Source organism: Flavobacterium frigidum, from assembly GCF_048286735.1.
Taxonomy (GTDB): domain Bacteria; phylum Bacteroidota; class Bacteroidia; order Flavobacteriales; family Flavobacteriaceae; genus Flavobacterium.
The window spans coordinates 230,687-288,357 of the sequence record NZ_JBLVPU010000001.1 but is presented as its reverse complement, the minus strand read 5'-3'; the positions used below and the strand labels follow the sequence as shown (position 1 = coordinate 288,357).

The following is a 57,671-nucleotide window of genomic DNA, read 5'->3' as shown; positions in this document are numbered from 1 at the left end:
TTTTACCATCAACAATTTCGCCCAAGTAGTTCCCTGTCAATTTCCCATCGATAATTTCAAGTTCATTAGCATGTACATAATCAATCCCCAATTCTTTTTGCAGGTATTTTCCAAAAAAAGTAAAACCTCCAGAGAGAATCGCTGTTTTATAGCCATAGTATTTCAAGGCTTTCATCAAGCGATGAGCGCCTTTGGTAATAGGTAAATTTTCAGCAACTGTTTGCAGTACCTCTTCGCTTAATCCTTCGAGTAAAGCCATGCGTTGTTTAAAGCTTTCGCTAAAATCGATTTCGCCATTCATCGCTGCTTCCGTAATAGCACGAACTTGCACACCCACACCTGCTAACTCCGCTAATTCATCAATAACCTCGGTTTGAATAAGAGTCGAATCCATATCAAAACACACCAGGCGTCTGTTTCTTCGGTACATATTGTCCTCCTGAAACGAAATATCCACATCTAAGGTTCTGGAAATTTCCATAAAACTAGCCGTCATAAAAGACTTATCTATGATGGTTCCCGTCACCGACAATTGGATGCAAGAGCGCGGGAATTCTTCTTTTTCGATAATAGAAACCCGACCTGTTAAACGCTTAATAGAATCTATATTCAAATTTTGATTGGATAAAATCTGAGTCACAGCGGCTAATTGCACTGCAGTCAATGTTTCTCCTAACACATTAATCGAATAGCGTTGTTTGCGTTGTCCTTTGACCCAAATCTCATAATCTGAAATAGAAACGGGACTAAACTTAACCTTTACGCCCAATTCATAGGCTTTGAACAATAAATCTTTCAAAACGGGACCTGAGGTTGATCCCGCTTTGATTTCGAACAAAATTCCTAGAGAAAGCGTGTCGTGAATATCTGCTTGACCAATATCTAAAATAATGGCGTCGTAATTTGCTAGAATAGATGATAATCCAGCCGTTACACCAGGTTTATCTTGTCCAGAAACTTTTAATAAAATAACCTCGTTTTCTTCTAGTTGCATGCTGTACTTATTTGATTTAGAAAGGACAAAATTCGGTATTTTGACCTTGATAAAAAAAAATAAGGTTCCTTTTTACAAACAATAACATATAGTGTAATTTACCCCTAAAAAAACCTGTTCAAATCAATGAACAGGTTAGTATTTTTGAGAAATATGTAATTTCTATGACGCAATCTCCAATCGCTTCAATAAATTTTTATTCAATGTTTCTTTAGCGTAATCTGCATCAATTTCTAATGTTTTGTCATCAGAACTTGGTAATTCATACATCGCATCCGTTAAAATGGCTTCGCATAACGAACGTAGTCCACGAGCTCCAAGTTTATATTCTAAGGCTTTATCCACGATAAAATCTAAGGCTTCATCTGTAATAGTGAAAGTTACTTCATCCATCAAAAACAATTTCTCATATTGCTTGATCAACGCATTTTTAGGCACTGTTAAAATAGAACGTAATGTAGCTCTGTCTAAAGGATCCATGTGCGTTAATACTGGCAAACGACCAATAATCTCAGGGATTAATCCAAAATCTTTGATGTCTTTTGGGATAATGTATTGCAACAAATTGTCTTTGTCAATATTATCTGTATTCTTAGAAGTAGAATACCCTACTGCCTGACGGTTCAATCTTTTTGAAATGATTCTTTCAATACCATCAAAAGCACCACCGGCGATAAACAAAATGTTTTGTGTATTTACCTCAACGAATTTTTGGTCTGGGTGCTTGCGTCCTCCTTTTGGTGGCACATTCACAACGGTTCCTTCTAACAGTTTTAATAATGCCTGCTGCACACCTTCGCCAGAAACGTCACGAGTTATAGACGGATTGTCGCTTTTGCGTGCAATTTTATCTATTTCGTCAATAAATACGATGCCGCGTTCTGCTTTGGCTACATCATAATCAGCTGCTTGCAAAAGACGTGTCAAAATACTCTCCACATCTTCCCCAACATAACCTGCTTCAGTAAGAACTGTAGCATCAACAATCGCTAACGGTACATCCAGCATTTTGGCAATGGTTTTAGCCACCAATGTTTTTCCTGTTCCTGTTTGTCCCACCATGATGATGTTACTTTTTTCAATCTCCACTTCATCGTCTAGTTGCTGTTGCATCAAACGTTTGTAGTGATTGTAAACCGCAACCGACATTACTTTTTTAGTTTGGTCTTGTCCAATTACATATTGGTCTAAGAACGCTCTGATTTCTTTTGGTTTTTTCAAAATCAAATCACCCACTAGTTTTGAACTACCGGATGTTTTTAATTCTTCCAGAACAATTCCGTGTGCCTGCTCGATGCATTTATCACAAATGTGAGCATCAATTCCTGCAATTAATAAATTAGTTTCTGGCTTTTTTCTACCACAAAACGAACATTCTAATTTTTCTTTCGCCATTCTTTTTAGTCTAAAGTCATAAAGTCATAAGGTCGAAAGTTACTAGCATTGCTTTTGACTTTCGACCTTCGACTTTCGACTGTATTTTTATCCTCTTCTTAAAACCTCATCAATCATTCCGTATTCTTTAGCTTCATCTGCTTTCATCCAGTAATCACGCTCACTGTCTTTGTGCACTTTGTCAAAAGTTTGTCCAGAATGGTGCGAGATAATATTGTACAACTCGTCTTTTAGTTTCAACATTTCGCGTAAGTTGATTTCCATATCTGTCGCAACTCCTTGCGCTCCGCCCGATGGCTGGTGAATCATTACTCTTGAATGTGGCAAAGCCGAACGTTTTCCTGCTGCTCCCGCACACAACAATACCGCTCCCATAGAAGCCGCCATTCCTGTACAAATTGTAGCAACATCTGGCTTGATGTATTGCATGGTATCATAAATTCCTAAACCTGCGTAAACGCTTCCTCCTGGAGAATTCAAGTAAATTTGAATATCCTTAGACGCATCTGCGCTTTCTAGGAACAACAATTGTGCTTGAACGATATTTGCAATTTGGTCATCGATTCCAGTTCCTAGAAAAATAATACGATCCATCATTAGTCTAGAAAAAACGTCTAATTGTGAAATATTCAACTGGCGTTCTTCAATAATATATGGAGTCATATTAGTTGGGTTCATTGCCGCTACGATTTTGTCGTAGTACATAGCATTTATCCCTTGGTGCTTTGTAGCAAATTTTTTAAATTCTTTACCGTAGTTCATATTTTTTTGTTCTAAGTTTTACGTTATATCTTATGAATCCATTTAGTGCAAAGGTCATACCTATTTCTAAATGATGTCAATATGTCTTATTTTTTAGCCCAGATTGTAACGGAAAGCTTTTTGAATTCCGTTTTTTAGTTTTTTTATTCTTGCAAAGCGACTGAAAGAAGCTCTTGCAGGGATTTAAAAAACAGAAACGGAAGAAAAAACTTGTAGTGAAAAGCTGGATTAGCTCCTAAAAACACTAAAAAATAAAAGAGCGTCAAAATTAATTTTCTGACGCTCAAATATACTTATTTTTTATTGTTTTGCATTTGTAATAAAATCTTAAAATTTGAAACACCTAACGAAATTTTTTCCGTTTTTTCAACTTTTAACTTTATAACATCTGACTTTACGACTCGAATTTATTCTCCGTATGAAGCAGCAATAAATTCATCGTAAGTAACCTCTTTCGTTGTAGGATTTGCTTTTTCTTTGAACAATTCCAATAATTTCTCTGCAACCACTTGGTCCGAAAGTCTTTTTACTTCGTCTTGGTTCGACAAAACTCTAGCAACAATTCCTTGCACTTCTGCGTCAGTAGGATTTGTTTGTCCGAATTGTGCCATTTGCTGACGGATATTTTTTGTTGTGAATGTTTTCAAATCTTCAAACGTGATTTTGATGTCAGACTGAGCCATAGCTCTACCTTCGATCAATTGAAAACGCAATCCTTTCTCAGAACGAGCGTATTCTACCTCAGCTTCCTCAGGAGATAATTTTTTCTCCCCAACAGTTTGCAACCATTTTTTAAGAAATTCAGATGGTAAATCAAATTTTGTGCTTTCGATCAAGAACTCAGTAACGTCACCTAATAATTTTTGGTCTGCTTGCTGTGCAAATTGAGATTCAGCATCTTCTTTAATTTTTGCTTTCAATTCCTCTACAGTAGCAATAGTTCCAGCACCAAACAATTTATCAAACAATTCTTGGTTTAACTCAGCCAATTCAGCTGTATTGATCGCTTCGATGGTGAAGTTTACATCCACTTCTAAACCGTGCACGTCATCATGATTTACTTTCATTACGTCCATCAATTGGTGGTCGTCTTCAAATAAACCTTTTGTATTTACAGTCACAACATCCCCTACTTTTTTACCGATGAACAAGTCAAAAGTCGCTTTGTCTTTGAAAAGATCAGCAGCAATAGTAGTAGCGTTATTAATTCCTTTTTCTTCGTTAGAGAATGTTCCAGTCACATCTGAATCTGCAGCAACAACTTCTTGAGGAATGGCAGTTCCAAATTGCTTTTGGATTCTTGCTACCTGTCCGTCAATCAATTTATCATCAGCAGTAACCACATATTTTACGATGTCGTTTTTAGCTTCTAAGTCTAAAGTGAAGTTAGGAACCAATCCAATTTCATATTCAAAAACCAATTCTTCAGCACTCCAATCAAAGTTTTCATTCACTTTAAGTAACGGAGTTCCTAACAAGTTTAAACGCTCTGATTGTACAAAACGCTCTAGTGCTAGATCCACTACTTTTTGAACTTCTTCTTGTTTGATCGCTTTTCCGTATTGTTTTTCAACAAGATCTTTAGGCACAGCACCTTTACGGAATCCTTTTACGGTTGCCAAAGGCATTTTTTCGTTTATTCTTTTTGCTACTTGACCTTTGTAATCCATCTGAACTACAGTCATTACAATCGTCTCGTTTACAGCGTCTATTGCTACTCTTTTGATATCCATCTTCTTCTTTACTTTACATTATAATTTCGGTCTGCAAAATTATAAAATTTTTACAAGCCAACCAAGTTTTTTACACCCGAACCTTTTGCATTGCATTCCGTCGGATTCTGACCCCAAAAATCTAAAATATTTGGTTTGTTTGGGCGTGCCGCACCTCCGTTTCTCTGCGTTGCGTCAGGCTGTTCGTTCCCGCTTTTTACCGCCAGCCAAAAAAAGGCTGTCCATAAAAGAGCTCCACTGCCATCCTTCACGCGGGTCAAAGTACAAAACTCCAATTTTTCTTTCCAACAAATGATAAATGCGCAAGGTGACTTTCACATTCCCAAATAATAACAGAGATTAGAATTCTGTAAGATTAGATCTTTAATTTGTAGCGTAAAATTGCTGCTGTATGAATTCATCGAAATTTAGTATTACAAAATCATCTTACTTTAATTTCGGGTAAATTGGCAATCTTTTTAAAAAAAAAAAGGATTTGTGTGGAATTACACTTTCGCCAAACGAGGAAATTGGGCTTGAGCCATAATTTTACTACTCTTTATTAGGACAAGGCATTAATATTCTATTAATACCATAATTATTGGGACATCGCAGCTGCGAAACCACCAAAATTTATATGCTCATTAGTACGAAAAGTTTGCAATAAATAAAAAGTCCTTTTGATAGTTTGTAAAGAATTATTTATATATTTGAAACAAATAATATGTGACGTTTATCACACATATCTATTCAAAACGAGGTGGCTTTGAGTGATTTTGTTACACTTACATTCAAGTTACCTGAAAGTTTAAAAAACTAAAAATGACAACAACTGCACAATATCATGGAGTTTCAGAAATTAACAGTAAGTATAGCGCTTATTTTGCTCAAATCTTTGAAGTCTATAAAGACTTTTTATTTGTAGAATTTTATTATCCACAATTACATGAACTTTTAAAGACGGATGATTTTCCATTAATGAAATTTGAAGGTGTAACTTCAACATATGTGGCAGCCTTCAAAAAAAGTTTAATTTTTGGTGTAATAGCTAGAACTTTAAAAAAGACAAACCCATCACGTTCATTATTTGAAGCAGTTTCTTTAACTGAAAATTATTTACAAGATTTAACTTTTAGAATTTATCGTGATCATTCTCATAAATTGTTAAACAATGATGAAACAGAGGAACAAAAAGAAAAACTCATAAAAGTTATTTTAGAAAGTGTAGATAAAACTGAAATGATATCAAAAATTGCCGAAGAAAAAATCAGAGGGATTTTTTACGGTAAACCTTCTGATTTTTTTACCAAAGACAAAGCTAGAATTGGTGTAGACAAAAATATAGAATCGTATTTTAAAACTGCTATTGAACTATACCAAGAAATTATTGCACGAAGAAATATTTATACCCACAATAATGGTAAAGTTGATAGAAAATATAATAGAGAAGTGAAAAACTCAACTTATAAAGTTGGAGAAAAACCAAAAATCGATAAAGTCTATATAAAACAAAGCATACAAATATTACACGGATTAGCATCTATTGTAACTAAACAAGCGATTGAAAGTAATTATTCTACTGCAGGAATAAATCAAAAACTTACAAAATATGTTACTAGATTTGAAAGAGATTGGAAAGGAAAATGAGTAAATTCTTTAGGTAACAGCTACTATAACGGATTTGGGCAATAGGCTTATTGGAAAGATGGTTTTGTATTTGGGATGATTTGGCAAATCCGAAGAATAGGCTTAATTTAGTACCAAACTCACTGCAGTACCAGAACATTTCTAGCAATGCTATGGCAGAATATGAATATAAAACTTAATGAACTATTATGACCGAAAATAGAAACTTAAATCTATACCCTATTGATTATCCTTTTGAAACTTTAATCTTAAGAACAAATACCAATCCAGCAAAATTGGTACTTGATCCCGAATTTCAGAGAAAATATAAATGGGATAATGATGGAAATGAAAGAGCATCCAAATTTATTGAATCCTGTTTAATGAGAATTCCGCTTCCTGCTTGTTATTTTGCAGAAAATGAATTTGGTAATCATATCGTAATTGACGGTGTTCAACGTATTACTTCAATTAAAAGATTCTTTAATGATGAGTTTAAATTAGAAGGATTAACAGTTTTTGATGAATTAGAAGGTAAATTATTTTCTGAACTTGGAGATTATAAAACCGAATTAGAAAACACAACAATTCGTTGCATAATACTTAGAAAAGAAAATCCAAAAGAATTAATTCAAGAAATTTTTGCAAGATTAAATCAAGGTGCTGTTCAATTAACACCACAAGAAATTAGACACGCAATATACCCAGGAAAATTTGACAACCTATTAATTGAATTAAGCAACAATCCTTTTATTATTTCCTTTGGAAATGGAATTTCTGGAAAAAACGCAAAAGACGGAAGAGAAACGAACGAAATGATTTTACGATATTTTGCAATGCAAAATGATTTATCAAATTATGAAGATAAATTATCGAAATACTTAGATAAATTTATTGAGCAAAATCAAAACATCGAAGATGATCAAATCGAAATTATGAGAACTGACTTTACAGAAACACTAAATAAATGTATGATAACATTTGACAATAACCCTTTTGTAAACACCACTAAATTAAAAGAAAGACAAAGTTTAGTTTATTACGATTTATTAATGTGGAGTTTTCGTAGTTTAAGCAATGAGTTCATTGCAGTAAATAAATTACAAATAGGAGAAAAATTTAAAGAGCTTTGCCAAGATGTTAATTTTAACAAAACTCTTTCTGGAGGTTTACAACAGAAAAGTTCAATATTAAAAAGAAGAAAACTGTGGATTGAAAAATTAGACTCAATAAATGGATAATACAATACATAAAGAATCATATATCAATCAATTTAACAAATTAATCGAAATAATTGACACATCAAATAATCGAATGATTTCAGACGAACCAGATATTTTTTTCATTGAGAACTCTAATTTTTTCACAAAATCATTTCTTGTTGTTATGTGTGCATATTTAGAATCGTATCTAAAGGATGCATTAATGGTTGTGATTGACGAAACAAATTTAAAATTATCTCAAAAAAATATACCTCATAATCTGATTAAATGGAGTTTGAATATTGAAAAAGATTTCAAAGATGCAGATTCTAAAATAGAACCTCTAAAAATTAAAATTAAGAAAAAAGAATTAGATGATTTTATTTCAGGAAGTCCATTTAGAACAAGAGATTTGTTCAAAAAATTTGGAATTATTCTAGAACAAGATTCGATTTTTTTGAATCAAAAAGATCGGATTAATAATATTGTCTTGAAAAGAAATAGAATTGTTCATCACAACGATGATGCATCAGACATCTCAAATGCTGATTTAATCGAAAATATTGGAATATTATCTGAATACATTACTAATCTCGATAAATTAATTTGCAACCAAATATGATGAAAAGTACTGCTAGTAACAGCTAAAGTCTCGTTGAGTGCGCAGCACAAACAATGAAACTCCGGTTAAACAGCCTGTCCCGTTTTTACGGTAGAATCGGTCACAGGCAAAAACTATCTACTTTTCGTTAAGTATAGAAAGAGAATATCGAGAGGATGTAATGTCCTCTATTTTTATGCGGTAAAATCAAGATGGTTTTGCGTGTGTTCCTTTACTTATGCATAGAAATTTCCTTAATCCTAATTTTAGATTTTGTAAGAACTAGAACTTGGGCTACAGCCAAGACACCTTTCGACCGCGGTTATCTTGAAAGATGTAACGATCGACGACTTTTCAATAATTAAAAAGTTTGTTTATATTTGTTGATGCAAAATCATTTGAAACATGAACTACACAATGTCCTTTCAGGAAAGAGCCAAATTAGGTATGGAACAACTATCCAATCAGTCGCCAGTTACCTTAACGATGGCGCGCAAACAAGCACAATCATTGAAGACGAAAAGCACATCAAAAAACAAGAAACAAAGAAATTAGAAAGCTATATTTCTGATAATAATCTTTGGATAGATATTGATTTAACTCAATATGTTAGTGAAGGCGCAGAGCAAAAAGTATATTTAAAAGATACAGAAAATGTACTTAAGTTGAATGACAGTATTTATTACAATTCTTGGAAAGATTATTTACACAATTTATTGCTTCACAATTATTTCTTTCCAGATACAGCATACGATTTGATTGGCTTTACTAAAGATAATGAGATTTTATATGCGGTTGTTCAACAATCTTATGTTTCAATAACTGCTAAAACAGATTTGAAGCAAGTCAAAGAATTTTTAACTTTAAATGGTTTTGAAAATAATCGTAACAATGATTATATCAATCGAGAAATCGGAATTATTTTAGAAGATTTACATGATGAAAATGTTTTGACAAGAAATGAAGTTTTATATTTCATAGATACCGTTTTTTACTTAACCGAAGCGTTTTGGATTAAATATTAAAAACAGCCTCTAAACAGCTAGACTTCGTTATGTTCGCTGCGACGAACAAACATCCAAACAATAGCGAACCGACAAAGTAATGAAATTCCTGATGAATCCTCTGCAGCGGACAAGCTGAAACCAGACACTGTCAGGTCCTATGGAGTTATCGTAAAGTTTAGAAAAAGAATATTATGAGGATGTAGTGTCCTCTTTTTTTGTACGTTAAAATCAAGATGATTTTTGCTTGTGTTCCTTTACTTGTGAACATAAAATCCCTTAATCCTAAATCTATATTTTTAACAACTAGAACTTTGGCAACAGCCAAGACACCAATCAGTTCGCTCTAGCTGATCAAAAACTGAGATACTATGTAAATTAGTCGTTTTACAAAAGGGGTAGTCAGGGAAAAGAATTCGAATACGTTTTATAAAAAGCAAAAGGGGAATGTTTTACCACTCCCCTTTTACAAACTACAAATTTAAAACTAGTTGGTTATTGTTATTGTTCCCGTCATCATACCGTGAAATTCACAGTTGTAATATAAGGTATTTGGTGCATTTGAAGGAACCACGATTTTTACCATTCCATTTACTGCTCCATTACCCGTAACGCCTGAATTATATGCATTGGCAGTTCCAGTACCTTGAACCGTATTAATGTAGAAAGGGTGTCCCGGTGCATTCACATTGAAAGTGTAGGTACCGCCTCTTCTTAAGGTTAAATTTGGATTACTTGTATTTGTGAATCCTTCACCATTAAAAATGTAAGATGAAGAACCGCTATTAGTAACTGTATATGTTTTTGTTTCAACTGTTCCAGCACCGCCTCCAACACTTGAACCAATATTTCCTTGTGCCACGATAGTCGCCATGTCCGCATCGCTCAAGTGTGCATTTACATAAGCCGCACGTGTTAAGAATTGCGTGTAGGTTACTGCAGCACCACCTACTAAGGTAGCTACTTGTGTTTTACTAATTCCGGTAGTCCCATTTACTGGATTCAAACCCGCAATGATATTTCCACCAGTAGCTACATTGCTTTCATGTATGTGCGCTGGGTGAATCGCACCTGCCGTTGTTCCTATCAGTTTAATGGTTACTAATGTAGTTAGGTTTACACGCTCTGCAAATTCTACAGTACCACTAATTCCTGCAACGTCTTTTTGAGCTAATACATAGCTTACTTTTTTACCTGTTAACTCATTTTGGCCAATATCGCCTTGAGCAACAAGAGAAGCTAAATTAGTAGTACTTTGATGAAAATTAATATAGCCATTAAAGGTTAGTAATTGGTCGTAACCAAAGGCAGTTCCGTTATCTAGTTTAGATACGTTTGTAACACTTAATCCTGTACCACCTGTTACTGGTTTGAATGAAAATACAATCCCACCACCTTGGGCTGCTGTATTGGCATGAATGTGACCTGGGTGTGAATCACCATTTGTGGTGTTTTGCAATTGTACAATTGCTAGTGCTTCTCCGTTTACTCTTTTAAAGAAAGTAGCAGTTCCCGAAATTGCTGGAACAGCAACACTTCCCAAAGTATATACCTTAGAAACTCCCGTAAGTTGATTCTGTCCTATGTCTCCTTGTGCAACAAGTGTGGCTAAGCTACTTGCACTTAAATGAACATTAATATACCCATCAAAATTAAGTAGTTCTTGATAAGTAATTTTTGTGCCATTATCTAGTGCACTAAATACAGTAGTACTTTTTCCAGTCGCACCATCAACTGCTTTTAATGTAAGTGCAATATCACCACCTTCAGCAGCGGTATTCAAATGAATGTGTGCTGGATGTGAAGCTCCTGCAACAGTATTTTTCAATACTAACTCAACGCTTAATGTTGCATCACTTTTTTCAATAATGGTCGCCGTTCCTGTTACGCCAGAAGTTCCTACCGCGCCCAATTGATAGACTTTGGAATTAATTACAGTTGGAGCCGGAGCATCATCTCCATTGTCACAAGCAACAAAAAACAGAGAAATCCCCATTACCAATAGCAATAATTTTACTTTAAGATGTTTCATATTGTTTAATTTTTTAGATTTAAGGTTAAACAAATATATGAATGTTTTTCTAAACTTGGTTAAAAATTTTTAAAAAAAAGCAAATTAAAACATTGATTTTTAAAATTCTGTATGTAAATAAATCGATAATTGCATCAGGAATGCAAAATTACAACTTGAATCATACTGCCATAAAAAACAAGATCGTATAGTGTAAAAAGTAGCTAGATTCGCTATATTGTTGGATTTTTAGCAACAGCTGCAACTGGATATAAAGATGCAGTCATCAAATTTTAATTACTAAAAATTGCTCCACATGAAATCAATTGATAAACTAGCCTGGATAGAATTGCAGAACAAATCAATACTGTCTACAAAAAGTTTTAGAAAAGACAAATTTTACATTCCTGGAGGAAAACGGGAGAACGATGAAACAGATGCTCAAGCACTCGTAAGAGAAATTCAAGAAGAGCTGACCGTACAACTTGATCCAAACAGCGTGCAGTACTTAGGTGTTTTTGAAGCCCAAGCACACGGTCATCCTGAAGGAGTATTAGTAAAAATGACCTGCTATGCTGCAGCTTATGAGGGAACGCTTCAGGCAAGTTCTGAAATTGAATCACTACATTGGCTAAATTATGCCGACAGAGATAAAATTTCAGCAGTAGATCAATTGATTTTTGACTACCTCAAGCAAATGCAATTGTTAGACTAATGCGCACAAGCGTAGTACTATATTTTCAATTTAGGTGTACTATTAATTTGTTGAATCTATTTTGTATTTTGCACCAAATCAAATACTAAAACTTATCATGCACAACACGCATACTGATATTATCATAATTGGCGCTGGTCTTTCGGGAATTGGAGCTGCCTGTCATTTGTCTCGTAAAAATCCTTCTAAAAGTTATGTTGTTCTAGAAGCAAGAGCCGAATTGGGTGGTACATGGAGTCTATTTCAATATCCTGGAATTCGATCAGATTCAGATATGTACACCTTTGGTTATTCCTTTAAAACGTGGGAAGACCAAAAGTCATTTGCTGATGGCCCTTCTATTTTAAAATACATCAATGAAGCAGCAGACGAATATCACGTTAAAGACCGCATCATTTATGAACAAAAGGCGCTTTCCTATAATTTTGATTCGAAAGAAAAAATTTGGACCATCACTACTTTAAATTTGGCTACAGCCAAAGAAAATGTATTTACCTGTAATTTTATTTTCAGTTGTAGTGGGTATTACAATTATGATAAAGGATATACACCCACATTTAAAAATCAATCGCTGTTTGAAGGTGAAATAATTCATCCGCAACACTGGCCAAAAGAACTGGCTGTTAACACTAAAAACGTATTAATCATAGGGAGTGGAGCAACTGCAGTAACTATTTTGCCCGAACTTGCTAATCAAGGTGCGCAGGTAGTACTGTTACAACGCTCGCCCACGTACATTGCAGCTTTACCGAACCATGATAAAATTGCTGCACGAATCAAACGTGTTTTTTCAAAAAAACTAGCCTATCGATTGATTCGGTATAAAAATATTTTTTACGCTATAGTCTTTTTTAACCTCTGCAAGTTCTTTCCTGAGGCAATGAAAAATTTTATTATCAAAGGAGCCAAAAAAGGATTAGGCGACTTTCCGGTAGATCCTCATTTTATTCCGAATTATAATCCTTGGGAACAACGTTTTTGTATAGCCCCAAATGGCGATTTTTTTAGAGCCATACGGAAAGGCAAAGCAACGGTCGTGACAGATCATATTGATCGATTTACCGCAAATGGCATTGTATTAGAATCAGGCAAAACTCTTGTGGCTGATATTATTATTACCGCGACTGGATTAGATTTAGTTCCTTTTGGAGGCGTTACTATTCAATTGGATTCGCAACCTTTTGACTTAGCCAGTTCTTTTGTTTATAAGGGGTTAATGATCAGTGATTTACCAAACTTTTTTATTTTTGTTGGGTATACCAATGCGTCTTGGACATTAAAAAGTGACTTAACAAGCGAATACATTTCACGTTTGTTGACCTATTTAGAAAAAAACCAATACAAAGCGGTGCAAGCTAAAGTTGTGGAGACTAATTTGCAGCCAGTACCGCTATTGAACCTCAACTCTGGCTATATACTGAGAGCGGCTAAAACATTACCGAGTCAAGGAAACAAAGCACCTTGGCGCGTGTATCAAAACTATATTTTGGATTATAAAATGCTCCGAATAGATTCGATACAAGATAAACGATTGGATTTTTTTAAGTAGTAATTTTTGATATTTTTCAAATTTACATACTGTTTGTAAAAAAGTTTAAGTAATATTTCAAAATCGGTTAATAAAAATCTCGGCTCTACTCGATTAGACAAAATTGATTATACCGAAGAAAAAAACTCAATTTCCAAAAATCAGGTACAAAAAAGCCCTGAAAAATATGACTTTTCAGGGCTTAGTTATTAAGTGAATTTCTACAACAATAAGCTCTAAAAACAGAATTATATTATTGTAATTGTAGCCCGTAGCGGAATCGAACCGCTCTTACATGGATGAAAACCATGCGTCCTAACCGATAGACGAACGGGCCTCCTTTTTTATTTCGGGTACAAAAATAGAATTATTTACAAAACGTACCAAGCCAAACAAACAAAACTTCAAAAAAAACAGCCCAAATTATATTTGATATTTGTAATCCACTCAAGACTAACTGTTACCAATATCAAGTTTTTTTTTAAATAGGCTCATTTTTTAAAGAATAAAGCTAAAGTTTCATGCGAAGGTGCCGCTTGTGAACAAAAAGAATAAAAAAAGTCCTTAATTCACAGTTCCTTTTGTATTTTTGAAATTATAATTCAAATTAAATAAATTGACTAAGCATTTAAAATATCTCATTTCACTCTTTCTGGCCTTTGGTCTTATGGTGAATGATGGTACTTTAAATTATCCATCAAATTCAGCAGATTATTATCAATTCTCGAATGCAATCCTAAGAAGTGAATTAAACTATAAAGGTTCGAAGTTATACGCATTCAATAAGATCAATTCTTCTGAAAAAACCCCATTCTTATTTCAGTTAGCTTTCCTGCAGTTTAAAGATATTTATGGTCTTCAAATTAAGGCGCTTCTAAAATTACAAACGCTGCTTTATCAAAAAGTAAGTTCATTTACAGCACAACACATCTTTATAAATGAGATGATTACTTCACGTAATTCCTCTAAAAGTTTATACAAATCCTAGAAATTTATTTCTAGGCATTTATGCAATTCCATGCATAAAGATGATACCAAATGTCTAATCATTTATCATTTACAAAATTTATAAACACAAAACTAAAACCCGTTTAGAGGAATCTAAACGCCCTATTCATTGGGCAAAAAGAAAAATCATGCTAATCATTACTGCATTTATGATCGGAATGTCAAACGGAATGAACGTGGGAGACCACACTATTAACGGAAATCAAAATCACACGGAACAACATAAAAAAGATTAATTTGTTTGTGTCTTACTGTTTTACAGCAGTAAGACACATAACAAAATTTTAGGATGATTTTTCCAGTTACAACTTCAACACTTTTAACCAAATAATAGGGCTATTTATTATTTTTAAGTTGAAATTTATTTTTCAAATCAATTAAGGAGTGCTGCCCAAAATCATTTTCTTTTTCTATATCTATGTGCTGCTGCTAATACTAACAGTCCTAAAACTATTATTGAAAACCACCAAAAAACATGAATCCCCATATACATGTAGGATGCCATGTGCATTTCTCCATTTTCTTTATTTAACATAATTTTCTATTTTAAAGGTTATAGGCTTTCTTCATGACTCCACAGAGGTCAGTTTATAATTTACTCCGAATCAGTGAGTCAATAGATAAACATTTCACTCTGTGAATTTAATAATTCACATTCAGCCCAAAACCTAATCCCATATCACTGTCATAATGCGTTGTAATCCCGAAATTTTTAGTTAAAATATAACGCAATCCAGCCATGTATTCTTTATCGGTATTCCACATCAAATTCATGCGCAATCTTTTGGAAACCGGAATATCCATACGTTCGAATTGCAATCTGAAATTCCCGTCGGTGTACACTTCGGCTTGCGCTTTGATAAGCATTGGCAACGTATATTCTACACCGGCACTAAAAACGGCTCGCTTATCCTTTGTACTGCTTTGACCAAAAAGATTCTCTTCTATTTCTCCCATTTCCATTTTTCGGTACCTCCAATCAAAACCAATAAACGGCATTAACCATTGCATTTTCCCAATGTATCTCCCAATATGCGTTTCGGTTTCATACCCGTGATGATTGGTATATCCCAAACGCCATTCAGTACCGATACTCCAACGTGTGTTGCTAAACATTACCATTCCATCATTACCGTTGGTTGCAAAATCATTTTCGCCCATAAAATGAAATTTACGATCTTCAGCAAACAATTTACGCTGGGCTAATTTTGGATTTGGAATCAAAGGATTGGGTTCTTGATTTTCATAACTAAAAACCCGACCCATTCCCGCCATCATGTGATAAAGAATGTGACAATGAAAAAACCAATCACCTTTTACATTCGCATTAAATTCAATGGTATCGGTTTCCATTGGCATAATGTCGATGATGTTTTTCAGTGGTGCGTATTCTTCTTGACCGTTCAACACTCTAAAATCGTGTCCATGCAAGTGCATGGGATGGCGCATCATCGAACCGTTGATGAGTACAATTCGAACATTCTCTCCTTTTTTAATTAAAATTTTATCCGCTTCAGAAACTACTTTATTGTCCAAACTCCAAACATAGCGATTCATGTTTCCGGATAATTCAAAACGCAATTCTTTTACTGGTGCGTCTTTCGGTAACGTTGTTTTAGTTGGCGATTTCAGCATCGCATAATTCAAGGTGGTTATATCTGAAAGTGCGTTACTGTCATAATCGGCTTCGGTCATTTTCATGTTGTCCATTTTTGCAGCAGAATCATCCATTTTCATATCTCCCTTTTTATGCGCAGCATGATCCATTTGAGCAACAGGTTTTGGCGTGGACTCCATTTTCATTTTGCCCATGTTGTGTTTAGAATGATCCATCCCAGATTTACTTTTAATGCTTCCTTCCGTCGGTAAAGCTCCAGTAATTTCAGGATACATCACCACATTCATATCCATTTGGTTCAGCGACATTTGCATGCCCATATCATCTAAATCGCCATTCATTTTCATCATTCCATTCATCATTTTCATGCCTTCAAAATACTTTAACTTAGGCATAGGTTCAATCAGTTGCTTGATACCATCGCCTAAATATATCGAGGCCGATTTAGTACGATCCTCTGAAGTTGCTAAAAACTCATAGGCGGTTTTCTCAGCAGGAATAGTGACAACAACATCATACGTTTCAGAAACTGCAACTAGTAATCGATCTACTTCAACCGGTTCCACATCATTTCCATCACTAGCTACGACGGTAATTTTTCCGCCAGCATATCGCAACCAAAAATAAGTAGAAGCCCCACCATTAGAAATCTTCAATCGTACTTTATCACCAGCCTTAAACTTACGTGCCCCAAAATCATCTACGGATAAAGGAGGTGCAGAAAATCCTTCTATTTGACTTTCATTTTTTCCGTTGATTAGGAATTTATTATAGTAAATATCACTTACATCCATAGCGGTCATACGTTTCCATTCGTTAGTGACTTTTGTCTTAAAATGTCCCGCTCTAATAGCTTCGGCATAACTTTGCGTAGTTCCTTTTTGAATGGCAAACCAATCGGTAGCATTGTGTAGCATTCGATGTACATTTTCTGGTTTCATGTCCGTCCATTCACTGAGAATAATAGGAATGGTTGGTAAATCATCGATTCCTTTTCTGAAAGTTGGGTCCTCGTTTCTCTTATTCATGATAAAAGAACCATACATCCCAATTTGCTCCTGTAATCCTGTGTGGCTATGGTACCAATGGGTTCCGTTTTGAATAATTGGAAAGGTATATTTATGTGTCGTGCCCGGTTTAATGGGCATTTGAGTAAGATTTGGTACACCATCTTCTTTATTAGGCAAAAACAAGCCGTGCCAGTGCAGCGAAGTATCTTCTTTTAATTCGTTGTGTACATAAATTTCGGCAATATCGCCTTCGGTAAAGGTGAGCGTTGGCATCGGAATTTGTCCGTTTACAGCAATAGCTCTTTTGGGTTTATCCCCAAAAGTGACAATCGTATCCCGAACATATAGATCATAGCGAACGGTTCTAGGCGGCACATTTTTAGCTGTTCTTTTAACGGGCTCGTCTTTTACTGTGATGCTGTTTTCCGGAACATTTACATGATTTTGATGCGCATCTGCACTTGCCGCTTTGGTTTGATTCACGCTGGTTCGCAATGGGATTTGCTTTTTAACAATTGCTTTTGGTACTTGTTTTTTGGCAACTGGTTTTTTTACCGATTTCGCTTTTTCTTTGATTAAATCCATCCCGCATTTGGGACATTTACCAGGTTTACTCGCATGTATTTCCGGGTGCATCACACAAGTGTACGTTACCTGCTGTGTTTGAAAAATGGATGCTTTGCTGGAAATGGTAATTCCATTTTTATTTTCTGCTTTTGCTAAAGGAGAAATAAGCATCAGTAATACAAGTAATAGTATAGTACTTTTCATGTTTTTTAATTTTCTAAGAAACTCTTAAATATTTTTGTTTAAAGTTTTAAACCACGCAATCGAAGTGCGTTTACAATTACAGAAACGGAACTAAAAGACATTGCCAAAGCTGCAATCATTGGTGAAAGCAAGACTCCAAAAAAAGGATACAAAACGCCAGCAGCAATAGGAATTCCCAACACGTTATAAAAAAAGGCAAAAAACAAATTTTGTTTAATGTTTCTCATCACAGCATGACTTAGATTTTTGGCTTTTACAATCCCCAGCAAATCGCCTTTCACCAACGTAATTTTCGCACTTTCTATGGCTACATCTGTTCCGGTTCCCATGGCAATTCCTATATCGGCTTGCGCCAATGCTGGAGCATCATTTATTCCATCGCCTGCCATGGCAACTATTTTGCCTTCGGCTTGCAGTCGTTTTATTTCTTTTAACTTGTCTTCAGGTAAACAACCCGCTTTATAAGAACTTAGATGCAATTCCTGAGCGACTGCTTTAGCCGTATTTTCGTTATCACCTGTTAACATGATTACCTCAACACCTTGACGTATCAACTCTTTTATGGCTTCTACACTTGTTGCTTTTATGGCGTCCGTAATGGACACAAACCCTACAGCAATTCTATCAACTGCTATATAGGAGACTGTTTTACCTAATTTTTGCTCGGCGATAATTTGATTTTCTAGTTCTGCCGAAACTGTTGCACTGACTTGCTCCATCAATTTTTTATTTCCCAGCGCTACTTTTTTATTGATAACTGTACCTGTAACCCCTTTTCCTGAAATAGATTCAAAGTCCTTGACTTCGATTAAGGAAACTTTTTTCGCTTTCGCAAAATTTACTACGGCTTGCGCCAAAGGATGTTCGCTGTACTGATTCAAAGAAGCAATGCTTTGCAATAAAGAATCTTCGTCATTATTAGTAGCGAATACTTTCTCTACAGAAGGTTTTCCTTCGGTGATGGTTCCTGTTTTATCGGTAATCAGAACATTTACTTTGTTCATGTTTTCAAGTGCTTCGGCGTTTTTTATCAAAACTCCAGATTGTGCTCCTTTCCCAACGCCAACCATTACTGACATGGGTGTAGCCAATCCCAAAGCACAAGGACACGCAATTATCAATACCGCAATGGCATTGATAAATCCATAAACCATAGCTGGTTCTGGTCCAAATTGTGCCCAAACAAAAAAGGTTACTGCAGAAACTATAACTACAATTGGCACAAAATATTTAGCAATACTATCCGCTAGCTTTTGAATGGGCGCTCTGGAACGACTCGCATCATTTACCATCTTAACGATTTGCGAAAGCAAAGTTTCTGAACCTACTTTTTCGGCAATCATAACAAAGGACTTATTCCCGTTTATGGTTCCCGCTATTACGGGATCATCGCTTTTTTTATCAACAGGAATAGGTTCTCCCGAAATCATCGATTCATCTATCGTACTTTCTCCATCGGTAATTTTCCCATCCACAGGAATTTTATCTCCGGGTTTGACACGTAGTAGATCTCCCTTTTTGATATCATGAATCGAAATTACTTTATCAGCTCCGTCAATAACTAAAGTGGCTTCGGTTGGTGCTAATTTCAACAATTCTTTTATCGCTCCACTAGTTTGACTGTGTGCTCTGGCTTCTAAAAGTTGTCCTAATAAAACTAACGTTAATATCACCGTCGTTGCTTCAAAATAGAGAGAAACCGTTCCGTTATGAGTTTTGAATTCATCGGGAAAAACATCAGGAAAAAACATCCCAACTAAACTAAATAAAAATGCCACTCCCGTACCAATTCCGATAAGAGTAAACATATTGAGATTCCAAGTAATAATAGATTTATAAGCCCGAATGAAAAACATCCAACACGCATAAAAAACTACTGGAAGCGATAAAATTAACTGTACCCAATTCCATTTTGAAGCGTCCATTATTTTCATTAATGGATTATTAGGAATCATATCTGACATAGCAATTATGAACACCGGAACCGTAAAAACTACTGCGATTTTCATTTTACGCACCAAGTCATTATATACCTTATTTTCTTCACTTTCGGTTGGTTCCATTGGCACTAAATCCATTCCGCATATAGGACAAGAACCAGGACCTTCTTGTACAACTTCAGGATGCATAGGACAAGTGTATACCGTTTTACTGTTAGGTAACGCCGCTTCTTTGACCAAATCCATACCGCAAACGGGGCAATCTCCCGGTTTATCATAAACCTTTTCTCCCTCGCAATGCATCGGACAATAGTATTTTCCGGGCGCATTATCGGGTAAAATTACTGTTGGTTTCTCTTGTGGTTTATTCGAACTGCAACAAGATTTTACTGGAAGTTCATTTGATGTTTCTGAGATAGTATCTGCAGGAGATTCCATAGAAATGGTGTACTTGCCAGCTTTAGAAAGCGTTTCTTGTAATTGAGCTAATGGTATATGATCTTTCATTAGTAAAGTAGCAATTGGTGGATCTAGAGAAACCATTGCTTCAATCCCTTCAATAGAATTTAATGCTTTTTCAACTGATGAACGACAGCCATTACAAGTCATTCCAGTAATAGTGTAGGTATGCTTCATTTTAGTATGTTTTTAATCAACCTTACCCCGATATACAAAGCAAGGTTGATTATAGATAATAAGGTAAATCCTTATTTTAGTTATTGCTTTTTACAGCGGTTTCTGCAACAGGCTCTGTTAATTTCATGCCACATTTAGGACATTTATCATTCAGTTTGCCTTGAACTTCAGGATGCATGGGACAAGCATACATTGTTGTATTTTTCATCATTTTTGCGTCATTACCCATCATAGTTGAATCATTGCCCATCATCGTAGAGTCAGAGTTCATCATAGTGGAGTTATCATTCATCATCGGAGTATCATTTGTTGAATTCTCATTATTTTTTTGGTTACAAGAGATCAATACAAAAGCCGCCATTAGGGTAAAAAAAAATATTTTTTTCATGATTAAAGTGTATTAATTGCAGATGAATTTCTGCATAGTAATAGTACAAAAAAGCAGCCTTAGATCAGTTGTGTTTTTATTGGTTTAAATTGTATAATTTACTGTAAATGAGCAACTAAAAAGGTTTAATTTTATCTATTTCTCCTCCAAAAAAAGAAATAAGTTTCTATATGACATTTTTATACAAAAGCTGTTTTATTTTTTAAAAGCCCGTTGACATACTGTCTCTTGTGTTTTCCATCCAGGTAATCAATAGCCTTTTATTCTCTTGCGATAATATGGCATTTTTATGCATCCTAGTGTAAGTCGCTAATGGCATTTCATCCGATTTGATTTGCTTAACAATACGTTCTAATTTGTTTCCCTGCTTACGTTGAGAATAATCGCCAAACGTACTGAAATTCAAGTTTTCTTTTCCTTCCTTAATATGATTATCCAAAATGATTCTCGCGGGTTGAATGTAGGAGTACCACGGATATTCTGTGTTATTACTGTGACAATCATAATAAGAGGTTCGTAAAATACTTTCTACATCAGATGGAACTGCATAGATTTTATTGAAATGCGTTGGCAAAACCTGACCGTAATCTAAATTGCGAGCAGGTTGATAAAATTGTATCAGCAAAAAAATAATCAAACCTAAAACGAATATTTTTTTGACGCTAATTTTCATTTAAAATGTTTTTCGTACGGATCCACAAGCAAGCATTTGGGAGCCAAAGTATGGATTTTTGATTTCCTTAGTTTCACTTATCCAGTAGCCACTTTTCCCTTCATCATACATTGGGCAATAATCCTGATATAATTTTTGAGTAGTTCCAAAAGTTTGTACAAAATCGTTGATGTCTTTGCTCAACATGGCAAAATGTTCTCTTTGATGCTCAATTTTACCCGAATTGTCGCCAATATGTTCTGCGTGCTCCTTCGCATCATCGGCAATAGCAACATATTCCTTTTTTAATTTCGCATCTAGTGATTTTGTATCTGTACTATTTAGTATCGCGTATAAACCTTTCCCTGCGTTTGCAGCTCCTTTTGAATCATCTTTTACAAGTGCATTTTTAAGCTTTATATAACTGCTTACAATTTCATTAATTGTAAACGAAGTTGCCGCAACTGTTTTAGTGTTTGACACTGCATTTTTTGTTTCTACATCGGCGTTATTGGCGTCCTCTTTTTCCGTTGCTGTACCTTGCGCCACTTTCTTGGTTAGTTCCATACCACATTCCGGACATTCTGAACCTTTTTTGCCAGTAACTTCAGGATGCATAGAACAAGCATATAATTCGTTGGCAGTTGCTGTCGTTTCTGCAGCTTCGACTTCTTTAACCTTCTGATTGCAAGAAGCTACTGTGATAGCTAGTAAAGCTGTTATAAATAGAGTTTTCATGATTGCTAGTTTTAAAAAATTAATTGTTTTGTTTTTTTAAGTTAAAGAACGTGTAATACAAATTGAAGTACAGTCCGTTCGGCGCAGAACGCAGCATTGAACTAATTAGTTCTTGACGGTACGCTAAATCCAATCGCGCCTGACTATTAAAAATAAATTGTATCGCTGGGACAACATCCAAATACGATTTTCCATTTTCGTTTATGGTTTGCCCTACAAATTCTAACATTAGATTGATATTAGTTTGCTTGAAACTCGTGTATTTTTTAGGATACATTAGTTTACCAAATGACAGCGAATAGTTTGTAGCATTATCTCCCAGTTCATCTGGAAAAGGATAATTTGGTTTATTGTCTAGTGCTTTCTCAAAACTTAAAGAGGAACTAATAGCTACTTTTTTTAATAATTTTGTTGCAATTATACCTGTTTCAAAACCTGTATTATGCCCCAAGATTTCAATTTGTTCTTGATGGATATCAGCACGATTAAAACTATATCTTCCGTATGCTGCCATGCGGAAATGACTATTCAAATCATCTTCAGAATAAAACCGATATTTTGCCATTACACCAGCGCCTTCAGCATATAAGGCATTAGTTCTTGTACTTATAAAAGCGGAACCTCTTACCATTAAATTCTTATTTATTCCATAAGTTATCTCAGGCATTAAATGGTAATTATAACCTGTTTTAATTTGCTCTTTAAATGCTGATTGCATCACGTTTAAAGCAAGTGAATTCGCTGGGACATTACTGGCAGGATCAGTTACTACAAATAATTCTTGACTAAAAATAGTTTGACAACTGATTGCCACAAAAAATAAAATTACATTTCTCATTCGTTTATCAATTTAATGTGAAAATCATCTTCGTTGTTTGAAGCGTAGGTTTCGACATTTTTATAGGTTTTAGATAATTTTTTAAACTCTTTTTCAGTTACAAATCCTTTGTCAAGTATTTTAAATTGTATTTCACTCACATTACTTAGTTTGTCATTAAACAAGATATACGCGCTTTTAGTTATGGTTTCGGGCTTTGAAGTGACCACTAAAGAGCCAACAAAAAAACCTGCTTTTTCCACTTTTTCCTTAAATACTTTTGGACTCAAATCATTACCTTCCTTAAGTGTTACAATGAACGTATTGGTATTCAAATCGGTTTCTATAGTAACTACTTCGGGCAATGTTTTTAACTGCTTGTTTATCGCATTGGAACACATAGAACAGGTTAAACCCGTTGCAATGATCTCAGCTTTTGAGATTTGAGCAAACGATTTCATACTTGTGATTAAAACTAAACAAGCAACTAAGACAAATTTTAACGGTATATTTTTCATGATTCTATTTTTTTAATTGGATTGAAATTTCTTCAAGTGTTGGATTGATAGCGACCAATTTTCCGGATTCGTCAAATAAATAAGAACTCGGCAATTGCTCAATTCCAAAGAGAAGCGCCGTTTTTGCATCAAATCCATTAGGATCTATTAGTTGCGTGTAAGGAAGCTTGTCTTTTTCGATAGCATTTTTCCATTTAGTAGTATCACTATCTAGAGAGATTCCTATAATTTCTAAATTGCCACTTTTATTTTGGTTGTAAAAAGGAACTAATTTTTTATTAGCCACTCTGCAAGGCCCACACCAGGAAGCCCAAAAGTCAACTAAAACTATTTTACCTTTAAGCGAAGCTACCTCTACGGCAACTTCATTATTGTTGAAAAGTTTAAAATCAGGCAGGCTATCGCCTAGTTTTAATTGTGCGTTTGCAACTGAAATAGTGAGCAACAGTATACAACAGGCGATTACTTTTTTCATATTATTGCTGTAAAAAATTATTGAATCGTTTCTACTACTTTTCCGCAAGTCAGCATTTTAGAACCATAAAAAGGATTCTTTACAGCATTTTCTTTGCTTAACCAATTAGCACCTTCACCTCCATTTGCCATTGGACAAAACTGTACGTAAACAGGCATTTCATATTTAGCTACTTTTAGCAATTCGTAAATTGATTTTGAGAAAGGAATGAAAATTTCTCTTTGAAGTTCAATGTCTTGCGTTGCAGCAATAGCTCCGGCAGAAGTCATTAAACCACTCATTTCCTTCATCCAAACCATATGCACATCCATAGCAAGAGTTTCCATTTTTACTGCACTCAAAGCTGTTTTCATTATTTTTGCTTCTGCAGCAACCGCGTTGCCGTCTGTTTTTACCAACGCATCTTTCAACGCAAAATAAGTATCAAAAACAACTTTTAATTGTGTGTCGTGTTGTTGCTTACTACCTGAATTATCAGCGTGATTGGAATGATTTTCCGTAGTCGCTGATTCCATTTTAATTTCTGTTGGCATAGCTACTTTAGCTACTCTTTCATATTGGCAACATTCGTGCAAAGCATCATAAGTAGCATCTGGAGCAAGGAATTTATCGCTGTCATAACCAACTAAAGCAATGCGTTTCAAAATTTCGTCCTGGCTTGTCTTAGATGCATCATAAGTAAGAACTGCCATATTAGTGTCTTGATTCCATTCTACTTTTGTTACTTTTTTAAGGGTGCCAGCAGTTTCTATTTTAGTTTTACACATGCCACAGTTTCCGTATATTTTTACTGTTTCTGTTTTAGCGTTTTTAATTTGCGCGCTTACTACGTTGATTGAGAGCAATAATGTCATTGCCATCAATATTTTTTTTATTGAGTTCATTGTATTTTGAATTTGAAGTGAATTAGTCCCAAAAAAAACTGAAATAATAAGCTATGTAAGCTACATATCAATCTGTATTGGACCAAAAAAATTAATGATTGTTAAACACAAAGTGCTTTGAAAAAGACAGTATTTTGGCTGTCAGAAAAGGGATTTAGCTTATTTTAGGTGGAAGCCAAACAGATCTGAAATCAGAGGATATGAAGATTGCAGAATAATAATAATTTTGTTTTTCAGTCGAAAAACTAAAAAGTTTAAGGTTTAAATCGCTGTATAAAATTGCTGTGCTACTTAATAAAACAGTTGAATTACTGCAACCAATACTTTTACAAGCCCCATCGCAACCTTCATGAGAATTCTTCTTTGAAGACTCTGATTTCTTGCAGCATTCTTTTTTTGTCTTCTCAACAGAGGACATTTTTTTACAACAGGATTTTTCAGTCTTTGTTCCACACGCAAATGCACGGCTTGGAGTCAATATGAAACCAAGTATTGCAAATAAAAGTATGTAAAACGTTTTAGACATTCTATATCAATTGAAATACAAAGGTAATAAATTAAAATAAGCCCAAATAATTGAGATCATAAATAGATGTTAAAAATAAATTTTTATTTCCCTTCGCCTAATATTGCATTCAAAATAGATTGCAGTAATGATAAAATAATACTGAAAAACAAGGCCGTTAAAAATGTATCTACGCTAAATCCGCCTACAATCTTTGTACACAATAAGATCATAAGTGCATTAATTACCAATAAAAACAATCCTAAAGTAATGATCGTAACAGGCAATGTAAGTAGTACTAATATTGGTTTGATAAATATATTAAGCAACCCCAGAACAATGGCTACTATTAATGCTGTGGTAAATCCTGCCACACGAACCCCAGGCATAAAATTTGCAATTAGCAATACTAAGCCAGAAGTAATAAGAATTTTGATCAGTAAATTCATGGATTTTAATTTTAAAGTTTTAATAAATGTAGTGAATATTTAAAATTATCACGGTTGTTTTAAGAAAGAAGTCACTTTTTGATAAAACTCAATTGGGTTTTCGGCGTGTAGCCAATGCCCAACATTCGGAATCGTTTCGATGCTTGAATCTGGGAAATGCGCTTTGATATCTTCAACGTCACTATCTAAAATGTACTTGGAATTACCACCACGAATAAACAATGTTGGCTTTAGGAAACGAGTGCTTTGTGGTAAAGCAACTCCTATTTCATCCATTTTTTTATTAAAAACAGCTAGATTGAATCGAAAAGCCAATTGCGAAGGCTCTTTCCAAAATAAATTTTTCATCAAAAATTGTCGCGTTCCAAAATCAGGGACAAACTTCGTCATAATTGCTTCAACATCGCTTCGGCTGGGTTCTATTGAAAAATCAACAGCATTCAATCCCGCCAATATATCTTGATGATGTTGGGGATAAAATTTTGGTCCAATATCAGCCACAATCAATTTATCGACTAGTTCAGGATGTGACGTAGCCAAAAGCATAGCTACTTTTCCACCCATCGAGTGTCCTATTATATTGATGTTTTCTAAATTATGAGCCTGACAATACTCGTAGACATCCTGAGCCATAATTTCATAACTAAAGTCATCAGAATGCATGCTTCGTCCGTGGTTGCGTAGATCGAGCATGTGAACTTGAAAACCGACTGCAAATTGTGTTCCGAGGGATTTCCAGTTGTCTGACATTCCCAGAAATCCGTGAAGAATTAAAAGTGGCTTGCCAGAGCCTTCTATTTTTGAAAAAAGCATATAATTTTAGATTTAAATCGAAACAATGTTCCAAAGATAAAAATCTAAGTTCACCAATAATAATTTAATTGGTTTTTAAATAAATATCATTAAAAGTGGGTATTGCGACATTGATAAAATTCCGTAATTTTGCCGCTAATTAAATTGTACGTTATTTTTAATAAAACATCTTTATTGTACACAATCAAACCCAAAAGTCCAAATTTCATTTATTAATAATTTTAAATTTTACCCATGATTAAAAAGATTTTTTTATTTTCAGTGATTATTTCACAACTGACAATTTCTTGCTCTAGCAACGAGGAATTAGATAGCGCTTCTGAAGAAAGTTTAACTGCTCAAATTGAAGCTATCTGTAAGCAACCGTATTCAAAATTAACTCCAGCAGAACAGAAAGTGAAACTAGAGGCTGAAGCAAATGAAATGCTAGTTCAAATGAACAAATCCAAAACATCTGGAGCCATTGAAGCCATTCAAAATTTAGGAGATTTATTAAGGATCAGTTCTGTTGACATTTTCAATGGAAAAAATGATAATAAAATAGAAGATATTCTAAATGTTTCCGGCGTATATGGAATTTACACTTGGAATAATTCAACAAAAATATGGGTTAAAACAGCTTCAACTACTGAATTAAAATTTGTTTTCCCTGCAAAAGCAACTCAAACTGCTAACAATGCATCTTTATCTTCCAAAAGCAACTCTTCAAACATTAAAATAAAACTGGTAGACAGTTATAATTGGCAAACTGGAATTACAATAAATGATGAATTTTATTTACCAACTTCTGTAGATGCAACTTTGACTATTGACAATGCACAAGCTGCAACTTTTGTAACGAGTGCAAAATATACTGGCACAATAGAAACTCCAGATGAATCTAGTTTCAAAATGGTTTTAAATGATGGCTATACTTATGAAATCAGCGGGAGTAAGAAAGCAACTCAAAACACTGCTAAATCTTCTTTTACCTATAATGGAAAAAAATTAGTTTCATTTACCGCAGGAAGTACTGCTGATATTGATGCTTTAATAGAAGATAAAGACCTTATTCAATACAAAGGTAAAGCGAATGGTCTGTTTCAAATCATGGATAACTTTATCATTGTAGCCGATATGGATATTGCAACACAATCTAAAGATGAAGAAGCTTTAGAGAAAAGTTTGGTTTATCCTTCATATCCAAACTACGACAGTCCTAAAGCCGACTTCAAAGCATTTTACACTGCTGAAAACACATATAATAAAAAGTATTCAGAGGGGAATGTAGTTAATTCAAATAAAAACTTGAAATTGATTTTAGTATCTAAAAAAGATGGAACTAAGATTGCTGACGTTATTTACCGTTCAGAAAAAGCTGATAGCTATAACACTGAATTACCAGTATGGGTAAAAAATTCGTTTTACACTAATGGAGGATATTGGTCAACTAACGGAAATGGTGAAACAATTACTATTCAATATTACGACGAAGTACTTTACTTAAAATTCAATGACAGTACCGAAGTTGCAATGAGTACTTATTTCTCTGAAGGATTTGATAACCTTGAAACTAAATTTGAGGATTTTTTGAAAGCTTTTGAAAGATAGAACTATTTTTTTATAGTAAACCTAAAGTCAATCTGAGAAATTCCAGATTGGCTTTATTTTTTAATAGGTGTTTTAACTACTATCGTATTTTGGCCGTAGCCAGCCCAAATCCCTACACCACCTTTAATATTTGATTTTAAACTTGTATTTGATGGATAAATTGGATTTCTGCTATTTACAATTTCATTCTGCCAACTATTCCAAAAATCGAATCCTTCCTTATTCATAGTCCTTAATTTTACGAAAATTAAATCTCCGTCGGTAAAATAGGGTTTGAATTTAGTTTTAGGAAAGAGTAATACACCTCTATTCACATGCATTGAAATGGAGTGAGATATAAATTTTTCATCATCTAGATTACCGTAAAAAGCAGGAATAAAAATAGGTTCTTGCTTATCTATCCTAGTCGCAATCTGATAATAATTCTTTTCGTTTATAGGATCATCAAATTTTATAAAAACGTATCCGGTAGTATCCGCGGTATTCTTCTTTACATACTCCGCATTTGCAATCGTTACTGTTTTAGGAATGCTTGTAGTAGCCAAAACTATTCTATTTAAATACTCAATTTTCAAAGTATATGTCTTCCCCGCTTTACCGATTATTTCTTTTCCAAAATACACATACGGCGGAACTCTATTATCATCATTTTTAACACGCAAAACTTCTACCGTTTCTCCGTCAGAAACTGTTATTTTTGCCGAGCGTATTACGTGATCCAAAACATTTGTAGAATCAACAACATCATTTATTGGTATTGTACTGGATAATATCACATAAGGAACATCTCCTTCTTCAATCCAGCCCTCTACCGCTAATTTTGATTCCAACTTAATTCCATCACTAAAACTATCATTGTTGCAACTACACGCAATAACCATCAAAAGAAATAAACTATACTTTTTCATCCTCTAAAATTTAAATCTCCAACTTATTGAAGGAAGTATTCTATACAAAACCTTTTTTTCAGGCTTGACAACTACACTATCTTTATTTTCATTGACAACCACATTTAAAACAACATAAATAGGGTTTTCGATATTGAAAGTATTATAAATAGAAAAATTTAATGCGCTTTCTTTTTTAGCGTTTTTTATAAAAAAATAATTAAGAGAAAGATCTGTTCGAATATAGTTTGGCATTTGAGCATTGTTATACTCCGAATATTCTTTGACAGGATTATTATTTATAAAATACCATGATGTAGGCATTGTAAAACGATTACCTGAACTAAAAATCTGTGTGACACCAAAATTCCATTTTGAATTTAAATCGTAGGTTCCAACCAATGCTACATTATGGCGTCTGTCATATTTAGCATAGTATGTTTCCCCATTATTGAGCTTTTCGAAATTTCGGTCGGACCAACTCAAGGTATAACTTAACCAGCCTTTAAATTTTCCGCTATTCTTTTTCAGCATAAATTCTAATCCATAAGCCTTTCCTTTTCCTTCGAGCAAATCATTTTTTAATGTCGAGATTTCATTAAACTGTGTAACACCATAAGGATATTCCAGCAAATGATTCATAGAACGATAAAATGCGCCAAATGAAGAGCTAAAACGCTTCGAAATAATCTGATTGGAACCCATTGAAAACTCATTAGAGGATTGCGCGGGAATACCATCTGAACTTGCAACCCAAAAATCAGTAGGAATACCTACACTGGAAGTCGTTATTAAATTTAAATACTGATTTTGCCTATTATAAGAAGCATAAAACGAAAAATTTTTGTTCCAATAATAATTCAGAACAACACGAGGTTGAAAATGCAAATACGATTTTACCCCTGAAATATAATAGTTAATCCTTAAACCTAATTCTGCTATCAAATTATCCTGTAATTTTGGTTTTGCAGTTGTAAAAATAGCAAATTCGTTAGCTTTAATTAAGGGATTTTGTTCTATACTATTAGTTGTGCTTAAATTTTCAATTTGGATTTTTTGTGGTTGCAAATTATGATAAACATATTGCAAACCTGACTCGAAAGAAGTTCCTTTAACCAAATAATTAATCGAATTAGTAAATCCGAAGTCATCAACAAATGAAGAAACACCAATTCCAATTGTTGATTGCTCCATATTCAACTCATTAGTGTAACGCGTGAAATAAATAGCATTCGACATACTGGTTTTAGAAGACAATTTAGTAAATAAAGAAGGAGAGATAGTCAAATTACTCCATTTCAAGCTGGTTCGTAAGGCCAAATTTGAGTCTTTTATCTGCAATTTATCAGCACTTGAAAAAGCCGAAATACTTAATAGGCTATTTTTAGAAATTTCTGTAACAAAAGTTAAATTACCGTCCAAAAAGCCATATTTCATATCTTGAACATCATTATTTTTTGATCCAGATTTCAATGTTGGAGCAATAATCTCATCAATATATGTTTTTCTTCCAGATAATGTAATCCCAGATTTTTTACTAATTGGAATGCTTAAAGTAGCCTGAGATGCTAGTAAGCCAACATTTCCTTGAAACGCAAATTGTACAGGTATTTTTTTATTAGCAATTAATAAAGTTGTTGAACTTAAACGCCCTCCATATTTTGAATTTGAGCTTGATTTATCAAATTCAACTTCTTGTATATGATCCGTATTATAAAAAGGAAAAACACCCAGCAGATGTGCCATTCCATAAATAGGCGTTCCTTCATACAATATTGCATTATGTCCTGGATCACCTCCTCTAACATACAAATATCCATTTGCATCACCAGAGTTCTGCACTCCTGGTGTGAGTTGTAAAATTTTGATAATATCTGTTGTTCCAAGGACTGTTGGAACTGCGGCTAATTCTTTTAAATTAAAAGATAATTTCCCACCAGATAAACTTGTAATGCCGCTCCTTTTATTATTGGATATAACAACTTCTTTTAAAAAAGAAACATCCTTTTCTAAAATAATAGAAATTATTGTGTCATTTTCACATTTAAAACTTAAAGTTTTTTCAAGATAACCAAATTGATTAACTACAATTTTAACAAAATCGGATGGAAGTTTGGCCGTAAAGCTGCCCAAAGTATCACTTACATAATTGTAATGCTGACCATTAGTTTCTAACGAAATACGTACTCCTATTAATTTTTTATTTTCAAACGATTTCACATTCCCAGCTATGGTCACCTTGGACTGCGCAAACAAATTGGAAAAAAATAATAAACAAAACAAAATAATTGGCTTCAAGACTAAATTTTAATACGAATAATGCTAAAGTAAGCAATTACAACCCAATTACATCAGGTTATAATTGTTTTAATTTATTTCTTACTTTAATTTTTGCAAATACATATTGACCACATTATCTAATCCCAAATAAATAGCTTCTGAGATTAAGGCATGACCAATTGAAACTTCAAGTAATCCTGGGATATTTTGTTTAAAAAATTGAATGTTATCCAAACTTAAATCGTGACCTGCATTGATTCCCAATCCTAATTCGTTGGCAAAAATTGCTGATTGTGTATATGGCAAAATCGCATTTTGATTTCCTAAACCGTAATGGTGTGCAAATGCCTCTGTATACAACTCGATTCTCTCGGTTCCAATTTTTTTAGCTCCTTCGATCATTTCGAGAATTGGATCTACAAAAATAGACGTTCGAATACCGTTGCGTTGAAATTCCTGCACCACTTCAGTCAAAAAAGCTTCATGTTTTACGGTATTCCATCCCGCATTTGATGTGATCGCATCGATAGCATCTGGAACTAGGGTAACTTGAGTTGGCTTTATTTCGAGAACAAGATCAATAAATGTTTGCTCCGGATTGCCTTCGATATTGTATTCGGTATAAACAATTGCCTTCAAATCTCGGGCATCTTGATAGCGAATGTGGCGCTCATCTGGTCGTGGATGTATCGTAATTCCTTCGGCACCAAATTTTTGAATGTCGGTGGCTACTTTTAATAAATTGGGAACATTTCCTCCACGAGCATTTCGCAAAGTAGCTATTTTATTGATGTTTACACTTAACTTTGTCATGAACACACTTTTTGATTTTGAAACTTGTTTTTACTTGGAACAAAAATACAAAGTAAAACTTAGGAGATTTTGCTTATTTTTGATTATTTTGCATGAAATATTCCAAATTGATTTATGACAGAAATTACAGAGTATATAACCAATGATGTAAAGGCAATTGATAGTTTCGATTCTATCGCAGCGGTTCAAAATTTCTTTAGTGATTTACACTTTTCACATTTTCCGGTTTTAGAAGAAGGAGTTTACATTGGTAGTATCGCAGCTGAGGATATTGAAACTTTTGACAGTGACAAAAAAATACTGGATTACCGCTTTACATTGGAAGGTTTTTTTACTAAAACAGATACCATGTGGCTTGATGTTTTAGAAGTTTTTGCAAAAAACAATACTAATTTAGTTCCCGTTCTAGACGAAAACAATAGTTACGTTGGGTATTATGAAATAGAAGATATCATGAAGTTTTTTCATGAAACCCCATTTTTACAAGAACCAGGCGGAATTATCGTGGTTCGTAAAGGCGTTTTAGATTATTCCATGAGTCAAATTACCCAAATTGTAGAAAGCAATAATGGAAAGCTTTTGGGCTTATTCGTCTCAGAGTCAAGTATTGATAGCGTTGAAATTACGTTGAAAATAACTTTAGGCGCTATGAATGAAATTATTCAAACTTTTAGGAGGTACAATTATGAAATCATATCAGAACACCAAGAAGATAATTACATCAATAATTTAAAGGAACGCTCTGATTATTTAGACAAATACCTTAATATATAGTTTACAGGACTGATTAGCATTTTAATCGATCTAACGACATACAACTTACACTAACAGAAAACGATTCAGCAAAAAGATGAAAGTAGCTATCTACGGTCAATATTATCAAAACAGTACAGAGCCTATAATAAACGACATCTTTGTTTTTTTTAACAAGAACAATGTAGAGATGATCATTGAGTCGCATTTTTTAATAATGCTTAACGAAAAAAAAATTGTAGAGAACAAATACAAAACATTTACCTCACATACAGAACTTGATAGTAGTTTTGACATGTTAATTAGTATAGGTGGTGACGGAACCATTTTAAGAGCGGCAACTTTAGTTCGTGATTCTGGGATTCCCATCTTAGGGATTAATGCTGGAAGACTGGGTTTTTTAGCTTCGGTACAAAAGGAAAACATAGCCTCGTTCATGCAATTTGTAATTGATAGAAAATATACGATTTCTAAACGAACTTTACTGAGTTTAACTTGCACTCCTCCTAATGAGTCTATCGATGCAATTAATTTTGCTATGAATGAAATTACGGTTAGCAGAAAAGATACCACCTCGATGATAACAATTGATACGTATTTAAACGAGGAGTATCTGAATTCGTATTGGGCTGACGGATTAATTATTTCAACCCCAACAGGATCTACAGGATACTCTCTAAGCTGCGGCGGTCCTATTTTGACCCCAGATGTAAAAAGCCTCGTTATTACACCTATTGCCCCTCACAATCTTACTGCACGACCACTAGTAGTTCCCGATGAAACTGAAATTAGACTTAAAGTTTCTGGAAGAGATGAATACTATTTAGTTTCTCTAGATTCTAGAGTTACATCTGTTAGAAACGAGTCGGTGCTAACTTTAAAGAAAACTCCTTTTCAAATTAATATGGTCGAAATTCCCGAGGAAACCTTTTTGAAAACACTCCGCAGCAAACTACTTTGGGGAGAAGACAAGAGGAATTAAATCATTTTAAGCAAACGCTATACGATTTTATCAATTTTTCCCGTTTTACTAAATTAAATACTTATTAATAGTGCGTTTAATACTGAATTATTAAAAAAAAGCACATTTAACTGAATGGGTATTGAAACGAATTGATAATTATTATATTTGCACGCAATTTTTGATTAAATGAACAAAATTTTTTATTTATTTCTCTGTTTATTCCCAGTGATGGCAACACACGCTCAAATACATGAGGTCGGTGTTTTTTTAGGCGGCAGTAATTATATTGGAGACATCGGACCTACTACTTATATTTCGCCAAACGAACCTGCAATTGGAGTCGTATACAAGTGGAATAAAAGTCCTAGACATTCCTATAGATTTTCTTATACGCAATCTAAAATTACCTCAAATGATTTGGATTCAAAAGAAGTAAGCAGGTACCAAAGGGAGTATCGTTTTGAAAACAATTTAAAAGAAGTATCTTTAGACCTTGAATTCAACTTTTTTGATTTTAATCTTCACGAATCGAGCAGAAAAATCAGTCCTTATGTTGCGTCTGGTTTGAGTTATTTTCTAGCAAAATATACCTTGACCGATTTAAAAACGGACACATCAGTTCGTGGGAGAACCGAAAGAAAAAAATCAATTGCATTCCCTATAATTATAGGAGTAAAATCTAATATATCACCCCGTTTGGTTTTGGCATTAGAAACTGGTGCAAGATATACGTTGACTGACAATATAGACGGAAGCTCTAATCAAAATTTTGGAAATATAAATAATAATGATTGGTACGTTTTTACAGGAGCTACGTTAACCTATACCTTTGGGAACAAACCCTGTTATTGTGCAGAATAGAGAAATGAATTTACAAGATACGATCAATAAGAATAACCTACCTAAACACCTAGCCATCATTATGGATGGTAATGGACGTTGGGCAAAACAGCAAGGCCTTTTACGCGCCTTAGGTCATGAAAGCGGAACAAAATCAGTAAAAGTAATAATCGAAGCTAGTGCTAAGCTTGGCATCGAGTTCCTTACTCTTTATGCTTTTTCTACTGAAAACTGGAACAGACCCAAACTAGAAGTCGATACTTTAATGAAAGTATTGATCAACTCTTTGAAAAAAGAACTGCTCACACTTCAAAAAAACAACATCAAACTCAACGCAATTGGTAACCTAGAAAGATTACCAAAATCAGCGCAAAAGGAACTCCTTGATGTAATCGACAAGACAAAAAACAACACACAAATGACACTTACCTTAGCGTTAAGCTACGGTTCTAGGGAGGAATTAGTAGCTGCGGTAAGAAATATTTGTAGTAAAGTTAAAAATAATATAATTTCAATAGACGCTATTGACGATTCCATTATTAATGAGCATCTTTACACGCAAAATTTACCGGACGTAGATTTATTAATACGAACAAGTGGAGAACATAGGATAAGTAATTTTTTGTTGTGGCAAATTGCCTATGCAGAATTATATTTTACTGATATATTATGGCCAGACTTTAAAGAACAAGATTTATATGAGGCTATCATTAGTTATCAAAAAAGAGAACGCAGATTTGGAAAAACAAGTGAACAAATTAAATAATTTTTTAGTGTTACATAAAAGCATAAAAATAGTCCTTACCGTATTAGTATTAGTAAGTTTTACAAAAGTTAAAGCGCAAGAAAGAGTTCCTTTTGATCAAGGAAAAAAATACATTTTAGCCGATGTAGCTATTGTGGGAGACATTAGTTTCAACTCGCAAACGGTTGTTACATTCTCTGGTTTGCAAAAAGGACAAGAAATAACAGTGCCTGGTGAAGAAATTAGTGCTGCTATAAAAAAACTTGGAAAACTAGGTCTCTTTGATGAAATTTCATTTTATGTAAATAAAGTTCAGAATGATAGTATCTACCTCGATTTAAATATCGTAGAGCTACCCAAACTAAATCAAGTAAAATTTGTAGGGATTAAAAAGACTAAAACGGAAGCTTTAATAAAAGACAACAGTCTTAATAAAGGTAAAGTTGTAAATGAAAACTTGATTACAACCACAAGAAATTATATAGAAAACAAATACAAGAAAGACGGGTATTATAACACCAAAGTTAACATTAATACGGTTAAAGATACGTCCACTGTCAATTCAGTAAACATGCTTGTTAGTATTGATAAGGGTGAAAAAGTAAAAATTAAAAGTATTGATTTTGTAGGAAACACGAAAATATCTGATAACACTTTGCGTAAAGCAATGAAAGATACGAAACAAAAGAAAATTACTCGTGTTTTAAAAGCATCAAAATTCATAAAAGACAAATACAAAACCGATTTAGAAAAAGTAATTTCATCCTATAAAGAGAAAGGATATAGAGATGCCAGAATCGTTTCGGACTCTGTGACATTTGATAAAGAAAAAAATGCATTATCTATAAAAATTAATGTAGAAGAAGGAAATAAATATTACTTTGGAAACATAAAATTCCTAGGAAATACAGTTTACACCGATCAAGGATTAAGTAGAGTATTAGGCGTGAAAAAAGGAGAAACCTATAATGGTGTTCTGTTACAAAGAAGAATTGCCGATGGATCAAAACCAGACGGCGAAGACATTGATAATTTATACAAAAATAACGGATATTTATTTTCAAATATTAATGCTGTAGAGGTAAGAACTGCCAATGACACTATTGATTTTGAAATACGAATTACAGAAGGCCCTATTGCTTACTTCAACAAGATCACAGTTGTGGGTAATGACAAAACCAATGACCGCGTTATTTACCGTGAATTAAGAACAAAACCAGGTGAAAAATACAGCAAAGACGAATTAGTTAGAACCGTACGTGAAATTGGACAGTTAGGATTTTTTGATCCAGAAGCTATCAATCCAGCGTTTAAAAACGTTGATTCAGGAGCTGGAACAGTAGATATTGAATACCAACTTGTAGAGAAAGGATCCAGCCAAATAGAACTTCAAGGAGGTTATGGTGGTGGTGGATTCATTGGTACGCTTGGACTTTCGTTCAACAACTTTTCGGCTCGCAATATGTTCAAAAAAGATGCATATAGACCTTTACCAATGGGAGATGGTCAAAAAGTAAGCTTACGTTTGCAAGCAAGTACCTTTTTCCAAACCTATAGTGTTTCCTTTTCTGAACCTTGGTTTGGCGGAAAAAAACCAGTATCATTTAGTTCATCATTGTCCTACAGTAAACAATTTTTAAATAATTTTCAAACACAAAGAGCGGATAAAACAAAAAGTTTTAACATTATGACTTTATCCGTTGGTTTAGCCAAAAGATTAACAGTACCCGATGATTTCTTTGTATTGTCACAATCGTTAAGTTACCAGCACTATGATTTAAATAATTACAATACTGGATTATTTACCTTTGGGGATGGAACATCCAGAAACATGGCTTATACAATAGGATTAACACGAAATAATAAAGGGGTAAATCCAATTTTCCCTACCTACGGATCAGAATTTAGTGTTTCGGCTAAATTGACTCTTCCTTACTCTTTATTAAACGGAGTTGATTATGCTACATTGGGCGACAAAGAAGAGTACAAATTAAAGAATACTGTCGACCGATTAAATGTGCCAGATACTAACGGAAATATTGTAAAAATTGGAGATTACATTGATACGAATGGCAATAAGGTAACCGACTTTAATTTAGCTGCTGCAGATGTCAGCAAAGTCGATCAAGAGCGTTTTAAATGGTTGGAATATTATAAAATAAAATTCAAAGCTGATGCGTATACCAAAGTTTATGGTAAATTAGTGGTGAGAACTTTGGCAGAATTTGGATTTCTTGGAGCATACAACCAAGACCGAGGAGTAGTTCCTTTTGAACGTTTCTATCTTGGTGGAGATGGATTAGCTAACTTCTCCATGGATGGAAGAGAAACAATACAGTTGAGAGGATATCCTAACAATTCTTTGACTCCTGTTGATGAAAGTGGAGACCAAATTGGAGCAACCGTGTTTAATAAATTCTCAATGGAATTACGTTATCCAATCACATTAAAAGCATCTGCATCAATTTATGCATTAGCATTTGCTGAGGCAGGTTCATCGTTTAAAGATTTCAAAAGCTACAATCCATTTGCTTTGAATCGTTCCGCGGGAGTTGGATTACGTGTATTCATGCCTGCATTTGGTTTATTAGGAATCGATTTTGGATATGGTTTTGATAAATTACCAGGTCAAGCAAAACCAAATGGAAACGAAGTACATTTTATCATTGGACAACAATTCTAAAAAATTGATTATAAATTTTCTAAAACATACTGTTATGAGAAAACAATTTTTATATCTATTTTTATCGTTATTCTTTGTGCAATCAATAGACGCCCAAACAAGAGGCACTAAACTAGGTTTCATAGATATGGAATACATTTTACAAAATGTACCCGATTATACAGAAGCAAAGGCGCAATTAGAGGTAAAAACTGAAAAATGGAAACTTGAGATTGATGCTAAAAAAATTGAAATTAATAAACTTAAAGAAGCCCTAAAAGCAGAAAGAGCTTTGTTAACTAAAGAATTGATTGATGAAAGAGAAACAGAAATTAATTTTCTAGAAAATGAAAATCTAGATTACCAACAGAAACGATTTGGACCCAACGGAGATTTAATAATACAAAAAAGCCTCTTGGTTAAACCAATACAAGATCAAGTTTTTACTGCTGTTCAAGATATTGCTGAAAGGTTAAAATACGATTTCATATTTGACAAAACATCTGATTTAACCATGTTGTTTGCTGCTAAAAGATTTGATCTTAGCGACCAAATTATACGCACGCTTACCCGAACTGAAAAAAGAGAGCAGTTGACTAAAAAACAACAAAAAGCAGAAGAGGATAAAGAGAAAAAACAAGACGCAATGGATGAAAATCCAGATTTAGCAGAACGTCAAAAGCAAATAGACGAAAAAAAATATGCTAGAGAGAAAGTACTAGAGGACAGGAAGTTGCTTCAAGAGCAAAAGAAAAAGGAATTTGAAGACAAAAGAGCACAAATAATAGCAGACAGAGAAGCTAAAAAAAATGGCACGGTTTCTGCAAATGTTAAAATAGAGGATCCTAAAAAAGCGGCAAACGCAGATTCTACAAATGATGCTTCAAAACAGTTAGCAGAAGACATCAAACAAAAACAAGTGGAAGTTAATGCACAAAAGCTAGAAGATCGTAAGAAAATTTTAGAAGACCGCAAAAAAGCATTAGAAGAAAAAAGAAAAAAAATTCTTGAAGAAAGAGAAGCGATTAGAAAAGCAAAAGAAGAAAAATTAAAAGAAAATACAAACAAAAATTAATTACTAAATATTTTAAAAACGATGAGACAAATTAAAACTCTATTTATTGCTGCAATTTTTATTTTAGGAGCAAGCCAAACAATTAATGCACAAGCAAAAACGGCTCATGTTGATGTAAGTGAGATTATGACAAAAATGCCAGCAATGTTAGATGCTCAAAAACAATTGGATAAATTGAGTACTACTTACGATGCTGATTACAAAAAGATGGTAGAAGAATACCAAGGGAAATTAAAAAAATACGAAGCTGAAGCTGCTACAGTAACTGAAGCTATTAATGGAGAACGCTCTAAAGAAGTACAAGACATGCAGTCTAGAATTGTAGCTTTTAGAGATAATGCTCAAAAAGAATTACAACAAAAAGAATCTGATATCGTTAAACCATTGATGGAAAAAGTGAGAGCTTCAATCCAAAAAGTAGGAAAAGCAAAAGGATTCCAATATGTTCTTGATGGTTCTTCTCTTTTACTTGCTGATGGTCCAAACTTGACTCTTGATGTTAAGAAAGATTTAGGATTCTAGGAAAAATAGACAATCGTTTAAAACTGCTCGTCCCAACTATAGGATTGAGCAGTTTTTTGTTTAAATAAACTATTGGAATTTCATTGATTAGCGTGTAACTTTGTTTTTATGAATAACAACAATCAACCTATTGGAATTTTTGATTCAGGAATTGGAGGAACTTCGATCTGGAAAGCAATCCATGAATTACTACCTAATGAAAAAACTATATATCTTGCTGATAGTGCCAATGCACCTTATGGACTAAAATCGAAACAAGAGATTGTAGCTTTGAGTATGAAAAACACGGATTTCCTATTGGAAATGAAATGTAAATTGATTGTAGTTGCTTGCAATACGGCTACTACGAATGCCATCCAGGAATTGCGAGCGAAATATGACATTCCTTTTATTGGCATTGAGCCAGCAATAAAACCCGCAGTAACGCATTCTAAAACGCAAATAATAGGCATTCTGGCTACGAAAGGAACATTAAATAGCGAGTTGTTTAACAAAACGACAGAGAAGTATCAGGACACAAAAATAATAGAACAAGTGGGCCACGGATTAGTACAACTAATTGAAAACGGTGACATTCATTCGACAGAAATGACAAAACTGCTTCAATCCTACTTGACACCAATGATAGCTGCTAATATTGATTATTTAGTATTAGGATGCAGTCATTATCCCTATTTGATTCCGCAGATAAAAAAAATACTCCCAGAGCACATTAAAATCATAGATTCAGGTGAAGCCGTTGCCAAACAAACCCGAAATGTATTGAAGACTAAAGTAGGATTTTCAACAGCAGAAAATAACAAACCTATTTTTTATACGAATACGGATCCGACCGTATTGAAAGAAATAGTAGGAAATGCATACACCGTTGAAGAAAAAAAATTCTAGGAAAGACTATTCTTCGTCTTTAAACCAACCAGAATACATCACGTAATTATTTGAAATACGTTCGATTTCTCCAGCAAAATCAGATTGATCAATGTCTTTGACTTTTTTGGCTGGAACACCTGCCCAAATCGTACCTGAAGCAACAACCGTATTTTGAGTAATAACCGCTCCTGCAGCTACAATCGAATTGCTTTCGATAACACAATTATCCATCACAATTGCGCCCATTCCTATTAGCACATTATCATGAACTGTACATCCGTGTACGATCGCGTTGTGGCCAATAGAAACATTATTTCCTATAATTGTTGGGTGTTTTTTATACGTACAATGAATTACTGCTCCATCCTGAATATTTACTTTATTTCCAATTGTGATAAAATTTACATCGCCACGAATCACAGCGTTAAACCAAACACTACAATTTTCTCCAAAAGAAACATCACCAACAATAGTTGCATTTTCTGCAACATAACAATCCTTCGGGATTGACGGTGACTTACCATTTATCGATTTTACTAGCATAATATAAAAGGAGAAATTAATTAATTGCTGGACAGTTGCAATCGTATTTGACAGGTTTACAAAACAGATCGATTCCTAAGGTAATTTGGTGATATCCACCATTATCAAACTTAACCGCACCTGACAACTGAGAATACGTATAAGCAAACATAAATTTATCAAAATTAACTCCTACAATTGGCGTGATGTATTGCAATTTTTGTTTAGAAACTGTACTGCCTTGCAGGAATTCGGCACCATCAAAACTTCTTCTATAGGATAGCCCACCAAATATTTTTCCGAAATCTAGTGTCTTGTAGGCCTTCAAATTAACATCGATTACCTTTTCTTTCGTTTTTTCGACCATTTGAAATAAAACAGATGGTTCCCACAAGATTTTATCGCGATCTCCAAAAATATATCCAGCACTCAATAAATACTTTCTTAAATTATCACTCTCGTATTCCGTGTAAATATTTCTTCTAGTTTCGACTGCATTTTTGACTGTTCCATGCACATATAAATCCAAGAAATTATAAGAGGCACCAATATCAACATTAAAATACGAATCTTTTTGAACAATTGTTCCATTTATGATCGGATCAAAATCACCAGATTGACGGAATTTCGTTTCGTCTAACTGACTTTGGATTAGTCCAGCACTGATTCCAAAAGACAACTGGTTTAAATCGATTTCATTTCTAGAAAACATCAAATGATACGCATATGTGAATTTGACACCTTTTTGGGAATGATATCCATTTTTATCGTTAAAAACTATAATTCCTGCACCCGCTTTCTCTCCTACTCTACCATTGAAACTTAAGGTTTGGAGTTCTGGAGCATCGTCTTGATCAAACCACTGTTTACGACCAGTGAGTCTGACTTTGGCGCAATTTGCAGCTCCCGCCATAGAAGGATGAATTAAATAGTAATTATCCGTGAGATAATCCGAGTAAACAGGAAGACCTTCCTGCGAATAGGAATAAAAGGAGATAAATAAAAGAGCAAATAGGAATTTAATTTTGGTGTACATTTAATTACTTTTTAGTAAGAAGGAATGATTCTAAATCAATAAAAGTTTTTTGGAAATAAAAGTCAAAATACGTATCCAAAAGTAAAACTAAAGTTAATTTATTCATTAAAAATCAAATATAATTATTCTTAGAAAATAACTTTAGTAAATTTGTAAAAATTTAAAAGTTATGAGCAAAATTAGCATAAAAGAAACACAAAACCCAACTATACTAAAATTTGAATTTCAAGATTTTATCACTCAAAATGAAAGTTTTGAATTTAAAAATATTGATGAAGCAAAAACATCTCCTTTAGCACAACAATTATTTTACTTACCGTTTGTAAAAACAGTTTATATTTCTGGAAATTTTATAGCAATCGAAAAATACAGTATTGTTGAATGGGATGATGTTAAAGTTGATGTTGCTGAACAAATAGAAGAATTTGTAAACAACGGAGGAACCATAATCACCGTTGACGAAAACAAAACAAAAAAACAACCCGTAACTGTTTACGGTGAGACTACGCCAAATCCTGCTGCATTAAAATTTGTTGTAAGTAAAATGTTGACCAAAAACGCTATTGAATTTAAAAATATTGATCAAACTGGCGCTTCCCCACTAGCAAAGGAATTGTTCAAATTTCCGTATGTGAAAGAAATTTTTATCGATGAAAATTACATCTCTGTCACAAAATATGAAATTAATGATTGGCAAGAAATAACCTTAGAGTTACGAAGCTTCATCAAGCAATATATTGAAAACGGCGGGACAGTTCTAGATGAAAATTTCATCCAAGCCGTAACAGAAAAGGAAGATACCAAAGCAAAAGAATTTGATAATTTAGATGTGACCTCACAACAAATCATCAATATATTAGAGGAATATGTAAAACCTGCTGTTCAAGCAGACGGTGGAAATATTGCATTCGATTCGTATAACGAAACAGATAAAACTGTCAAAGTAATTCTTCAAGGTGCCTGCAGCGGTTGCCCGTCCTCAACATTTACTTTAAAAAGTGGTATTGAAAACATGTTAAAAAGCATGCTGAACGATGAGGCCATTAAAGTGGAAGCCGTAAACGCATAAAAAGAATAAAAAAATACAATTGATTGAATATGTTATAGTTATGTGAAAAAAAAATTGCCATTTTAAATAAAATAGGTACATTTAATATTTAACTTAACACATAGAAATTATGTCAGTATTAAAAGTAATTGAAGTGCTTTCCAGTTCAGATATAAGTTGGGAAGATGCCACTCAAAAAGGAGTAGCAAAGGCAGCTAAAACCATTAACCACATACGATCTGTATATGTTAAGAATCAAAGTGCTGCCGTAAGTGGAGGAGAAATCACAGAATATAGAGTAAATCTAAAATTAACTTTCGAACTCGAATAGATTAATTTGACCGATTAATTTAAGCGTTCGCATTAGCGAACGCTTTTTTATTTCTAGAAGCTGTTTAAAGCTATCGATTGCATTACTTTCTGATGGCAGGCAATCATTTGTACTTTCAAACTGAATGAATTTTGCTGAAACCAAAAAAATCAAATAGTGTTAATATCTGCACACTACATAAAAAAGAAAATGTTGTTTTATGTTTGCCAAAACAAGACGGATATGATGCCAAATACTGATTTTCAGTAAATTATTAATAATTTAATAAAGCAATGCTAGAAAAAATTGTTTAATATTGTGAGACTAATCAAATAAAATAACATGGGACTATCTTCATTTTTAAAAAATTTATTTGGCTCAGCCAAAGAAACTGCCAGCGAATTAGCTGACAAAGCGGAAACTACTTTTGAGCAAGCAAAAGAGACTGCTGCACCTTACCTTGAAAAAGCAGAAACATTTGCAGAAGAAACATTTGAAAAAGCAAAAGAAACGGCCACTCCTTACCTTGAAAAAGCAGAAACATTTGTAGAAGAAACATTTGAAAAAGCAAAAGAAACTGCAGCGCCTTATATTGAAAAAGCAGAAACATTTGTAGAAGAAACATTTGAAAAAGTAAAAGAAACGACAGCTCCAGTTATAGATAAAGTAGAGAATTTTACTGGTCATGCTAAAGAAACTGTTACTGAACATAGTGAGAAAGCAGTAGAATCAGTAAAAGAAAATACTGCCATAGCCACAGAAAAAGTTGAAGAAAAAGCAACTGAAACTAAAACAATAGCTACAGATGCTGTTGAAACTGTTTCTGAAAAAGCCAGTGAATTAGTAACAGACGGTGATGCAGACGCCACTGAAAAAGCTAAGGAAACTATAAATAAAATAGAAGAAGACGCAGATTAATTTATAAAAAAAAATAATTGTATTTTTGCACTTCAAACTTAACCTTCTCTTTTGGGAAGGTTTTTTATTAGATAAAAATGAACTTAAATCCAAATCAGTTAACTGATTATGCCAATACATTCGTCACTGTATTGGTTGATTATTCCCCAAAAATTATTTCTGCCTTTGTCATTTTATTTATTGGCCTTTACGCCATTCGGCTTATTAATAGATTTATCAGGAAACTGATGACTAAAAGAAATTTAGATCCTACTTTGACAAAGTTCCTTGCCGATATTTTACTTTGGGTTTTAAAAGTCCTATTATTTGTAACATTCATATCAAAGCTAGGAATAGAAACTTCATCATTTGTTGCTATTTTGGGGGCAATGGGACTTGCTGTTGGTTTATCACTTCAAGGTTCTTTATCGAATTTTGCAGGCGGTATGTTGATTATTCTTTTCAAACCTTTTAAGGTTAACGACACTATTGAAGCGCAAGGAGTAATAGGAACGGTGAGCGAAATACAAATATTTGTAACGAAACTAATTGCTACTAACAATCAAACTATTTTTGTACCTAATGGCGCTTTGTCTAATGGAAACATTATCAATTACTCTTTGCAAAAAATTAGAAGAGCTGATTTGACCATCGCTATTTCCTATGATGCGGATATTAAAAAAGTGAAAGAAATAATTACTGCCATTTTAAAAAATAATCCCAAAGTTCTTAAGACTCCTGCTGCCGAAGTTTCTGTAAAAAACTTAACTGACAATGCCATTCAAATTGCGGTGAGACCATGGGCAAATAACGAAGATTACGGTCTCGTTTTCTCTGAAACTTTAGAAAGCTGTAAACTGGCGTTTGATGCTGCTGGAATTATCATTCAGCCTTATGTAAGAGAATCAACTCCAAACAATTTAATATAATTAAATTATTTCTTTGGAGTCGTAATCATAAAGTCTTTCAAATAATACGGTTCAAAATAGGCGACATCTACAGTGTCGCTTTTTTTGAATTTTTCGAAGCTTAAAAAACTCATTTCTTTAGCCGAAGGATATACAATTTCGTCAAGGAAAATATAATTTTCTTTGGTCAAAACCGATTTGCACTTTTCCGCGCAATCACCAACAAAACATAGTGTTTCCTGCAAATTTTCAAATGAATTCTCTGTAATTATTTCGGCAAGAACTTCTCTTTTTTGTTCCAAATTTGGAGAAAAAACAGCGCTATATACTTCCATTCTTCGGGCATCAATCATGGGAATAATTAATCCGTTGGAAATGGTCACCTGCGAAGCCAAAGCTTGTAAAGTATCTATAGCAATTAATGGAATATTGAGCGCATAGCACAATCCTTTTGCTGCAGAAACTCCTATTCGAAGCCCAGTATAGGAGCCAGGCCCTTGACTTACGGCTACAGCACTTAAATCTTGGAGCGTAATACCTACTTCTTTTATGATTTCTTCAATAAAAACATGCAATCGTTCTGCGTGGGAATAGCCTTCTTCTGCAATCTCTTTATAAAAAATTGTTTTCCCTTCTTTTGCCAGAGCAACAGAGCAATTCTTTGTTGCAGTCTCAATGTTTAGTATATAACTCAATTTTGGGTTTTGTTTTAAATTAAAAATCACAATCACAAAATTATATTTTATGATTGTGATTTCAAAACTGTTCTCCTAGACAATTACTTTTTGCTATCGCCTTTTTTGTCTTTGTCAGTAATTAAAGATACTTTATCACCTGAATTTAATTCTTTAGAAACGGTATTGTACGGTCCTGTAATGACAACATCTCCTTTTTTAAGGCCTGATAAAACCTCAATATTAGTGTCGTCTTGGATTCCGGTTTTGATAATTCTAATTTTAGCTTTATCCCCTACTTTTACAAATACGCATTCAAATTTCTTATCACTTTTTGGTGCAGCTCCTTTTTGTTCTTCATTAGGATCGTCCACTTTAATTTCTTTTACAGCCGCAGTATCCGATTTTACAACCACAGAACTAATAGGCACCGACAATACATTCGATTTTGTTTCTGTAATAATATCTACGGTAGCGGTCATTCCCGGTCTAAACGGAGAATAGGTGTCCGGTTTACCCTCTAGTAAATCAAGGTATGATTCTTTTAGTATTCTAACTTTAACTTTAAAATTCGTCACTTGATCCGCCGTCAAGGCCGAACTAGCAGAATTAGAAATACTTGTCACTGTTCCTTTAAATTGCTTTTTCAGGTATGCGTCAACTTCGACATTTGCATCGTCGCCAACTTTTATTTTTACAATATCATTTTCATTAACATCTACTTCAACTTCCATATTGTTTAAGTTGGCCACTCTTAAAATTTCGGTACCCGTCATTTGTTGCGTTCCTAAAACACGCTCACCTAATTCTACGTTCAACATAGAAATTGTTCCGTCAGCTGGAGCATAAATGGTAGTACGTCCTAGATTGTCTTTGGCTTCATTGACAGTTGCCGAGGCGCTTTGCACATTAAAATAAGCCGTCTGTTTAGCAGCTTTGGCAACTTCATAGGATGCAACTGCCTTATCCCAATCCGACTTTGAAATAATTCCTTTTTCGAACAATGTTCTATTACGGTCGTAACTTGATTTCGATTCCTTAAAAGAAGCATCGGCTTGACTTAAATTTGCTTTGGTTCCTGATAAATTTGAAACCGAACGATTGTAACCAGAAGTGTATAAATCGGGGTTTATCTTTACTAATAAATCGCCTTTTTTAACTACTTGACCTTCTTTTACATTCAAAGAAATAATTTCTCCCGAAACCTCCGATGAAATTTTAACTTCTATTTCTGGTTGAATTTTTCCTGTCGCTGAAACCGTTTCTACAATCGTTATTGGATTGACTTGAGCAATTTCAATTTCGGTACCTTTGTCCTTATTCCCGATAACACCAGATTTTGACAGTATTATTAGACCTGCAATGATTATTACTGCTCCACCTATTAGGATATAAATTGTTTTTTTTGACATAATAAATTAGTTTTTGATAAGTGGAATTCCAAAATAGAATTCTAATATTTTAATTTTAAAGATATAATCGTATTTGGTTCTTAGTACATCTGATTGTGCATTGGTAAGCAATGTTTGTGCTTGATTGAAATCAAAAGAATTCATCAAACCAACATCATATTTTTCTTTAGCATAATCGTAAGCACCTTGTCTCGCTTCTACAGCTATAATAGCCGATTCGTAAGCATTTAGCGCTCCTTTAGCATCTGCAAATCCAGTAAATACATTCCTTTGCAAATCTAAATCTTGTTGCTCAACAGCGATTTTTGATCGTTCTAAACTTACTTTAGAACGGTCTACATTATTTCTAACCGCAAAACCATTAAATATCGGAATCGATAATTGAACTCCAAAAGATTGTCCTTTGTTGTTACTAAATTGATCAAAAAACGGAGCAGGATTTCCTAAAACTGGAGAGACATTATTTTGTATAACATTTTGATTTGTACCGTCAACATAGCCGATTACTGAGGTAGGATTTGAAGTATTTGGTTGAATACCCACTACTCTGTCACCGTAACCAACTCTTGAACTGAAACTATAAAAACCTTGTAATGTGGGTTGAAAAGCACCTTTGGCAATTGCTACATTTTTCTCTGCTATTTCTAAATTGGTTCTTGCAATTTTTAATTCTGTTCGCCCCTCTTTGGCTTTTTCATAGATACTATTTGGAGTTTGCGCCATAATATTATTTTCATCTTTAATGTTGGTATCATCAACAACATCAAAACTCTCAAAGTCCTTCAGTTGTAACAATTGAGCCAAACTTAATTTTGAAATCAATAAAGTATTTTCTGCAGTAATCACATTTTGATTGTTTGATGCTACCGTTGCTTTTACGTCCAATAAATCACCTCGAGGAATAGAACCTGCTTTCACTAATTCTTCGGAGCGTACTAATTGTTTTTGGTTAATTCCAAGTTGTTCTAGTTGTACTTTTAAATTTTCCTTGTTAAAAAGTACTTGCAAGAAAGCATTTGCAACATTCAAGGCTACATCCTCTTGCATTTTTAACAATTGATATTTTGCTGCAACTATAGAGAGATTCGCTCTACGCAACGTATTTTGATTTTGTAATCCTTTATAAATATCAATCCCAACATTAACTCCCGCAGAGGTAAACTGCGTAGTTTGGTTTTGTAATAAACCCGTTGTAATATCCTGATTCAAACCAATATTCCAGGAATGAGATGCACTCGCATTCACTGAAGGGAGAAAATTTCCAAACGCACCTCTTTTATCAATCAATGCTGTTTTAGTATCTAACCCCGATTGTTTGATAGAGATATTATTTTGAATGGCATAGTTTACGCATTCTTGTAGAGTCCATTTCTTGGACTGTGCCTGCATAATCAAGCAACTAAACACGAGTACTATTAAACTGAAAAAACTTCTTTTTTTCATATATTTTTGAATAAAAGCGCAGTAAGACTGCAAACAAATTTAAATATTTATAGATAAGATTTGTGTGAAAAATAGCAACTATTTCAATGCAAAATCATCTATTAAATCATTAGACTTTAGAAATTAGCATTTGTTACAAAAATTAATAAAAAAAGAATTCTTTTATTAATTTAGCTACTCTAAAACATTCCTAAAAAATGCCCAAATTCACATTCAATCTGCTTATAGTTTTTTCCATTATTTGTACAACTAGCTGTTCAACAACAAATAAGATAGCCACTTTGAAACCAGAGCCAGACGATGCGACACCACTAGTTTACGAGAGTATTCCTTCCTACATTAATTTACCAATTAGCGTAAAACTAAAAGACATTGAAAACCAAACAAACACACAACTGAATGGCCTAATCTATGAAGACAATATTATAGATGATGATGATATAGAAATGAATATTTGGAAGCTAGCTCCCATTACAATCAAAAATGATAATACTACAAATGGTCAAAAAATCATAACAGTATTGCCCTTAAAAGCTATTGTAAAATACAGGATTGGCACAAAAAAAATGGGTGTCGAATTATACAATATAAAAGAGTTCAATTTAGATGGAGTGGTAACTTTGATAAGTGAAGTAGGTTTGACCAATTGGAAAATGAACACCAAAACAGAACTTAAATCACTCGATTGGAACGAAAGCCCAACGATGACTGTTTTTGGTAAAAATGTCCCTGTCACCTATTTGATTAATCCAGCCATTGCCCTTTTTAAATCAAAAATTGAAAAGAAAATTGATAATGCCATCGAAAAATCCATGGATTTCAAACCTAATGTTTTGCTTGCTTTGGAAAAAATCTGTGCGCCTTATCAAATGAGTGATACATACCAAAGTTGGCTTAGGATTACACCAATCGAGATTTATTCTACTAACGCCAAACTCAAAAACGACACGTTTGTACTCGACATGGGAATGAAATGCACAATGGAAACCATCATTGGAAAACAACCTGAATCAAAATTTAATGCTAACAAAATTATTGTAAAGTCTGTTTCTAAAATACCTCAAGACATTTCAGCTAATATTGTAGCCGTTTCGACCTACCAAGAGGCTTCAAAACTAATGACAAAGAATTTTAGCGGACAAACATTTGGTAGCGGCTCTAAGTCAATAAAAGTACAAAATGTTGCTATTTGGCATAAAAACGGGAAAATGATAATCGCTTTAGATATACTAGGAGCTGTAAATGGAACGATTTATTTAGCAGGATTTCCACAATATAATGACAAAACTAAGGAAGTATATTTTGATCAATTGGACTATGCTTTGGATACAAAAAATAAATTGATGCGAACCGCTAATTGGCTGGCTCAGGGTTTAATTTTGAAAAAAATTGAGCAAAGCTGCCATTACTCCATAAAACCAAATCTTGAAGAAGGTCAAAAAAGCATGATGACTTATGTAAAAAACTATTCTCCGATGCAAGGTATTTTTGTAAATGGGAAAATGGAAGAAATTCAATTTGAAAAAATTCAATTGACAAATCAAGCTATCATCGCTTTTCTCAAAATAAAAGGTACTCTAAATGTATCAGTTGATGGATTGAAATGAATTTTAAGAAGCTAAACTTGATTTCTTCTTTTTCATTCGGTAAATGGCATACCCAATTCCTGCAACAAGCAGATAGGGAATCACCATTAAATAAACAATTCCGTCATTTACCGCAGCCGCTTGTGTGGAATTCTCATTGCTGGTCAAAGCGGCCCGACACATTGCACATTGCGCATTTGTTGGCAGTGAAATAAGATTTAAAACAAATATTAATGATAAGGAATAAAAACAACTTACACGATTGCTTTTTACTTTCTCTCGAGTTCCCGCCACTTTAAATTCGGTTATTAAATTTTTAGTATACATAATAGGGTGAAATCATTAAATAAACAATTACGCCGGTTACTGCAACGTACAACCAGATAGGAAAAGTGATTCTAGATATTTTCTTATGAGACTCAAAATTGGCTGCTAAGGCTCGAACATAAGTAACTAAAACCATCGGAATGATAGCTATTGACAAAACAATGTGGGTAATTAATATAAAATAATACACATATTTAATAACTCCTTCGCCACCAAATTTTGTGGAGTCACTCGTCATATGATACGCTACGTACATCACTAAAAAAGCAAGCGATAGCGCAATGGCTGATGTCATCAACCACTGATGCAGTTTTCTATTACCATTTTTTATGGCTATTACAGCCACAATTAGCAGGACTGCAGTTATTGCATTGGTAGTGGCATATATTGGAGGCAAAAAAGAAAGAGGTGCTACATCATACCCGAAATCTTTTAGTTTTATTCCAAAAAGTATTGCAACCACTAACGGTATCACAATTGAAACTGCAATAATATATTTACTGAATTTTTGTTCTAACGAATTATTTTCCATCATTATTCTTTTAATAAAATATTAATATCTTGTTGAATATTTCTTACTCCTTTTTTATCTAAACCGTCATAATACAAAATTGGATTTCCAAAATCGTCTGTCCTGCAACGTATGTTTCCATTCTTGTCTATTAGAGCAAACAATCCTGAATGTTCAAAACCACCAGCTACTTTGTTATTTTGACCTGCATAAAGATTAAAACCTTTATTAGCCAAATTAAAAATATACGCTTTGTCTCCTGTCAAAAAATTCCAATTAGCCGATTTCACACCCAAAAGATTTCTGTGATCCTGGAGTACTTTTGCAGTGTCATGTTCTGGATCTATGGTTATTGAAACCATCCCGAAATTAGGATTCCCAAAAAAATTCTTTTCCAGCACCAACATACTTTGATTCATTTTTGGACAAATGGTAGGGCAAGTAGTGAAGAAAAATTCTAACACATATACTTTTCCTTTGTATGTTTCATTGGTGATTTTTTTACTGTCTTGATTGATGAGTTCAAATTTGGGAGCAGGGCCTATTTTTAACAATTGTCCTTCAGATACTGCAACCGGATTTACACTGTCTAATCGATCTCCTTGTACTACTTTGTCATTCTTAATTCTTTCGACAATTTTAGGTATCGCATAAATACCAAAAATCAAAATAATAAAAGAAATTCCTATGTAAGATTTATTTTTGAACATACCGTATTATATTTTTCTAGTGGCGTTATTGTTCTTTTTTAGAGCAGCACGATATTCATAAAGAATCACTTTAAAATCATCAAGCATTTCATTACTCAACTCTGCGGGGTGAAAAGTGTTGTATCCCTCTTTGGTGTTTTTAACTAATTTTCGACCTCGAAGATTTCGTTTTTTATCAACGATGTACACTTTAGGAGTTCCTAAATTATCATCTAATTTTTCTACTAACTTTAATTGAGAATAATACGTTTTTATTTCCTCGCTTGAAGCAAAAACAAAACGCCATTGTGCAACATCTGTAAAGGCAGCCAATGCATCGATCACTTTTTTGGCATCTTTTTCAGTACCAGTAGGACAAACCATAACAAACTGCACGTCTTTGAACTCATGATATCTTTGATAAATCTTTTGATTTAAATTAAAAAGATTTCCTCTATTTCTTAAAAGTTCAGTACCCATAAAACCCAAAATGGTTACTTTACCATTCAAACTAACTTTTTGACCATCTAAGGATTCCCAGTTACCTAAGTCAGCGGTATTGGGAGTTATAGTTGGTAATTTAGTAAACCCATTAACACCTGAAGCAAAAAAAAGGTATGCCACAATAGGTAGTATAAACAAAACGAAAAGAACAATATTTTTTTTCATTGAAACATTAATAATTAAAGTACAAAAATAAAAAAAGGCACGCAATGCGTACCCTCTTTTTGAATTAATATCTTGTTAAAAATTCCATTTAATTGTAGAATTTTTAAAAACCTCATAAATATAATCCCCTTCTGTCAAAAGAATGAAGAGCAAATATAAAATCAGAAAAATTACTGGATAAACAACTGCACTTCTTAAAGAGCTTTTTTCACCTTCCATATGCATAAACGCATAAACGATGTAATACGCTTTAAAAATGGTAAGAGCATAAAAGATCCAATTAAGTAAGTTCATACTTAAAAAATCATTCATGAAAAGAAAATCAGGTTTTAAAATTCCTAGATAAACTTCTACTATTGTAACGGCAGATAATATTCCGAAAACTTTCCAGATTCTACCTATATTAGATACGTGTTCGTGTGACATGATAATTACTTTTAGAAAATTAAACGAGATAGAAAACTGTAAATACAAATACCCAAACTAAATCGACAAAGTGCCAATAAAGACCCACTTTTTCTACCATTTCATAACTTTTTCTTTTCTCATAAGTTCCAACTAACACATTGAAAAATATGATAATATTTATGATTACTCCAGAAAAAACGTGGAATCCGTGAAATCCAGTGATAAAGAAAAAGAAGTCAGCAAATAATTTACTTCCGTACTCGTTTCTTACCAAGTTTGCGCCTTCAACAACATAATGTGCTTGACTCAATCTTGCTACAGACTCTTCTCTTGAAAGGATTGTTTTCTTTTTGTCTTTGGTAATTACTTCCGTTCTGATCAAAAGTTCTGGATGCGCTTTAAAACCCGCTTGAACTTCCGCAACTGAATACGAAGGCAAACTTGGTTCATCCATAAACCATTTACCCTTGTTTCTTGTTAGTTGTTCTCTCTCTTCAGGTAAAGTCGTTGCAAATTCTGCTAACGCAACACGGTTTCCTTCTTTATCTACAAACTGAAGTAAACTTCCTCCTTTTGTTTCAATAGCACCGTATTCTCCTTTGATGAAGTTTTTCCATTCCCAAGCTTGAGAACCTACGAAAATTAAACCACCGATAATGGTTAAGAACATGTAAAGAACTACTTTGTTTTTTTTCATTTGATGTCCAGCATCAACAGCCAAAACCATTGTAACTGATGAAAAAATCAAAATAAATGTCATCAACGCTACATAATACATAGGAGCCGATACGCCATGCATGAATGGAAAGTGCGTGAACACCTCATCAGCCAATGGCCATGTTTCAATAAATTTAAATCGTGAAAAACCATACGCCGCCAGAAATCCAGAGAACGTTAAAGCATCTGATACGATAAAAAACCACATCATTAATTTGCCATAACTTGATCCCATTGGCTCATTGCCGCCTCCCCAAGTTTTTCCTTCACTATTTGCAGTAGTAACTGTCGCTTCCATAAAAGTTATTCGTTAAAAAGTTCCCAAATTTACGTTTTTTTCTTATTTAAAGAAATATAAAAACAAAAACAAATAAACCCACAATAAGTCAAGAAAGTGCCAGTACATTGCACCAAGTTCAATTCCAAGGGTTTGAGATGAATTGTATTTTTGTTTAAAATGATTATAAATTATAATCAGCAGTGAAATCACGCCACCAGCAAGGTGAATCAAGTGCACAACCGTTACAACGTATAAAAAAGTAGTAGTAATAGAGCTTCCACTTCCTGTGAAATAATACCCATTATCGACTATTTGTCCAAATCCCACAAATTGCAAAACTACAAACAATATTCCAAGAACTAGTGTAGTCAAAAGGAAAAGTGTCGTTTTGCTTTGATTGTTTTTTTGAATTGCTTTTTTTGCCAAATAAAATGTGACGCTACAGCCGATGATTGCAACGGTACTGTAGAAAAAAGCAGTTGGTAATTGAAAGTCTTTCAACCAGTCTGCTCTTGACTTACTTACAACAAATGCACTAGTTAAACCAGCAAACATCATTGTCATACTCACCATAGCAAACAACAAAATCAACTTGTATGATCGTGCTGTTCTGGATTTTTGTTCCTCAGTTGTCATTATCGTATCCATAACTATCTTAAAAATTTATCAAATATATAAACCAATTGCAGCAATGTAATGTAAGAAACACTAACTAGCATCAAAGTCCTAGCAGCTTTCGGAGTTCTTACTTTATACAATTTTACTGCGTAAAAAAGCATCCACAATCCCAACAAGAAAACAACTACTGCCGCTACTGGCGTAATAAATAAACGCCCCGTGTAACCAAAAACAGGAAGAAGTGAAGCCAAAATCAACCAAACGGTATATAAAATAATCTGTAACGCTGTGCCTTTGTCTTTTTTGCCTGTAGGCAACATAAAGAAACCAGCCTTCTCATAATCGTCATACAAAAACCATCCAATAGCCCAAAAATGTGGAAACTGCCAAAAAAACTGAATTAAGAATAAAGTTCCTGCTTCTATTCCAAATTCGCCCGTGGCGGCAACCCAACCCAACATAAAAGGTATTGCTCCTGGAAAAGCGCCTACAAAAACAGACAACGAGGTCATTGTTTTTAAAGGTGTGTAAATACTAGTGTATAAAAATATTGAAATAGCGCCAAACATAGCGGTTTTTGGATTGATAGTATAGAGTAATACAATTCCAATAACCGTCAATAGACTTGCAATAATAAGCGCAACTCCCGAAGACATTCTTCCAGTAGGAACAGGACGATTTTTGGTCCTATCCATTAAAGCGTCCAAATCCTTTTCGATAATTTGATTGAAAGCGTTTGACGCACCAACCATACAATACCCACCTAGTGCCAATTTTAACAACACCATCCAATCTAAGGAATGCAAATCATAAATACCGAGCATAAACCCAGCAACTGACGAAAAGACCACACTAATCGCTAAACGAGCCTTAGTGATTTCGCGGAAATCAATATAAATGGATTTTGGTGAAAATATATAAGGTGTTGCGTTCAATACTTGCGTTTATTTGTTTTAAAATCTTTTGCAAAAGTAGTGCATCAAAAGGGATTTGGCAAAAAACAATTCACAAAAGATTAATAATCAAAATACCAATTAAAAATATCAGCTCGCATCCCCAAAGTAAACCAATTAGTACTTTCAGTAAAAGTAGTAACCGTGTTTTTTGAAGGATCAAAACTTCTATAAATATAACTTCCAAAAAGCTTTAGGTTTGTGGCTGGATTTACCAAATAACCTCCCTGAAAATCAACAATAAAAACAGCCGTTTTATTTCCTTGCCCTACTTTTACATTACTATCAAAAGCTCTTTTTTCATCGTAATCCTTATAGATATTTCCTCCGTAGTTTAAATCATCTTCAAGAGTGTCAAAATCAAATCCTCGTGTCCCCGCAGTAACTTTTGCATCAGCAAAAAGCCTCCCTTTGTGATAGCGAGCAATCGCAATAAATTCCTTGAAGTTTCCGCCCCATTGGTGCCCAATACTTTGATTATTGTGCGCATAATTCGTAATTGGCATGCTGTGCGAATAAACATAGGGACGCACATGATTGTATTCTAATTGTAGTTGCAAATTATCTACTTTAAAAGCATTGTAATACTTAACTCCTAATTGATAACCGTACTTATTTTTCCAACTATTATTGCGCTCTTTGACGTCTCCCAAAGAAAACTCATCCAGAATAAACTGTCCATAAAAATTAATTCGATCACTCCATTTGTACTTAAATGTCAATCCTAAAATAGCATTACCGCTTCGAGCCGAAGAAGCAAATTCAACAGCGCGATAAAATATAATTGGATTTACAAAATTCACGTCGAAACCTCGATCATTTGAATTGGTCCAAACAACTGATTCAAACAAACCAAGATTGAATTTATTAGAAATATTCCAACTCAAATAATGATTTGCCATAAATTTTGTGGCGTAGGTTCGCTCTAGCGTAACCTCAGGACGAACATCTTTGAGCCACATGTAGGTGTTTGTGTATTTTATTTTCCAAAAATTAGTGTTCAACTTAAAATAAGGATACGGACTTGCACCATCACTTTCGAGCAAAGATCGATACCCATCTCCGATAAAATTTCTACCGTAACCCAACTGTAAATCGATGAATTTGCTTGGAGTAAAAGTTAAATTGGCTTCTGCCAAAGGGAAATCATATGCGGAAGTTTTAAAATCTTTTGCAATTCCAATTCCCGGAATAATAGCTGGATTGCCTCCCGCTGGTTTAATTGATTCGGCATATCGATTGAAGTATCCCGCAAATCGACCTTGACTTTCAAAAACTGTGGTCGAAAAATTGATTTGTTTCCCCAATCCACCTCTAAAATTAATCCCCCTTGTGTTCACAAAAGTATTAGAGACTTCACTTTTTGATGCTTTTCCAACCTGTAAATCAAGAATAGGATTTAGTGTAAACCAATATCCCTCGCCCTTGATTTCGACAGTATTCTCATTCCACAATTTTCTTGCCCACCAGCCAGAAGCCTTCTTTTTTAGCTGTTCGTTAACTGCTTTTAGATTATAATATTTCGAAACCTCAGCATAGGTGTATGGCTTAGATGCGGTATGATTATTACTTCCCACTTGATTTAAAGAACTATCAAACTGCGCATAATAGCTATGCGAAAAAGGCACATTTAAATGACTTTCAAATTCTGGATTATTGTATTTTTTATAAACTATACTATCTAATTCTGTACGCCTTGGCTTTGTATTTGAAAGGATATTGGCCTTCGCCAAAGCTTCCAATTCTCTTTCCGCCCTACTTTTTAATGGTATCGCCACAATTAGCGTAAACTTAGAATAGACTGAATTCCCATTGTAGGTTGAAGGTTGTATTTTTGGAAAAATTGCAAAAACTCTTTTTGTTTCTTTGATTAGGAGTTCCTCATTTGCA

At 33.9% G+C, this 57,671-nt stretch carries 54 protein-coding genes and 1 tRNA gene (2 of these 55 running past the window's edge); 20 read left to right on the top strand and 35 right to left on the bottom strand.

What is annotated here, in order from left to right; all coding sequences use genetic code 11:
• The 4 genes from serB to ACNQGO_RS01255 all read right to left on the bottom strand — a co-directional run.
• A protein-coding gene (gene serB, locus ACNQGO_RS01270) for a phosphoserine phosphatase SerB (RefSeq protein ID WP_417977450.1) crosses the window boundary here: on the bottom strand, nucleotides 1-994 show its 5' portion. The gene continues 239 nt to the left of window position 1, outside the view; only the first 994 of its 1,233 coding nucleotides appear in the window; the start codon lies at nucleotides 992-994; the stop codon falls past the left edge of the window.
• 162 nt (nucleotides 995-1,156) lie between these two features.
• Complete coding sequence (gene clpX / locus ACNQGO_RS01265) at nucleotides 1,157-2,389, bottom strand: ATP-dependent Clp protease ATP-binding subunit ClpX (RefSeq protein ID WP_417971823.1); 1,233 nt, start codon at nucleotides 2,387-2,389, stop codon at nucleotides 1,157-1,159.
• Between the two features lie 87 nt (nucleotides 2,390-2,476).
• The gene (gene clpP / locus ACNQGO_RS01260) at nucleotides 2,477-3,151 is read right to left on the bottom strand and encodes an ATP-dependent Clp endopeptidase proteolytic subunit ClpP (RefSeq protein ID WP_417983919.1); all 675 of its coding nucleotides are present in this window, start codon (nucleotides 3,149-3,151) and stop codon (nucleotides 2,477-2,479) included.
• A 407-nt stretch (nucleotides 3,152-3,558) separates the two neighbouring features.
• Nucleotides 3,559-4,884, bottom strand: a complete 1,326-nt coding sequence (locus ACNQGO_RS01255) for a trigger factor (protein WP_417983918.1) — start codon at nucleotides 4,882-4,884, stop codon at nucleotides 3,559-3,561.
• Nucleotides 4,885-5,685: 801 nt separating this feature from the next.
• Between ACNQGO_RS01255 and ACNQGO_RS01250 the strand changes: the two genes are divergently transcribed.
• The 4 genes from ACNQGO_RS01250 (at nucleotide 5,686) to ACNQGO_RS01235 (ending at nucleotide 9,317) form a co-directional block, all read left to right on the top strand.
• Nucleotides 5,686-6,510 (top strand): hypothetical protein, encoded by an 825-nt coding sequence (locus ACNQGO_RS01250; RefSeq protein WP_417947497.1) that lies wholly within the window; start codon nucleotides 5,686-5,688, stop codon nucleotides 6,508-6,510.
• Nucleotides 6,511-6,698: 188 nt separating this feature from the next.
• Nucleotides 6,699-7,730, top strand: coding sequence for a DUF262 domain-containing protein (locus tag ACNQGO_RS01245; RefSeq protein WP_417947499.1), 1,032 nt, complete (start codon nucleotides 6,699-6,701; stop codon nucleotides 7,728-7,730).
• A complete protein-coding gene (locus tag ACNQGO_RS01240) occupies nucleotides 7,723-8,313 on the top strand; it encodes a HEPN domain-containing protein (RefSeq protein WP_417947500.1) in 591 nt (196 codons plus the stop codon). Before ACNQGO_RS01245 ends, ACNQGO_RS01240 begins: the two co-directional genes overlap by 8 nt.
• Before the next feature lie 377 nt (nucleotides 8,314-8,690).
• Nucleotides 8,691-9,317 carry a putative polyvalent protein kinase domain-containing protein gene (locus ACNQGO_RS01235; RefSeq protein WP_417943477.1) on the top strand — a complete coding sequence of 209 codons (627 nt, stop codon included), beginning with the start codon at nucleotides 8,691-8,693 and terminating at the stop codon, nucleotides 9,315-9,317.
• Nucleotides 9,318-9,783: 466 nt separating this feature from the next.
• On the opposite strand, the gene ACNQGO_RS01230 is transcribed toward ACNQGO_RS01235, so the two are convergent.
• A complete protein-coding gene (locus ACNQGO_RS01230) occupies nucleotides 9,784-11,328 on the bottom strand; it encodes a hypothetical protein (protein WP_417983917.1) in 1,545 nt (514 codons plus the stop codon).
• 295 nt (nucleotides 11,329-11,623) lie between these two features.
• Here ACNQGO_RS01230 and ACNQGO_RS01225 point away from each other — a divergent pair, with 295 nt between their 5' ends.
• The gene (locus tag ACNQGO_RS01225; RefSeq protein ID WP_417947872.1) at nucleotides 11,624-12,022 is read left to right on the top strand and encodes an NUDIX hydrolase; all 399 of its coding nucleotides are present in this window, start codon (nucleotides 11,624-11,626) and stop codon (nucleotides 12,020-12,022) included.
• A gap of 97 nt (nucleotides 12,023-12,119) precedes the next feature.
• Nucleotides 12,120-13,571 (top strand): flavin-containing monooxygenase, encoded by a 1,452-nt coding sequence (locus tag ACNQGO_RS01220; RefSeq protein WP_417983916.1) that lies wholly within the window; start codon nucleotides 12,120-12,122, stop codon nucleotides 13,569-13,571.
• A gap of 244 nt (nucleotides 13,572-13,815) precedes the next feature.
• Here ACNQGO_RS01220 and ACNQGO_RS01215 read toward each other — a convergent pair.
• From ACNQGO_RS01215 to ACNQGO_RS01155, 13 genes are all read right to left on the bottom strand, one after another.
• A tRNA-Glu gene (locus ACNQGO_RS01215) sits at nucleotides 13,816-13,887 on the bottom strand.
• Between the two features lie 1,068 nt (nucleotides 13,888-14,955).
• Nucleotides 14,956-15,093, bottom strand: coding sequence for a hypothetical protein (locus ACNQGO_RS01210; RefSeq protein WP_417983915.1), 138 nt, complete (start codon nucleotides 15,091-15,093; stop codon nucleotides 14,956-14,958).
• Between the two features lie 107 nt (nucleotides 15,094-15,200).
• Nucleotides 15,201-17,957: a multicopper oxidase domain-containing protein gene (locus ACNQGO_RS01205; protein ID WP_417983914.1), complete on the bottom strand. Its 2,757-nt coding sequence runs from the start codon at nucleotides 17,955-17,957 to the stop codon at nucleotides 15,201-15,203.
• A gap of 38 nt (nucleotides 17,958-17,995) precedes the next feature.
• Nucleotides 17,996-20,533, bottom strand: a complete 2,538-nt coding sequence (locus tag ACNQGO_RS01200) for a heavy metal translocating P-type ATPase (protein WP_417983913.1) — start codon at nucleotides 20,531-20,533, stop codon at nucleotides 17,996-17,998.
• A 76-nt stretch (nucleotides 20,534-20,609) separates the two neighbouring features.
• Nucleotides 20,610-20,921 carry a heavy metal-binding domain-containing protein gene (locus tag ACNQGO_RS01195; protein ID WP_417983912.1) on the bottom strand — a complete coding sequence of 104 codons (312 nt, stop codon included), beginning with the start codon at nucleotides 20,919-20,921 and terminating at the stop codon, nucleotides 20,610-20,612.
• Nucleotides 20,922-21,123: 202 nt separating this feature from the next.
• Entirely contained in the window at nucleotides 21,124-21,594 is a 471-nt protein-coding gene (locus tag ACNQGO_RS01190) for a heme-binding domain-containing protein (RefSeq protein WP_417969370.1), read from the bottom strand.
• The gene (locus ACNQGO_RS01185) at nucleotides 21,595-22,311 is read right to left on the bottom strand and encodes a DUF3347 domain-containing protein (RefSeq protein ID WP_417969371.1); all 717 of its coding nucleotides are present in this window, start codon (nucleotides 22,309-22,311) and stop codon (nucleotides 21,595-21,597) included. It abuts the gene before it with no gap.
• 19 nt (nucleotides 22,312-22,330) lie between these two features.
• On the bottom strand, nucleotides 22,331-23,149 hold the full coding sequence (locus tag ACNQGO_RS01180; RefSeq protein WP_417969372.1) for a hypothetical protein: 819 nt from the start codon (nucleotides 23,147-23,149) through the stop codon (nucleotides 22,331-22,333).
• Nucleotides 23,146-23,646 carry a heavy-metal-associated domain-containing protein gene (locus ACNQGO_RS01175; RefSeq protein WP_417969373.1) on the bottom strand — a complete coding sequence of 167 codons (501 nt, stop codon included), beginning with the start codon at nucleotides 23,644-23,646 and terminating at the stop codon, nucleotides 23,146-23,148. Before ACNQGO_RS01175 ends, ACNQGO_RS01180 begins: the two co-directional genes overlap by 4 nt.
• 4 nt (nucleotides 23,647-23,650) lie before the next feature.
• The gene (locus ACNQGO_RS01170) at nucleotides 23,651-24,121 is read right to left on the bottom strand and encodes a TlpA family protein disulfide reductase (protein WP_417983911.1); all 471 of its coding nucleotides are present in this window, start codon (nucleotides 24,119-24,121) and stop codon (nucleotides 23,651-23,653) included.
• Nucleotides 24,122-24,138: 17 nt separating this feature from the next.
• On the bottom strand, nucleotides 24,139-25,005 hold the full coding sequence (locus ACNQGO_RS01165; protein ID WP_417969377.1) for a DUF3347 domain-containing protein: 867 nt from the start codon (nucleotides 25,003-25,005) through the stop codon (nucleotides 24,139-24,141).
• A gap of 609 nt (nucleotides 25,006-25,614) precedes the next feature.
• Nucleotides 25,615-25,959 (bottom strand): phage holin family protein, encoded by a 345-nt coding sequence (locus tag ACNQGO_RS01160; protein ID WP_417969381.1) that lies wholly within the window; start codon nucleotides 25,957-25,959, stop codon nucleotides 25,615-25,617.
• Between the two features lie 48 nt (nucleotides 25,960-26,007).
• Nucleotides 26,008-26,772 (bottom strand): alpha/beta fold hydrolase, encoded by a 765-nt coding sequence (locus tag ACNQGO_RS01155; RefSeq protein WP_417944690.1) that lies wholly within the window; start codon nucleotides 26,770-26,772, stop codon nucleotides 26,008-26,010.
• Between the two features lie 234 nt (nucleotides 26,773-27,006).
• Here ACNQGO_RS01155 and ACNQGO_RS01150 point away from each other — a divergent pair, with 234 nt between their 5' ends.
• Nucleotides 27,007-28,362, top strand: coding sequence for a hypothetical protein (locus ACNQGO_RS01150; RefSeq protein ID WP_417983910.1), 1,356 nt, complete (start codon nucleotides 27,007-27,009; stop codon nucleotides 28,360-28,362).
• 53 nt (nucleotides 28,363-28,415) lie between these two features.
• On the opposite strand, the gene ACNQGO_RS01145 is transcribed toward ACNQGO_RS01150, so the two are convergent.
• The 3 genes from ACNQGO_RS01145 to ACNQGO_RS01135 form a co-directional block, all read right to left on the bottom strand.
• Entirely contained in the window at nucleotides 28,416-29,270 is an 855-nt protein-coding gene (locus ACNQGO_RS01145) for a DUF4249 domain-containing protein (RefSeq protein ID WP_417983909.1), read from the bottom strand.
• A gap of 3 nt (nucleotides 29,271-29,273) precedes the next feature.
• Nucleotides 29,274-31,547 (bottom strand): TonB-dependent receptor plug domain-containing protein, encoded by a 2,274-nt coding sequence (locus ACNQGO_RS01140; protein WP_417983908.1) that lies wholly within the window; start codon nucleotides 31,545-31,547, stop codon nucleotides 29,274-29,276.
• Nucleotides 31,548-31,628: 81 nt separating this feature from the next.
• Complete coding sequence (locus tag ACNQGO_RS01135; RefSeq protein ID WP_417983907.1) at nucleotides 31,629-32,342, bottom strand: pyridoxine 5'-phosphate synthase; 714 nt, start codon at nucleotides 32,340-32,342, stop codon at nucleotides 31,629-31,631.
• 114 nt (nucleotides 32,343-32,456) lie between these two features.
• Between ACNQGO_RS01135 and ACNQGO_RS01130 the strand changes: the two genes are divergently transcribed.
• From ACNQGO_RS01130 to murI, 8 genes are all read left to right on the top strand, one after another.
• Entirely contained in the window at nucleotides 32,457-33,116 is a 660-nt protein-coding gene (locus ACNQGO_RS01130) for a CBS domain-containing protein (protein ID WP_417983906.1), read from the top strand.
• Between the two features lie 76 nt (nucleotides 33,117-33,192).
• Nucleotides 33,193-34,077, top strand: coding sequence for an NAD kinase (locus ACNQGO_RS01125; RefSeq protein WP_417977500.1), 885 nt, complete (start codon nucleotides 33,193-33,195; stop codon nucleotides 34,075-34,077).
• A gap of 168 nt (nucleotides 34,078-34,245) precedes the next feature.
• Entirely contained in the window at nucleotides 34,246-34,920 is a 675-nt protein-coding gene (gene porG / locus ACNQGO_RS01120) for a type IX secretion system protein PorG (protein ID WP_417983905.1), read from the top strand.
• 4 nt (nucleotides 34,921-34,924) lie between these two features.
• On the top strand, nucleotides 34,925-35,665 hold the full coding sequence (locus tag ACNQGO_RS01115; protein WP_309759244.1) for an isoprenyl transferase: 741 nt from the start codon (nucleotides 34,925-34,927) through the stop codon (nucleotides 35,663-35,665).
• Complete coding sequence (locus ACNQGO_RS01110; protein WP_417983904.1) at nucleotides 35,598-38,327, top strand: BamA/OMP85 family outer membrane protein; 2,730 nt, start codon at nucleotides 35,598-35,600, stop codon at nucleotides 38,325-38,327. The genes ACNQGO_RS01115 and ACNQGO_RS01110 overlap by 68 nt, the downstream gene beginning before the upstream one ends.
• Before the next feature lie 34 nt (nucleotides 38,328-38,361).
• A complete protein-coding gene (locus ACNQGO_RS01105) occupies nucleotides 38,362-39,381 on the top strand; it encodes an OmpH/Skp family outer membrane protein (protein WP_417983903.1) in 1,020 nt (339 codons plus the stop codon).
• 21 nt (nucleotides 39,382-39,402) lie between these two features.
• Nucleotides 39,403-39,903, top strand: coding sequence for an OmpH/Skp family outer membrane protein (locus ACNQGO_RS01100; protein ID WP_309757648.1), 501 nt, complete (start codon nucleotides 39,403-39,405; stop codon nucleotides 39,901-39,903).
• 108 nt (nucleotides 39,904-40,011) lie between these two features.
• On the top strand, nucleotides 40,012-40,791 hold the full coding sequence (gene murI / locus ACNQGO_RS01095; protein WP_417983902.1) for a glutamate racemase: 780 nt from the start codon (nucleotides 40,012-40,014) through the stop codon (nucleotides 40,789-40,791).
• Nucleotides 40,792-40,797: 6 nt separating this feature from the next.
• Here the strand turns inward: murI and ACNQGO_RS01090 are convergent, their stop codons facing one another.
• Complete coding sequence (locus tag ACNQGO_RS01090) at nucleotides 40,798-41,316, bottom strand: gamma carbonic anhydrase family protein (RefSeq protein ID WP_417944707.1); 519 nt, start codon at nucleotides 41,314-41,316, stop codon at nucleotides 40,798-40,800.
• 16 nt (nucleotides 41,317-41,332) lie between these two features.
• Entirely contained in the window at nucleotides 41,333-42,331 is a 999-nt protein-coding gene (locus tag ACNQGO_RS01085; protein WP_417983901.1) for a PorP/SprF family type IX secretion system membrane protein, read from the bottom strand.
• A 169-nt stretch (nucleotides 42,332-42,500) separates the two neighbouring features.
• Here ACNQGO_RS01085 and ACNQGO_RS01080 point away from each other — a divergent pair, with 169 nt between their 5' ends.
• The 4 genes from ACNQGO_RS01080 (at nucleotide 42,501) to ACNQGO_RS01065 (ending at nucleotide 45,515) form a co-directional block, all read left to right on the top strand.
• The gene (locus tag ACNQGO_RS01080; protein WP_417983900.1) at nucleotides 42,501-43,400 is read left to right on the top strand and encodes a NifU family protein; all 900 of its coding nucleotides are present in this window, start codon (nucleotides 42,501-42,503) and stop codon (nucleotides 43,398-43,400) included.
• A 109-nt stretch (nucleotides 43,401-43,509) separates the two neighbouring features.
• Complete coding sequence (locus ACNQGO_RS01075) at nucleotides 43,510-43,710, top strand: dodecin family protein (RefSeq protein WP_417983899.1); 201 nt, start codon at nucleotides 43,510-43,512, stop codon at nucleotides 43,708-43,710.
• Between the two features lie 321 nt (nucleotides 43,711-44,031).
• A complete protein-coding gene (locus tag ACNQGO_RS01070) occupies nucleotides 44,032-44,607 on the top strand; it encodes a hypothetical protein (RefSeq protein WP_417983898.1) in 576 nt (191 codons plus the stop codon).
• A 77-nt stretch (nucleotides 44,608-44,684) separates the two neighbouring features.
• Nucleotides 44,685-45,515: a mechanosensitive ion channel family protein gene (locus ACNQGO_RS01065; protein ID WP_417983897.1), complete on the top strand. Its 831-nt coding sequence runs from the start codon at nucleotides 44,685-44,687 to the stop codon at nucleotides 45,513-45,515.
• 5 nt (nucleotides 45,516-45,520) lie between these two features.
• Here ACNQGO_RS01065 and tsaB read toward each other — a convergent pair whose 3' ends face one another.
• The 3 genes from tsaB to ACNQGO_RS01050 all read right to left on the bottom strand — a co-directional run bounded on the left by tsaB (nucleotide 45,521) and on the right by ACNQGO_RS01050 (nucleotide 49,023).
• Entirely contained in the window at nucleotides 45,521-46,189 is a 669-nt protein-coding gene (tsaB, locus tag ACNQGO_RS01060; RefSeq protein WP_417983896.1) for a tRNA (adenosine(37)-N6)-threonylcarbamoyltransferase complex dimerization subunit type 1 TsaB, read from the bottom strand.
• Between the two features lie 83 nt (nucleotides 46,190-46,272).
• A complete protein-coding gene (locus ACNQGO_RS01055) occupies nucleotides 46,273-47,580 on the bottom strand; it encodes an efflux RND transporter periplasmic adaptor subunit (protein ID WP_417983895.1) in 1,308 nt (435 codons plus the stop codon).
• Between the two features lie 6 nt (nucleotides 47,581-47,586).
• Nucleotides 47,587-49,023: a TolC family protein gene (locus ACNQGO_RS01050; RefSeq protein ID WP_417983894.1), complete on the bottom strand. Its 1,437-nt coding sequence runs from the start codon at nucleotides 49,021-49,023 to the stop codon at nucleotides 47,587-47,589.
• 197 nt (nucleotides 49,024-49,220) lie between these two features.
• Here ACNQGO_RS01050 and ACNQGO_RS01045 point away from each other — a divergent pair, with 197 nt between their 5' ends.
• Entirely contained in the window at nucleotides 49,221-50,630 is a 1,410-nt protein-coding gene (locus tag ACNQGO_RS01045; RefSeq protein ID WP_417977521.1) for a DUF4403 family protein, read from the top strand.
• A 3-nt stretch (nucleotides 50,631-50,633) separates the two neighbouring features.
• On the opposite strand, the gene ACNQGO_RS01040 is transcribed toward ACNQGO_RS01045, so the two are convergent.
• The 9 genes from ACNQGO_RS01040 to ACNQGO_RS01000 form a co-directional block, all read right to left on the bottom strand.
• The gene (locus ACNQGO_RS01040; protein WP_417977523.1) at nucleotides 50,634-50,936 is read right to left on the bottom strand and encodes a hypothetical protein; all 303 of its coding nucleotides are present in this window, start codon (nucleotides 50,934-50,936) and stop codon (nucleotides 50,634-50,636) included.
• Nucleotides 50,926-51,468, bottom strand: a complete 543-nt coding sequence (locus ACNQGO_RS01035) for a DUF420 domain-containing protein (RefSeq protein WP_417983893.1) — start codon at nucleotides 51,466-51,468, stop codon at nucleotides 50,926-50,928. The genes ACNQGO_RS01040 and ACNQGO_RS01035 overlap by 11 nt, the downstream gene beginning before the upstream one ends.
• Before the next feature lie 2 nt (nucleotides 51,469-51,470).
• Nucleotides 51,471-52,157, bottom strand: a complete 687-nt coding sequence (locus tag ACNQGO_RS01030) for an SCO family protein (protein WP_417944723.1) — start codon at nucleotides 52,155-52,157, stop codon at nucleotides 51,471-51,473.
• Nucleotides 52,158-52,163: 6 nt separating this feature from the next.
• Entirely contained in the window at nucleotides 52,164-52,805 is a 642-nt protein-coding gene (locus tag ACNQGO_RS01025; RefSeq protein ID WP_417944725.1) for a hypothetical protein, read from the bottom strand.
• 75 nt (nucleotides 52,806-52,880) lie between these two features.
• A complete protein-coding gene (locus tag ACNQGO_RS01020; RefSeq protein WP_417944726.1) occupies nucleotides 52,881-53,231 on the bottom strand; it encodes a cytochrome C oxidase subunit IV family protein in 351 nt (116 codons plus the stop codon).
• 19 nt (nucleotides 53,232-53,250) lie between these two features.
• The gene (locus tag ACNQGO_RS01015; RefSeq protein WP_417969426.1) at nucleotides 53,251-54,228 is read right to left on the bottom strand and encodes a cytochrome c oxidase subunit 3; all 978 of its coding nucleotides are present in this window, start codon (nucleotides 54,226-54,228) and stop codon (nucleotides 53,251-53,253) included.
• 42 nt (nucleotides 54,229-54,270) lie between these two features.
• The gene (locus ACNQGO_RS01010; RefSeq protein WP_417944730.1) at nucleotides 54,271-54,858 is read right to left on the bottom strand and encodes a cytochrome c oxidase subunit 3; all 588 of its coding nucleotides are present in this window, start codon (nucleotides 54,856-54,858) and stop codon (nucleotides 54,271-54,273) included.
• A 2-nt stretch (nucleotides 54,859-54,860) separates the two neighbouring features.
• A complete protein-coding gene (gene cyoE, locus ACNQGO_RS01005; RefSeq protein ID WP_417983892.1) occupies nucleotides 54,861-55,763 on the bottom strand; it encodes a heme o synthase in 903 nt (300 codons plus the stop codon).
• Between the two features lie 80 nt (nucleotides 55,764-55,843).
• Nucleotides 55,844-57,671 carry the 3' portion of a gliding motility protein RemB gene (locus ACNQGO_RS01000; RefSeq protein ID WP_417983891.1) on the bottom strand. The gene runs 296 nt beyond the window's last position, so 1,828 of the gene's 2,124 nt are visible here — the last part of the coding sequence; its start codon lies off the right edge, out of view — the gene reads right to left on this strand; it ends in the stop codon at nucleotides 55,844-55,846.

Excerpts from the sequence above, each read along its gene's own strand:
- ACNQGO_RS01090 (WP_417944707.1), bottom strand. The coding sequence starts at position 41,316 with ATGCTAGTAAAATCGATAAATGGTAAGTCACCGTCAATCCCGAAGGAT.
- ACNQGO_RS01025 (WP_417944725.1), bottom strand. The coding sequence starts at position 52,805 with ATGAAAAAAAATATTGTTCTTTTCGTTTTGTTTATACTACCTATTGTG.
- ACNQGO_RS01010 (WP_417944730.1), bottom strand. The coding sequence starts at position 54,858 with ATGGATACGATAATGACAACTGAGGAACAAAAATCCAGAACAGCACGA.
- ACNQGO_RS01105 (WP_417983903.1), top strand. The coding sequence starts at position 38,362 with ATGAGAAAACAATTTTTATATCTATTTTTATCGTTATTCTTTGTGCAA.
- murI (WP_417983902.1), top strand. The coding sequence starts at position 40,012 with ATGAATAACAACAATCAACCTATTGGAATTTTTGATTCAGGAATTGGA.
- ACNQGO_RS01115 (WP_309759244.1), top strand. The coding sequence starts at position 34,925 with ATGAATTTACAAGATACGATCAATAAGAATAACCTACCTAAACACCTA.
- ACNQGO_RS01165 (WP_417969377.1), bottom strand. The coding sequence starts at position 25,005 with ATGAACTCAATAAAAAAAATATTGATGGCAATGACATTATTGCTCTCA.
- porG (WP_417983905.1), top strand. The coding sequence starts at position 34,246 with ATGAACAAAATTTTTTATTTATTTCTCTGTTTATTCCCAGTGATGGCA.
- ACNQGO_RS01170 (WP_417983911.1), bottom strand. The coding sequence starts at position 24,121 with ATGAAAAAAGTAATCGCCTGTTGTATACTGTTGCTCACTATTTCAGTT.
- clpX (WP_417971823.1), bottom strand. The coding sequence starts at position 2,389 with ATGGCGAAAGAAAAATTAGAATGTTCGTTTTGTGGTAGAAAAAAGCCA.
- ACNQGO_RS01255 (WP_417983918.1), bottom strand. The coding sequence starts at position 4,884 with ATGGATATCAAAAGAGTAGCAATAGACGCTGTAAACGAGACGATTGTA.
- ACNQGO_RS01110 (WP_417983904.1), top strand. The coding sequence starts at position 35,598 with ATGAGGCTATCATTAGTTATCAAAAAAGAGAACGCAGATTTGGAAAAA.
- ACNQGO_RS01045 (WP_417977521.1), top strand. The coding sequence starts at position 49,221 with ATGCCCAAATTCACATTCAATCTGCTTATAGTTTTTTCCATTATTTGT.
- ACNQGO_RS01050 (WP_417983894.1), bottom strand. The coding sequence starts at position 49,023 with ATGAAAAAAAGAAGTTTTTTCAGTTTAATAGTACTCGTGTTTAGTTGC.
- ACNQGO_RS01190 (WP_417969370.1), bottom strand. The coding sequence starts at position 21,594 with ATGAAAATTAGCGTCAAAAAAATATTCGTTTTAGGTTTGATTATTTTT.
- ACNQGO_RS01210 (WP_417983915.1), bottom strand. The coding sequence starts at position 15,093 with ATGTTAAATAAAGAAAATGGAGAAATGCACATGGCATCCTACATGTAT.
- ACNQGO_RS01175 (WP_417969373.1), bottom strand. The coding sequence starts at position 23,646 with ATGAAAAATATACCGTTAAAATTTGTCTTAGTTGCTTGTTTAGTTTTA.
- ACNQGO_RS01200 (WP_417983913.1), bottom strand. The coding sequence starts at position 20,533 with ATGAAGCATACCTACACTATTACTGGAATGACTTGTAATGGCTGTCGT.
- ACNQGO_RS01180 (WP_417969372.1), bottom strand. The coding sequence starts at position 23,149 with ATGAGAAATGTAATTTTATTTTTTGTGGCAATCAGTTGTCAAACTATT.
- ACNQGO_RS01220 (WP_417983916.1), top strand. The coding sequence starts at position 12,120 with ATGCACAACACGCATACTGATATTATCATAATTGGCGCTGGTCTTTCG.
- ACNQGO_RS01135 (WP_417983907.1), bottom strand. The coding sequence starts at position 32,342 with ATGACAAAGTTAAGTGTAAACATCAATAAAATAGCTACTTTGCGAAAT.
- ACNQGO_RS01250 (WP_417947497.1), top strand. The coding sequence starts at position 5,686 with ATGACAACAACTGCACAATATCATGGAGTTTCAGAAATTAACAGTAAG.
- ACNQGO_RS01150 (WP_417983910.1), top strand. The coding sequence starts at position 27,007 with ATGATTAAAAAGATTTTTTTATTTTCAGTGATTATTTCACAACTGACA.
- ACNQGO_RS01195 (WP_417983912.1), bottom strand. The coding sequence starts at position 20,921 with ATGAAAAAAATATTTTTTTTTACCCTAATGGCGGCTTTTGTATTGATC.
- ACNQGO_RS01020 (WP_417944726.1), bottom strand. The coding sequence starts at position 53,231 with ATGTCACACGAACACGTATCTAATATAGGTAGAATCTGGAAAGTTTTC.
- ACNQGO_RS01080 (WP_417983900.1), top strand. The coding sequence starts at position 42,501 with ATGAGCAAAATTAGCATAAAAGAAACACAAAACCCAACTATACTAAAA.
- ACNQGO_RS01065 (WP_417983897.1), top strand. The coding sequence starts at position 44,685 with ATGAACTTAAATCCAAATCAGTTAACTGATTATGCCAATACATTCGTC.
- ACNQGO_RS01040 (WP_417977523.1), bottom strand. The coding sequence starts at position 50,936 with ATGTATACTAAAAATTTAATAACCGAATTTAAAGTGGCGGGAACTCGA.
- ACNQGO_RS01160 (WP_417969381.1), bottom strand. The coding sequence starts at position 25,959 with ATGAATTTACTGATCAAAATTCTTATTACTTCTGGCTTAGTATTGCTA.
- ACNQGO_RS01145 (WP_417983909.1), bottom strand. The coding sequence starts at position 29,270 with ATGAAAAAGTATAGTTTATTTCTTTTGATGGTTATTGCGTGTAGTTGC.
- ACNQGO_RS01125 (WP_417977500.1), top strand. The coding sequence starts at position 33,193 with ATGAAAGTAGCTATCTACGGTCAATATTATCAAAACAGTACAGAGCCT.
- ACNQGO_RS01070 (WP_417983898.1), top strand. The coding sequence starts at position 44,032 with ATGGGACTATCTTCATTTTTAAAAAATTTATTTGGCTCAGCCAAAGAA.
- ACNQGO_RS01155 (WP_417944690.1), bottom strand. The coding sequence starts at position 26,772 with ATGCTTTTTTCAAAAATAGAAGGCTCTGGCAAGCCACTTTTAATTCTT.
- ACNQGO_RS01130 (WP_417983906.1), top strand. The coding sequence starts at position 32,457 with ATGACAGAAATTACAGAGTATATAACCAATGATGTAAAGGCAATTGAT.
- ACNQGO_RS01075 (WP_417983899.1), top strand. The coding sequence starts at position 43,510 with ATGTCAGTATTAAAAGTAATTGAAGTGCTTTCCAGTTCAGATATAAGT.
- ACNQGO_RS01185 (WP_417969371.1), bottom strand. The coding sequence starts at position 22,311 with ATGAAAACTCTATTTATAACAGCTTTACTAGCTATCACAGTAGCTTCT.
- ACNQGO_RS01055 (WP_417983895.1), bottom strand. The coding sequence starts at position 47,580 with ATGTCAAAAAAAACAATTTATATCCTAATAGGTGGAGCAGTAATAATC.
- ACNQGO_RS01035 (WP_417983893.1), bottom strand. The coding sequence starts at position 51,468 with ATGGAAAATAATTCGTTAGAACAAAAATTCAGTAAATATATTATTGCA.
- ACNQGO_RS01230 (WP_417983917.1), bottom strand. The coding sequence starts at position 11,328 with ATGAAACATCTTAAAGTAAAATTATTGCTATTGGTAATGGGGATTTCT.
- ACNQGO_RS01225 (WP_417947872.1), top strand. The coding sequence starts at position 11,624 with ATGAAATCAATTGATAAACTAGCCTGGATAGAATTGCAGAACAAATCA.
- ACNQGO_RS01100 (WP_309757648.1), top strand. The coding sequence starts at position 39,403 with ATGAGACAAATTAAAACTCTATTTATTGCTGCAATTTTTATTTTAGGA.
- ACNQGO_RS01205 (WP_417983914.1), bottom strand. The coding sequence starts at position 17,957 with ATGAAAAGTACTATACTATTACTTGTATTACTGATGCTTATTTCTCCT.
- ACNQGO_RS01245 (WP_417947499.1), top strand. The coding sequence starts at position 6,699 with ATGACCGAAAATAGAAACTTAAATCTATACCCTATTGATTATCCTTTT.
- ACNQGO_RS01240 (WP_417947500.1), top strand. The coding sequence starts at position 7,723 with ATGGATAATACAATACATAAAGAATCATATATCAATCAATTTAACAAA.
- ACNQGO_RS01085 (WP_417983901.1), bottom strand. The coding sequence starts at position 42,331 with ATGTACACCAAAATTAAATTCCTATTTGCTCTTTTATTTATCTCCTTT.
- ACNQGO_RS01030 (WP_417944723.1), bottom strand. The coding sequence starts at position 52,157 with ATGTTCAAAAATAAATCTTACATAGGAATTTCTTTTATTATTTTGATT.
- clpP (WP_417983919.1), bottom strand. The coding sequence starts at position 3,151 with ATGAACTACGGTAAAGAATTTAAAAAATTTGCTACAAAGCACCAAGGG.
- ACNQGO_RS01015 (WP_417969426.1), bottom strand. The coding sequence starts at position 54,228 with ATGGAAGCGACAGTTACTACTGCAAATAGTGAAGGAAAAACTTGGGGA.